The following is a 55,937-nucleotide window of genomic DNA, read 5'->3' as shown; positions in this document are numbered from 1 at the left end:
AAAAAAAAAAAAAAAAAACTATTAAGTCCAACTAGGTTCTCATGGCTATGAGAATTAAAAAAATTAAAACATCAATGAAAAAACTAATCTTATTATTACTCACCCTTACTGTAATTACAGCTTGTGACGTTGAACCTTTAGATCCTGCATACACTCAAGGCAGCGGCAGCAACGGAGGTGGTGGAAACAATGGTAGTGAAAGCGGAGACTTAACGCTATCATTATATGAGTTAGACACAGAACTTAGCTTTGACTTTTTTGGTACTCCTGTTCAAACCAACACTAAATCAGACTTTAGTATTAGCAACAACAAAATTGCTTCAGCTGTTAATCAGGTATCTTTAAGCGGAAGTCCATTTGTAACCGAAAACCAACAAATTACCCGTAATGGTTCTGGACAAATTATTAGTGATATCTCTGTAAACTCTGCAGGTGTAACTACAAATGAATATATAATTACCTATACGAATGGAGTTGTATCTAATATTACTTATGACTATTACGAAGATGATTTTGACGATTACAATTATAATTTCACCTACGATGGTAACACCATCACAAGAACTAAAGTAGGCTCTACAATTTCTACTGTATTCACAGTAGATAGTTCAGACCGTGTAATTAAAAAAGAATCGTTTGATGGTGATGTGTCTATTCAAACCGAAACAATATCTTACAATACAGCTGGTAATATTACAAGCAGTACAACAACAGGAGAAACACAAAGCAATACAACATATCAGTTTGACAATAATATAAATCCTCTAAAAGTGGTTTATGAAGATAACTACCTTCTATCATTTTTACGCGATGAGTATTCTGATGAAATTGGTCCACAAATAGCTCAATTTCTTTCTACCAACAACTGGAATGCAGCAACTTTTAATGGAGAGAGCGCCACTTTTGATTTAGAATATAATAGCGCAGGTAGAATTACAAAACGTGATATGGATTTTAATTCTAGCCCAGAATTATCAGCAACCATCAACGAAAGATTTACTTACGTAAATTAACCTTATAAATAATTAAAAAAGAGAATCTCAACATTGTGATCATTTAATATGGAATCTATTCAAGCCATAAAACAACGTTTCGGCATTATAGGAAACGACCCTAAACTCAATCGTTCTATCGAAAAAGCAATACAAGTTGCTCCTACTGATATTTCGGTATTAGTCACAGGAGAAAGTGGTGTTGGAAAAGAAAGTATTCCCAAAATTATTCATCAATTATCACACAGAAAACACGGCAAATACATTGCCGTAAACTGTGGAGCAATACCAGAAGGCACTATTGACAGTGAACTGTTTGGGCACGAAAAAGGTGCTTTTACAGGAGCAACAGCAACACGTTCTGGATATTTTGAAGTTGCTAATGGAGGTACTATTTTTTTAGATGAAGTTGGAGAGTTACCATTAACAACTCAGGTACGTTTACTACGTGTTTTAGAAAATGGCGAGTTTATAAAAGTAGGGTCTAGTAAGGTTCAAAAAACAGATGTAAGAATTGTAGCTGCGACAAACGTTAACATGTTTGAAGCCATTAAAAAAGAAAAATTCAGAGAAGATTTATATTACAGATTAAGTACTATTGAAATCAATTTACCTCCACTTAGAGAGCGTAAAGAAGATATTCATCTGTTATTTAGAAAGTTTGCTAGTGACTTTGCTCTAAAATATAAAATGCCAACGGTAAAGCTAACAGACGACGCCGTTAACTTACTCATTAAATACCGCTGGAATGGTAACATTCGTCAATTACGAAATGTTGCAGAACAAGTGTCTGTTTTAGAACAGCACAGAACTATAAATGGTGTCACAATTCAGAATTATTTACCAGATACAGGTAGTAATTTACCAGCTGTAGTAAACAGTTCTAAATCTGAAAGTGATTTTAGTAGTGAAAGAGAGATTTTATATAAAGTCTTATTTGACATGAAGGGTGATCTAAACGATCTTAAAAAACTCACCATGGAACTCATGAAAAAAGGAAGTGTATCTGAGGTTCAAAAAGACAACGAGCATCTAATTCAAAAAATTTACGGAGACGATAAAGACGAAGCTTTTGATGCTGCTGTTGAAGATTTAGAAGTTTTATCTATACCACAGCGCACAGAAACGAACGAATCTATAGTTTCTGATGTAGAAGACAAATATCATTTTGCAGAAGAAATAGAAGAAGAAGAAACTTTATCTTTACATGACAAAGAATTAGAATTAATTAAGAAATCTTTAGAACGTCACAGTGGTAAACGTAAACTAGCTGCTGCTGAACTAGGCATCAGTGAGCGTACGTTATATAGAAAAATTAAACAATTTGATCTTTAAGATAAGTTTGTAAAACATTCATAACTAAACTTGCGTTATTAGAGAACTAGTTGTGATAAATGTGCCATCAAATCAATAAAAATAATTTAGACATAAGTAAATGAAGGCTATATTTACGCTTTTATAACTATGAATAACCAAATATTTATTAATTGAAAATTTTAAAATACATTTTTATATTAACGATTTGTCTTACAACTTTTGGATGTAAAGTCAACTATTCATTTACTGGTATTACAGAAACACCTGAAACATTTCAGGTAAATTTCTTTCAAAATAATGCCGATTTAGTAGAACCAGGTCTAGATCAATTATTTAAAAACACGCTCGAAGACCTCATCGTTAACCAAACAAGTGCCAATTTAGTAACTACAGGAGGCGAAGTTATTTATGAAGGGGAAATTACAGAATACCGTATTTCGCCAATGACAGCAACTGCAGAAAATACAGCTGCGCAAAACAGATTAACTATAAGTGTAAATGTGCGTTACATCAACACAAAGAATGAAGAAAAGGATTTTGAAAAACGCTTTTCTTTCTTTTATGATTACCCAGCCAACGATCAACTTACAGGAAGCATAAAAGATACAGCACATGAAGAGATTTTAGAACGTCTCACACAAGATATTCTTAACGATTCATTAGCAGATTGGTAAAACATGCAGCTTCAAGAACTCACATATTTATTACAACACCCAGAAGCTATAACAGCATCTCAAACCGAAGTATTAGCTTCTGCCATTAAGCAATATCCTTATTTCCAACCCTTAAAAGCACTTTACCTTAAAGGTTTAAAACAAAAGGAAAGCTACAAATACAATAATGCGTTAAAAGTTACGGCCGCACACACTACAGATCGTAGTGTATTATTTGACTACATTACTTCTGAGGTTTTTAATCAGAATGAAATATCTGAACATATTAAACAAAACATAGAGCATCTAAAATCTATAGAAGTTAATGAAATAGATGACATCTCTGTTAACAAAAGTGTAACTATAGACGACGCTTTAAAAGAACATATTAAAGCAACTGAAGGAGTTTTAGACCCTGGTTTATTCGAGGCAAAACCTATGCCCGAACCTAAAACAGAACCGCAATCTTTAAAATTAGAAGACTCTATTATCTCGGTAGATGTAAAAAACATTACAGCCGAAGAGCAACTTAATATTGGTAAACCTTTAGATTTTGATAAATCTGAAAACCATTCATTTACAGAATGGTTAAAAATCACAAGTTTCAAACCAATTGTACGAGATGAAACTGAAACAAAAATTGAACCTAAAACAGAATCTAAAAAGGAAGATTTAGAGCAAGAACCAGCTACACCATTGCAAGACAAACTTGCAATTATAGATAAATTTATTAGTGAAAACCCAAAGATTAAACCTGTTTCTAGCAATGCTCCAAAACCAAAGCTAGTCAACAATGACAATCCTATTTCAGACAGTTTAATGACTGAAACTTTGGCACGAATTTATTTAGAACAAAAAAACTACGATAAGGCAATTCAATCTTACAAGATTTTAAGTTTGAAATATCCAGAAAAAAGTAGTTTCTTTGCACACCAAATAAAATTGGTAAAAGAACTAAAAGATAATAATACAATATAAAATGAGTGCATTTACAATATTTTTAATACTAATAGTAATCGTTGCGTTTCTACTTGTCGTAGTCATTATGGTACAAAACCCTAAAGGAGGTGGATTATCATCATCTTTTGGTGGTGGTGGCACACAGCAAATGGGAGGAGTTCAAAAAACTGGTGATTTTTTAGATAAGAGTACTTGGTTTTTAGCAACAGCATTAATTGTTTTAATCTTAGCATCTAATCTTACAATTGGTTCTGGCGGAAGTACAGAATCTAAAGCTTTAGATACTAATGAATCAACAGAAATGCCAATTTCAACACCAGCTCCAACTAACAATTCAGCTACAACAAACGATTCAATAGGAGGTTAACTAAACTCTCATTATAAAACAACACTAAGCCAGCTCATTCAGCTGGCTTTTTTTATATCTGAAACTTTGTCAGACTTTCTGTCTTGGCATAATTTTCGAACTACGCTAAAGCGTAATTTATTAATTAAACAACTAAAAAATATACAACAAAATGAGTTTAAACATTAAACCTTTAGCAGACCGTGTTCTAATTGAACCTAAGGAAGCTGAAACTAAAACAGCTTCAGGAATTATTATTCCAGATAACGCAAAAGAAAAACCACAAAAAGGAACAGTTGTAGCCGTTGGAAATGGAAAAAAAGACGAACCACTAACAGTTAAGGTTGGTGATACTGTACTTTATGGAAAATACGGTGGAACTGAACTTAAACTAGAAGGTAAAGATTACTTAATGATGCGTGAAAGCGACATCTTAGCAATAATCTAAAAAGTATTTGGCTTTGGGCGTATTTAGCCTTTAGCGTATTAACAAATAAAACAGTTGTAAATTAACAATTTAGCTGGTAGCCAACAACTAACAGTTAAAAGCAAAAACAAAAAAAATGGCAAAAAATATTAAATTTGATATTGAAGCACGCGACGGATTAAAACGCGGTGTAGATGCTCTAGCAAATGCAGTTAAAGTAACGTTAGGACCAAAAGGCCGTAACGTCATTATTGGAAAATCATTTGGTGCACCACAGGTGACTAAGGATGGTGTTTCTGTAGCAAAAGAAATTGAGCTTGAAGACGAGCTTGAAAACATGGGAGCTCAAATGGTAAAAGAAGTAGCTTCTAAAACCAACGATTTAGCTGGTGATGGAACAACTACGGCAACTGTATTGGCTCAAGCTATTGTAAAAGAAGGACTTAAAAACGTTGCCGCAGGTGCAAACCCAATGGATTTAAAACGAGGTATAGACAAAGCTGTTGAAGCACTCGTTAAAGATTTAGATAAGCAATCTAAAAAAGTAGGTAGCGATTCTGACAAGATTAAGCAAGTCGCTGCAATTTCTGCTAACAACGATGATACTATTGGTGATTTAATCGCTAAAGCTTTCGGAAAAGTTGGTAAAGAAGGTGTTATTACTGTTGAAGAAGCCAAAGGAATGGAAACTTACGTTGACGTTGTTGAAGGTATGCAGTTTGACAGAGGTTATTTATCACCTTACTTCGTTACAGATGCTGATAAAATGATTGCCGATTTAGAAAATCCATACATTTTATTATTTGATAAGAAAATTTCTAACTTACAAGAAATTCTTCCAATATTAGAACCCGTTGCACAATCTGGTCGTCCATTATTAATCATCGCAGAAGATGTTGAAGGACAAGCATTAGCAACTTTAGTTGTAAACAAACTACGTGGTGGATTGAAGATTGCTGCTGTAAAAGCACCTGGCTTTGGTGACAGACGTAAAGCCATGTTAGAAGACATCGCAATCTTAACAGGTGGTGTTGTTATTTCTGAAGAAAGAGGTTTCTCTTTAGAGAACGCAGATCTTTCTATGCTTGGTACTGCTGAAACAGTAACGATTGATAAAGATAACACAACAATTGTTAATGGTGAAGGTAAAGCGGCTGATATTAAAGCACGTGTCAACCAAATAAAAGCTCAAATAGAAACAACAACATCTGATTACGATAAAGAAAAACTTCAAGAACGTTTAGCTAAGTTAGCTGGTGGTGTTGCTGTACTTTATGTTGGTGCTGCTTCTGAAGTAGAAATGAAAGAAAAGAAAGACCGCGTTGATGATGCTTTACACGCAACAAGAGCTGCTGTTGAAGAAGGTATCGTTGCTGGTGGTGGAGTTGCTTTAGTAAGAGCTAAGAAAACTTTAGAGAAAATCACAACAGATAACCTAGACGAAACAACAGGTGTACAAATCGTAAATAAAGCTATTGAAGCACCTTTACGTACTATTGTAGAAAATGCAGGTGGAGAAGGTTCTGTTGTTATCAATAAAGTATTAGAAGGTAAGAAGGATTTTGGTTACGATGCTAAAACTGAAACTTACGTAGACATGCTTAAAGCTGGTATCATCGATCCTAAGAAAGTTACACGTATCGCTTTAGAAAATGCAGCTTCTGTAGCTGGTATGATCTTAACTACTGAGTGTGCTTTAGTAGATATTAAAGAAGACGCACCTGCTATGCCACCAATGGGTGGAGGCGGAATGCCAGGAATGATGTAATAAAAAACATCGATACCTAATGTATAAAACTGTTAGTGAACAAAGTTAAACTACAGTTATAAATTTAAAAGCCTTTGATTTATATCAAAGGCTTTTGTTTTGGAATAAATTCATTAGATTTTTAAATCTAATCCATTATTCTTATTACAGAAATTGCTACCAACCTAAACTAAAGAAACAAACACATACCACGAGGTCTTTAAACTCTGGTTCCTATTACAAAACCAGCAAAATTACTCGTCTATTTCTGTAATACTAAAATCGGCAAATAACACCTCTTCATCTCTAAGATCCTGCGCATTTAATAAACTCCTGTAAATGCCCCATTTTGGTCGTACAAAAGTTGCTCCAGCTCTCCAATTTATAATTGAAATATTTGAATAGGCAAACAAAATTGTATTATCACTCACTTTTTTTATTTCAATTTCATAGGTTCCTGATGTACCATATTTTATGATTTCGGTAACCTCTAACCAAGTATCTACAAAAGGTGCTAAATCTGTTTCTGCAAGGGTATTTTGGTCATCTGTTTCGGCATAGCGTAATTCTAGTTTATCCGGATTTCCTTTTCGCGCTGTTAAAGTATACATTGGCATGCTAGCCAAAGATCCTCCTACAGATTTTAACTGGTGTAAATGCGTAAAATTTGGAGACGTTTGGAATCCTGATTTTAATTTGAATTTCCATTTGTAAACAACTTTTTCGTTGTCTACTCCTAATAAATTATCTGGAGATTGGTCATACGTTTTTATCTCATTTCGTTGTCTATCAAAATTGATACAACGGTCGTTGTCTGGAGAAGCATGCATATAAAACCGAAAAACATTTGTGTTTAACTCACTATCAAAAAGCTCATCAATATGGTCCCCAAATTCTGGATGATTACAATCTGGCACTTCTATTGGATTATAACCAGGTGCTAATATTGAAGTAATTAAATCGTAGGTATTTCCGGGTCCGTCAGCTTTTAGTTCTACTCCTTGCGGACTTGGGTTTTCAACATTCTTTATCAGTTGAATTGTTACTAAATTATTATTTGGATTTAAGTCGTTGTAAGTATTTTGAAATCCTATTTTAAAATCTATTGTTGCAATTACCTGAGTTGTATCTGCATTAAAAATTTGTTGTTTTTCAGTTTCACTCTCAAGCGCATTTCCGTAATTATAATATAATGCATTGTCTAGTTTTTGCATCAAATCATCATTGTTTGCCCAAGCAATTAAACTTTCAGATGATGTTATAGAAATATCTGTTAATATTGGTTCTGTAGTTTCATCATTTTTATTACAACTATTTAAAGCGAATAATAAAACAACTATTAAGATTGGAAAGACACATTTTTTCATATTTAAAAGACTAAAAATACTGGTATTTTCTTACTGCTTATTTTAAAACCCAATCCCAACTTGCTGATATTAAATTTGTTTAAAACGAATACTAGATCTTAACGAAGTTCGCTTAAAACTTTTAAAACGTCAAATTAATAGTAAACTATAATTAAGTTCTGTATCATAAAACCATAAAAAAAGCCTGAATATAAATTCAGGCTAAAACATATTATGTCTTTTTTTATTCTGGAATCCAAATTAATTGTTCTTCTCCTCTTCCTTTGGTTCATGATCTTTTCTAACCTCTTCATCTCTATATTTACAACATGGATGTATTGAGTTATATTCTTCTTCAGTAGCTTTAATTTCTTTAGTATCATGACCTACTGAAGCAACCTTTTTAGAAATCGTTTTTAAATCTGTTTTGCGCTCATCAAAAATCAGTTTTAACTCATGTGTATCTACACTCCAAACGGCAGATTTCACACCTTTGGTTCTAATTGCTGCTTTTTCTATGCGTTCTTTACACATACCACAAACACCATCAACTTCAATGCTTGCTTTTTTGTTTTTGTCTTGTGCAAAAGCTATGGTTGTTACTAATAATGTAAACATTAAAATTACTTTTTTCATCTTAATTTGTTTTTAGTTATTCCTGCAAAAAGCAGAAACTTATTTGTTTTAATTTAATTTCTATTTATGGATTCTTGCTTTTACAAGAACTAATTATTTTATACGAAATCGCAATCCGGCGTAGTACATGCTACCGTAAATTGGGCCATATACAAAATTACTATCAAAATTTGAACCAAACGGATTATCGGCACTAACTACGGGATTATCTTGACGTACATTAGTCACGTTTTCTCCACCTAAATATACTTCAAATTTTGGAGAAAACACTTTTGTAACTTGCAGATTTAAAGTTCCAACTGTTGGTGTTTCATCTGCTAACTGAAACTGTAATGCACTTAAATCCGTACTCGGAAAACGCTGACCGCTTAACCAATTGTATGTCGCATCAAATTTCCATTGTCCATTATTCTTTATTTCTGTTTCGTACGATGCATTAGCAAACAAACGGTGTTTTGGCACTAATGGCTTTTCTAATTTACCAGAGATATAATCTGTTTGTATATCATAATACTTATAAGCCATTCTAACATCAAAATGTTCAAAAGCATTATAGTTAAATTCAAATTGAAAACTATTTGCATAGCTATCTCCTTCTAAATTATAAAAATTGACTTCATAAGGATTCTCCCAATCTACAACGACTTGATTTTGAAAATCGGTTCTATAAAAATCGAAAGTTACATCGGCTTTTCTATCAAATAAGTTGAAACCTTGCAAATAACTAATACCATAATTCCAAGCAATTTCCGGATCTAATCCGTAAATTTTCCCTTCTGAATTTAAAATATTAATCTGTCTTGAACTTGAAAATATATTTTGGTTTTCTGCAAAAATATTAGCACTTCGTTTTCCTCTTCCTATAGATGCACGCAATGCTGATTTCTCCCAAGGTGTATATCGCACATGCAAACGCGGTGTCACAAAAAAACCAAGTCTATTATGTTGGTCTACACGCATTCCTGCTGTTAATGATAATTTATCTAAGTTATCAAAAGCATATTCAAAAAAACCACCCACAGAATTCTCTGTTCGTTTATAGGTTGTATTATTTAGAAGCGCGTTATTATGATTGTTTACAAGCTCATTATAATGATCGTAAGTAAAACTTACTCCTGTTTTAATTTTGTGTCTGGAGTCTGAAATAATAGAATTATAAACCAAGTTAGAATAAAAACTATTATGTTTAATATCATACTGGTTTAACCCAAAATAGGAATCTTGTTGATGGTGACTAAATGCTGTTTGAAATCCGAGACTTTGATACGGAATTTCTGGGTTTACATAGCCTAATTTTGTAGTAATCTCAAAGCGTTCAGTATCAATCTCACTTCCCCAATAATTAGTTGTACCCTTATCACGTTGCGGGTCAAAGTCTACTTGTCCTGCTTGCTTTTCGTCATTAAGATATCTCAGATTAATAAAGCTAACCACGCCTTTTTCTGGATTGGTGTATTGCCAACGGTTCATAACGTTAATCTGATTGTACATTGGCATATCTAAAAAGCCATCGTCATTAACATCATGCTTTTCCTGATGTGTATTTCCATGCACATACAAACCTGTACTCCACTTATCTGAAACTTTAGTATTTATATGCGTATTTAGTTCTAAACGCTCACTTGAAGCTCCATAAAGGTTTACAAATAATTTATCATCAGTTGTAGGTTTTACCATTTCGGCATTAATTTGACCAGCAATACTTTCAAACCCATTAACCACACTACCTGTACCTTTAGTTATCTGAATACTTTCTACCCAAGTACCTGGAATAAAACTTAAACCATAAGCTTGAGATGCGCCTCTTATAGCAGGAATATTTTCTGTTGCAATTAAAATATAAGGTGAGTTTAAACCCAACATTTTAATTTGTTTTGAACCTGAAATAGCATCGGCAAAATTCACATCTATTGAGGGATTGGTTTCAAAGCTTTCTGCTAAGTTACAACAGGCTGCTTTTAACAATTCTGCACTTGTAACTGTAAAGGTATTTGCTGCTTGTAAATAGGATTTTCGAGTGGCTTGTTTACGAGATGTAATTTCTACAGCATCTAACTCGTCACTCGCTTGAAGTATATGTCTTATATACTTATTTTCACTTATGGTTATAGTGTCAGATTTAAAGCCAACATAACTAACAACCAATTTATTATAAGAGAATTTATAAGGTAACGTGAACGTACCATCTTCATTTGTAATTGCTCCAACTGATGAGCTTAACCAATACACATTGGCGCCTGGTAATGGCATTTCTTTTCCGCTGCTTGTTTCTAAAACAACTCCTTTTAATTGCTCTTGCGCAGAAAGCATAAGTGACAAGAACATAAATTTTATAAATAAATATTTTTTCATTTGTTTGAATTTCGGGTATAACAATAGCACACAATTATGTGCTTCCTTTTTAACGAAGGGCTATAACGGAATCAAATGAGGTAGACTTCATCTAAGAGATGAATGTCTTTAACTAATGTTGGCGGTAAGTAATTACTATGAGGAATGACCAAGTTGGGCAAACCTTCGAAAAGATTGATGTAAGAATAGCTGTAAGCAAATAATACTTGCTGTTTAATTACATCAAAATCTTCAAATGAATTGAACGTTAAATCAGAAAGGCCTTCAATGACGTCAATTTCATTTTTACAACAGCTTTTTTTAACCATATCTGTTGCTTCCATTTTAGAAATGTCCATTCCACATTTTTCACTTTCAGAAAAAATGGCAACGTCGACTAAAACATCACCACAAAAGTGTTTATCAATAGTTAATGATAATGTAGAAAACAAAACCAATACTGATAACGCTATAGAAAAGGCTTTATGTGTGTATGAAAATTTCACAATGCAAAGCTACAAAATTATTGAATTGATAAAGTAAAATTATAAAACTATTAACGATTTAGCTTATAGTAATAAAAGGCTGGAAAGAGTAAAATTAAAAGTATTGGCTGTATTAAAAACCTCCTAATATTAAAAAAGAGATAATAATCTTCTTGTTTAGGATTTACTACAAAATACAAAAACGGAATAAGCAATAATACATAAGCTACAAAATAGATTAACGCAGAAAACTTAATAATACTCCTGTCTTTAAATATAAGATATAAAATCCCTAAAGAAATGAGTGTATTTAACACAAACCGAAACGTTGTATTTAAAACCAATTTTGCAATTTCTCGTCTTGGACTATCTATATACAAATAGTCATTTTTAAAAAAGGTTAGATACGGATCGTAAAATAGTACGTTTTCATAAGCCCTTATTAAGACTAACAACATTAGTAGTATTCCAATTAAAAAATAAGTAACAATTTTATGCATTGGTCTTTATATGTTTAGAAAATCTGTTTACCCAAACCATCCAAAGCAAAAAAACAGTGCCGTAAATTAACATAGGAAAAATAACAGTGTGTAAAATTTCTCTTCGCCAAGGATAATGATAAAGACCTATTGAAAGGATTACAATTCTAATTAAATTAAAAGCATAAATAATAATACTTCCTGCAAAGCAATAAATAAGTGTGGTTTTAAATTTACCTGCAAAAGCTACTATAAAAGACAAAAACAAAATGATAATACTAACAGCATTGCAACCTTCTATTACACGCGCTACATATGTTCCGTTAATGATGATTTTTACTGACGACTCATTTGGGTGAGGCATAATATTAGACTCATAACCTAAGCCATTTAACAGCGCATTTGTTTGCTCAGCTACTAAATGAGTTAAATAATCTGGGTAAAACTTTGAACCATCAGATACATTTAAATATAAATTATAGCCAACAGTCAAAACCCCATAAACAGCTAAAAACGTGATTATAAAGCGTATAACAAGTTTATATTTCACTAAAAGTGTCCTCAAATGTTAAGTATATTAGTTTGATGTTAAATTTATGAAAACAGTAATTCAAAATAGCGCATTTTAAATACTTTTGGCAAAAGTTTTTCACAGCTATGAATTTACAAGACTTAAAACCTAAAATAAAATCAATTGTTACACAAGACGATTGCACTATTGACCAACGTTTACTTAAAATTTGCGAAACTCTTGAAGCAAATATAAGTTATTATAACTGGGTTGGTTTCTACTTTAAAAATGGAGATAAAGACGAATTAAAACTAGGACCTTATGTTGGTGCTCCTACTGACCATACTATTATTCCATTTGGAAAAGGTATCTGCGGACAAGTCGCTATTAGCAATCAGAATTTTGTGGTACCAGATGTAACAGCTCAAGATAATTACATTGCCTGTAGCATAACCGTAAAGGCTGAAATAGTTATTCCTATTTTTATAAATGGAGAAAATATTGGACAAATAGATATTGACTCTAATACTCCAGACCCTTTTACAGAAGCCGATGAACGGTTTTTAGAATTTGTTTGTAAAGAGGTGGCTTCTTTATTAAAATAAAAACTAAATTCTACATTCCTGTACGTATAGCTTCCACTGGATCTAACCTTGATGCTGTTAGTGCAGGAACCACTCCTGAAATTAAACCAATTATTGAAGATATAAAAAATCCAAGAGCCATATTCTGAGGAGAAAGTACAAATTCAAAATCTTCAGCGTAATAACTTCCAATTAGAGTTCCTATCCATACTAAAAAAAGACCTACTAACCCACCTACTACAGCCAAAATCACAGCTTCAAATAAAAACTGAAACAATATAAATTTGTTCTTAGCTCCTAACGATTTCTGTATTCCAATAAGATTGGTACGTTCTTTAACACTCACAAACATAATATTTGCAATACCAAAACCGCCAACTAAAAGCGAAAACCCACTAATTACCCAACCTATTAAATTTAAACTGCCTATAATAGTATCAATAACATCTTGCAGTCCAGAAATAACACTAATAAAAAAGGTATCTATTTCATCTGGCTTTAAACCTCTTTTATTTCGCATCAACTGAACAACTTCTGCTTTTAAACCTTCGATATCTGCATCTTTTTTAGGCTTAATTACAACAATATACTTCATAAACGGATTATTATCTCCGTATCGATTTCTCACATAATTCGTTGGAAGAAATATTGAAACATCATTACTGTCTCCAAACAGACCCGAGCCTTCTTTTTTAACGACTCCAATAACCGTAAATTTCTGACCATAAAGACGTACTTTTTTACCAATTGGTTCGAGTTCACCAAAAAGTGATTTTGCAATTTCAGATCCGATAACCACAACTGGTCGTCCAGAATTAGATTCAGACTCACTAAAAAAACGTCCTTTTTCAAATTCCATAACCTGAATATCAATAAATTCATGAGATACAACAACAGTATTCACACTACTTACCAATTCCGATTCGTATCTAATATTTTCGCGTTTTACAAAGAGTTGCAAAGCCACATGTTCTGCATCAGCTACAGAAGATTTTATGCTTTTGTATTCATTATAAGATACCTCATCAAAAGTTTCTCTTTGCCAACGCGGTACATCTGTTGGACCAAAAGGCATATTAGCCAAATACATGGTATTACTATCTAAAGAACTTAATTGACCTTGAATAGTTTTATCTAAAGAATCAACCGCTGCCAAAACAGCGATGATAGAAAAAATACCAACCGTAACACCTAAAAGTGACAAAAATGTTCTGAGTTTATTTGTGCGAAGCGCATTTAGCGCAAATGAAAAACTCTCTTTTAGTAAACGTAAATAGACCAGCATGCAAGGGTTGTTTTATAAAAAATTTAAGTGATTTTTAGCATTTTAACCAAAGCTAAAAAAGGACAATAAATTCAATATTTTAAAGATAGGACGTTTTCAACAATTTATTGTTACAAAAAACTTAAAGAAACTACATTTTGCATCAAGCTTTTATTTGTGAATATACGTATTTTTGCCGCATCTAAAACACAACACAACATTATGAACAACAAAACCATTTCATCGGCACTAATTTCTGTATTTAGTAAAGATGGATTAGAACCAATCGTTAAAAAACTAAACGACTTAAACGTAACCATTTACTCTACAGGAGGCACAGAAAAATTCATTAAAGATTTAGGAATTGACGTTGTACCAGTAGAAGATGTAACATCTTACCCTTCAATTCTTGGCGGACGTGTAAAAACTTTACATCCTAAAGTTTTTGGAGGTATTTTAAATCGCCAAAACCACGACGGAGATGTTGCCGAATTAAAAGAATTTGATATTCCACAAATCGACGTTGTCATCGTAGATTTATATCCTTTCGAAAAAACAGTTGCTTCTGGAGCAAGCAATCAAGATATTATTGAAAAAATTGATATTGGAGGTATTTCTTTAATTAGAGCTGCTGCTAAAAATTACGCTGATGTTACTTGCGTGTCTTCAGTAGACGATTATGCAGAGTTTTTAGACTTATTAGAAACTAAAAATGGAGAAACATCTGAGGAAGACAGAAAACAATTTGCTGCAAAAGCATTTAATGTGTCTTCTCATTATGACTCAGCTATTTTTAATTACTTCAACCAAAATCATGAAATTCCATCTTTAAAAATTTCAGAAAATAAAGGTAAAGTTTTACGATATGGCGAGAATCCACACCAAAAAGGGTTTTTCTTTGGCGATTTTGATGAAATTTTCACAAAACTACATGGTAAAGAATTAAGCTATAACAATCTTTTAGATGTTGATGCAGCTGTAAATTTAATGTTAGAATTTAAAAACGATGCACCAACCTTTGCCGTTTTAAAACACAATAATGCTTGCGGTTTAGCACAACGCGACACCTTACACCAAGCTTATTTAGATGCCTTAGCTGGTGATCCTGTTTCTGCTTTTGGCGGTGTATTAATTAGTAATACTGAAATTGATATTGCTACTGCTGAAGAAATTCACAAATTATTTTGCGAAGTTGTCATTGCACCATCGTTTTCTGATGAAGCTTTAGAAATTCTAAAAGGTAAGAAAAACAGAATCCTTTTAATCTTGAAAGATATAGAGATGCCACAAACCAATGTAAGAAGTTGTTTAAATGGTATCTTAGTTCAAGATAGAAATAATATAACAGATACACTTGAAGGTTTAAAACCAGTTACAAAAACAACAGCGACTTCAAATGAATTAGACGATTTAATATTTGCTTCAAAAATTTGTAAGCACACTAAATCTAACACAATTGTTTTGGCCAAAAACAAACAACTATGCGCTAGTGGCACAGGACAAACAAGTCGTGTTGACGCCTTAAACCAAGCCATTCACAAAGCACAATCTTTTAATTTTGATTTAAAAGGAGCCGTAATGGCAAGTGATGCCTTTTTCCCATTCCCAGATTGCGTAGAAATTGCAAACAATGCTGGTATTACCGCTGTAATTCAACCAGGTGGTTCTATAAAAGACCAATTAAGTATTGACTATTGTAATGAAAACAATGTTGCTATGGTAATGACAGGTACACGTCATTTTAAACATTAAAAAACGTCATATAGAGAACCCAAAATAGAGATACAAACCATCTTAATTTTGGGTTCTTTTTTTTTATCAAAGCCCTCTTCTAATTTGTTTTATTGGTAAAGTAAAAGAAAAAATAAAAAAAGTTTAGCAATAAACATCTTTAAACATATAAATAACGTATATTTTACTACTTTTACAGATAGTCTTAAGAATAAGATACAAATAACCCAAATAATTAAGAATAGCACATGGGATTTTTTGATTTCCTAACGGAAGAAATAGCCATAGATTTAGGAACCGCAAATACATTGATAATCCACAATGACAAAGTTGTTGTTGACAATCCATCTATAGTAGCAAGAGACCGCATAAGCGGAAAAATAATAGCAGTTGGTAAGGAAGCCAACATGATGCAAGGAAAAACGCATGAAAATATCAAAACAATTCGTCCATTGAAAGATGGTGTAATTGCCGATTTTGATGCTTCAGAACAAATGATAAGTTTGTTTATTAAAAATATTCCTGCATTAAAGAAAAAGTTTTTTAACCCAGCATTACGTATGGTAGTTTGTATTCCTTCTGGTATTACCGAAGTAGAAATGCGAGCTGTAAAAGAGTCATGTGAGCGTGTTAATGGAAAAGAAGTTTATTTAATACATGAACCAATGGCTGCTGCCATTGGTATTGGTGTAGATATTATGCAACCTAAAGGAAATATGATTGTTGATATAGGTGGAGGTACCACTGAAATCGCAGTTATTGCTCTTGGCGGTATTGTTTGTGATAAATCTGTAAAAGTTGCAGGTGATGTATTTACAAACGACATTATTTATTACATGAGAACGCAACATAACTTATATGTTGGAGATAGAACGGCCGAAAAAATTAAAATTCAAATTGGCGCAGCTACTGAAGATTTAGAGTTGCCACCAGAAGATATGAGTGTACAAGGTCGTGATTTGTTAACAGGGAAACCGAAACAAGTTCAGATTTCATTTCGTGAAATTGCAAAAGCTTTAGATAAATCTATTTTACGTATTGAAGACTCTGTCATGGAAACCTTATCTCAAACACCTCCAGAATTAGCTGCAGATATTTACAATACTGGAATTTATTTAGCAGGTGGAGGATCTATGTTAAGAGGTCTCGATAAACGTTTGTCCCAAAAAACAGATTTACCCGTTTATATTGCAGAAGACCCTTTAAGAGCAGTAGTAAGAGGTACAGGTATTGTGCTTAAAAACTTACCTAAATACAAAAGCGTATTGATTAAATAAAAAGTAAATAATGCAGCAAATTTTAAATTTTGTTATAAGAAACAAAACCTTTCTGTTGTTTTTATTACTTTTTAGTATTGCCTTAGCTTTAACCATTCAATCGCATTCTTATCATAGGAGTAAATTCATAAACTCAGCCAATGGATTAACAGGAGGAGTTTATAGCACCATCAATTCTGTTGACAAATATTTCAACTTAAAAACTGAAAATGATATTCTTTCGGAAGAAAACAAACGCTTAAGAGAACAACTATTTAATAGAAATACAACAACCGACTCTTCATTTATTGACACAACATATTCTAAATCAATATACAGAGTCACTATTGCAGATGTGTATAAGAACAGTTATTCCTCTACCAATAATTACCTCACATTAAACAAAGGAAGAAATGATAGTATTAAAGAAGATTTTGGCGTAATTACCTCTAAAGGAATCATTGGTATTATTGATAATACATCAAATAATTACTCAAGAGCTTTATCTATTCTAAACACAAGAAGTAGAATTAATGCGAAGTTAAAATCTACAAACCATATTGGTTCTTTAACATGGAATGGAGAATCTCCTATCTATGCTCAACTAGAAGATGTTTCTCAATTTGCACCTGTAAAAATTGGAGATACAATTCAAACAGGTGGACAATCTTCAATCTTCCCAAAAGGTATTGGTATTGGTACCATTTCTAGTTTTGAAAGTGATATTAGTGGCGACACCTACACAATACAAGTAAAATTGTTTAACGACATGACCAATATTGGCACCGTTTATATTTTAGAAAACTTAGACCGTAACGAAATCTTAAATTTAGAAAATAGTAGTGATGAATAATGTTACAGGCATAAATATCGCTAGGTTTATTTTACTATTATTAGCTCAGGTTGTGATATGTAATCAAATTAACTTTTTGGGATATATTAACCCATATATCTATATTATTTTCATTTTCCTATTTCCAATAAGGGAAGAACGTCTTGTTCTTTTACTAGTGAGTTTTTTACTAGGTATGTTTGTAGACATGTTTTCAGATTCTGGTGGAGTACATGCAGCTGCTGCTGTAAGTTTAGCCTATGTAAGACCTATACTTTTAAAAAGTGCGTTTGGTATGTTATACGAACACCAAAGTATAAAGTTTAGCAACACAGACATGGGCAGCTTAATATCCTATATTTCATTAGGTACTCTAATTCATCATTTAATATTGTTCTCATTAGAAATTTTTAACATTTCCAATATACTTTTAATCTTACAAAAAACGTTATTTTCTAGTATTTTCACTATAATACTAAGCGTATTGATTATAATTTTATTTAGCCGAAACAAAAAATGAGAAAATTATTATTACTAACCACTGTAATTCTTGTTGGTCTTGTTTTTATTGCGCGCTTGTTTTACCTTCAAGTTTACAATAGTTCTGCTTACAATATTTTTGAAGACACTGCCATTAGAAAAGAATACAATTACCCTAAACGTGGTTATGTCTATGACAGAAACGGAAAACTTTTAGTTGCCAATCAACCTTCTTACGATGTAATGGTGATTCCTAGAGAAGTTAAGCCTTTAGACTCATTAGAACTAAATGAATTCTGCGAATTATTAAAAATAACACGAGAAGAATACGATAAAAAGCTAAAAAGGGCCACTAATTACTCGCCAAGATTATCTTCACCTTTTGTACAACAACTGTCAAAGAAAGATTACGCTGTACTTCAAGAAAAAATGCGAAAATTTGAAGGCTTTTATATTCAAAAACGATCACTCCGTTCATATCAAACCAATATTGGTGCTAATGTATTAGGCGATCTAGGTGAAGTAAATCGTCAAACCATAAAAAATCAACCTTATTACGTTTTGGGTGACCTTATTGGTAAGCAAGGTGTTGAAAAAACGTACGAAGAAGTACTACGAGGAGTAAAAGGTATAAAGTTTATTCAAAAAGATCGTTTTAATAAAAATATTGGTCCTTTTAAAGAAGGAGCATTAGATACTTTACCTCAACCCGGAAAGGATATTACAATAACCATAGACTCAGAACTACAAGCTTATGGCGAGTTATTAATGAAAAACAAACGTGGTGGTATAGTCGCTATAGATCCTCAAAGCGGTGAAATATTAGCTATGGTTACAGGTCCAAGTTACAATCCTAATTTGCTTGTAGGAAGAGAACGTAATAAAAATTTTAGTCGATTATTTAGAGATACGATTAACATGCCCACTTTTGATAGGGGGTTACAGGCTCAATATGCTCCTGGTTCGCCGTTTAAAGTAATCAATGCTCTTATAGGGCTACAAGAAGGTGTGGTTTCCGTTAATGAAACATTTCCTTGTCGAATGGGTTACTATTATGGTAATCGACGTTTAACAGGTTGCCACCATCACAAAAGCCCAGTTTCTATGAACTCTGGTATTGCACAATCTTGTAATGCTTATTTTGTGAATGTATATCGTCGTATCGTAGATAAATATGATGACGCTGGAGATGGGATGAATATTTGGGCAAAACACGCAAAGAGTTTTGGGCTAGGTAACTTTTTAAATAACGATTTATCCGTAGGCCAACCTGGTCGAATTCCTGATGGAGATTATTATGACAAGGCATATGGTGATAATCGTTGGGGTTCAACCTATATCGTTTCTAACGCCATTGGTCAGGGAGAAGTTGAAGCCACGCCAATTCAGTTGGCTAATATGGCTGCAGCTATTGGTAATCGTGGATATTACTACACTCCACATATTATAAAAGACATTGAAGGCGACACCATAGATATTAAATATAGAACTCCAAAATACACCACTATTGATAAAGAACATTTTGAGCCTATAGTACAAGGGATGTTTGATGTTTATAACGAGGGTACAGCAAAACACATAAGAGTTCCTGGTATTGATATTTGTGGAAAAACAGGTACTGCTGAAAACTTCATAAAAATAGATGGAGTCAAAACACAACTTACCGACCACTCTATTTTTGTCGCGTTTGCACCTAAAGACAATCCAAAGATTGCGATTGCTGTTTTTGTTGAAAACGGATATTGGGGAGGTCGTTTTGCCGGACGAATGGCAAGTTTAATGATAGAAAAATATATTAAAGGTCATATTACACGAACCGACTTGGAAAAATGGATTTTAACCCATAGTTTAGAAAATGAATATAAAAAACCATATTCTGGAGAACCATTTAAAATAAATGGAGAGACCACCCTCCAAGTCATCGACAACTATGCTATTGAAAATCCAAATCAAAGCAACGTAAAATTATAATAACGCATGCTGAGAGAAAACCAAAGACGTTTTAAATTTGATTGGATTACGATTATCCTATTTTTATTATTACTAGGTTTTGGGTATCTTAATATTTTATCTGCATCTCATGAAGGAGAAATTACAAGTTATTTTGACACGAGTCAACTTTACGGTAAACACCTCGTTTTTATTGGCTTAACATTCCTTCTTATTGTTTTAATTCTTTCATTTGAAGCCAAATTCTATGAACAGTTTGCCAGCCTCATATATCTGGTCGCCATATTAGCTCTAATAGGTTTGTTTATTTTTGGTAAAGACGTTAATGGTGCACGTTCTTGGTATGGTATTGGCAGCATGACCATACAACCTAGTGAATTTGCTAAATTCGCCACTGCGCTCGCTGTTGCTAAGTATATTAGTGACCTGCAAACAAATATGCAGACCTTAAAAGATCAATTAAGGGTTACGGCCATTATTTTTATTCCAGCATTACTAATTTTACTTCAAAATGATGCTGGTAGTACTATCGTTTATTTAGCTTTTTTCTTTGTTTTTTATCGTGAAGGCCTACAACAAGTCTATTTAATTATCGCTTTATCTCTAATACTACTTGCTGTTTTATCCCTAAAGTTTGGCATTTTAATAACTGCAATTGTAACCATATTGGTTATTGCTAGCATTTACTTTTTTAGCAAGAAAAAACGCGGTTCTATATTGCAATATATTGTTGCACTTCTGGTCTGTATTAGTTTTTCTTATGGAGTAAAACTGTTCTATCAGCATGGATTAAAAGTTCACCAACAAAATAGAATTAGTCTTTGGTTACGATTAGAAAAAGATCCAGCGAAATTAGAACGCATGAAAAAAGCCGAAGCCTATAATCTTATTCAATCTGAACAAGCGATAAGTTCAGGTGGCATTTCAGGTAAAGGCTTCTTACAAGGCACCAGAACTACAGGCAAATTTGTACCAGAACAACATACCGATTATATTTTTAGTACTGTAGGTGAAGAATGGGGCTTTTTAGGAACAAGTTTTGTTGTCCTCATATTTGTACTCCTTATTATTAGAATTTTGTATTTAGCTGAAGGCCAAAAATCACAATTCAGCCGTGTGTATGGCTATGGTGTTGCTTCTATTCTATTTGTACATTTCACCATTAATATAGGTATGGTAATGGGCTTAATACCAACCGTTGGTATTCCCCTACCCTTTTTTAGTTATGGAGGTTCAGGACTTTGGGGCTTTACTATTTTACTGTTTATTTTTATAAAGTTAGATAGTAATAAAATTAATGAGTGGTAAATAAAAAAAGACCGCTTTATCAGCAGTCTTTTTTTTACAATATCTTAAGTGATAAGCTCTATTTTAAACTCGCTAAACTCGCTTTTATCGTTTCTATCTTAGCTAAAGCATCTGCTTCTTTCTTTTTCTCAGAAGCTACCACCTGTTCTGGCGCTCCAGCAACAAATCGCTCATTAGATAATTTCTTTTGAACAGATTTAAGGAAGCCTTCTGTATAGTTTAATTCTTCGGTTAACTTTTTAATTTCAGCTTCAACATCAATACTTCCTTCCATAGGAATAAAGTACTCATTAGATTTTACTCTGTATGTTAATGCTCCTTCAACAGCTTCTGTTACATATTCAAAGCTTTCAAGGTTTCCTAATTTTGAGATTACTTCATCAAACGTAGGTTTTACATTTTCATTATTAACGACAGAAAAACCAATAGCATCTTTAAACGCAATATTCTTTTGCTTTCTGATGTTTCTTAATCCAGAAATCACTTCAGATGCAAATTCAAATTCAGAAATCAAAGCTTCATTAATTGGCTTTGCTTCTGGCCACTTTGAAATGATTAAAGCTTCTTCTGGTGAACGTTCTTTAATATAATGCCAGATATCCTCAGTTAAAAACGGCATAAATGGATGAACTATTTTTAAGTTATCTTCAAAAATAGACATCACTTTTTCATAGGTCGTTCTATCTATTGGTTGCTGATATGCTGGTTTTACCATCTCTAACATCCATCCACAAAAATCATCATAAATCAATTTATAAATAGACATTAAAGCATCACTTAATCTGTATTTACTAAAGTGATCTTCTATCTCTACTAATACAGATTGAAATTTAGCTTCATACCATTCTAAAGCTATTTTACTAGAGTTAGGTTGTGCTATATCTGCAACTTCCCATAGATTGGTTAATTGAAATGCATTCCATATTTTATTTCCAAAACCTTTTCCTTGCTGACATAAGGTTTCATCAAACATTAAATCGTTTCCTGCTGCAGAACTTAACAGTAATCCTACTCTAACTCCATCGGCAGTGTATTCTTCAATAAGTTTTAAAGCATCAGGTGAATTTCCTAAAGACTTCGACATTTTACGTCGTTGTTTATCTCTAACTAATCCAGTTAAATAAACATTCTCAAAAGGTTTTTCATCTTTATATTCATAACCAGCAATAATCATCCGGGCTACCCAGAAAAATAGAATATCTGGCCCAGTTACCAAATCATTTGTTGGGTAATAATATTTTATTTCTTCGTTTTCAGGATTTCTAATCCCATCAAACACACTCATTGGCCAAAGCCAAGAACTAAACCAAGTATCTAAAGCATCTGTATCTTGTGTTAAATCTGAAGCTTGAAGTGCAGCGTTTGAAGTTTTTACTCTCGCTAGCTCTACGGCTTCTTCTATAGATTCTGCAACCACAAAATCCTCTTTTCCATCTCCATAGAAATAGGCAGGAATTTGTTGTCCCCAAAGTAATTGACGCGAAATGTTCCAATCGCGAATATTCTCCATCCAATGGCGATAGGTGTTTTCAAATTTCTTTGGAAACAATTTCACTTCTCCTGTTTTTAAAACGGCATCAATAGCAGGTTGTGCTAAATCTTCCATCTTTAAAAACCATTGATCACTCAACCTTGGCTCTATAACCGCTTTTGTACGTTCTGATGTTCCTACTTTATTGATGTGGTTTTCAGTTTTCACTAAAACACCAGCCTCTTCCAATTCTTTTGTAATGGCTTTTCTAACAACAAAACGATCTTGACCTTCGTAATGCATCCCAAAGCTATTTAAACTAGCGTCGGCATTAAAAATATCGATAACTTCTAATTGATGCTTATCTCCTAATACTTTATCATTTTCATCATGAGCAGGAGTTACTTTTAAACATCCTGTACCAAATTCAACATCCACATACTCATCTTCTATAATAGGAATAACACGTCCACAAATAGGAACAATCGCTTTCTTACCTTTTAAATGTGTAAAACGCTCATCATTTGGGTTAATACAAATAGCCGTATCACCAAAAATCGTTTCTGGTCGTGTGGTTGCGATGGTTAATTTTTCATCACTACCTTCAACTTTATATTCTAAATAATAAAGTAATCCCTGTTTTTCAACATGAATGACTTCTTCATCAGACAAGGTTGTTTTTGCTTCCGGATCCCAATTTACCATGCGATACCCTCTATAAATAAGACCTTTATTATATAAGTCAACAAAGACCTTAATTACAGCTTCCGACATATCGTCATCCATAGTAAATTTTGTACGATCCCAATCACAAGAACATCCAAGTTTCTTCAGTTGGTCTAAAATAACACCTCCATATTCTTCGGTCCATTCCCAAGCATGTACTAAAAACTCTTCTCTAGTTAAATCATTTTTATCTATACCTTGCTCTTTAAGTTTAGCTACAACTTTAGCTTCAGTGGCTATTGAGGCATGATCTGTACCAGGTACCCAACAGGCATTTTTACCCAATAAACGTGCACGACGAATTAAGACATCTTGAATGGTATTATTCAACATATGTCCCATGTGTAACACTCCTGTTACATTAGGCGGAGGAATAACTATGGTATAAGGCTCTCTTTCATCTGGTTTAGAATGAAAGTAATTGTGTTGCATCCAGTAATCGTACCATTTATTTTCTACTGACGACGCATTATATTTAGAAGGAATTTCCATGTTTGGTATTGTTTTTGTAATATAACAGACAAAAGTACTTATAATTCCTTTTTCGAAAAATTATTAGTGTAATAATATGGCATTAGAAACCATAATTTCTGTTAAATGAAATGTATTACGTCTAATAAATTTTGCTAGGAATTAAAAAGTAACTAGCTTTGACTAATCAATTTTAAAATTAAAATGATGAAAAATTTAATAGCAATTTTATTTGTAGGACTAATGAGCTTTGGTTCTTTCGCTCAAGAAAAGGTAGCAAAAATCGAATTTAAATCGACTGTAATCGATTATGGTACCATTGAAAAAGGAGCTGATGGAGTAAGAGTTTTTGAATTCACAAATACAGGTAACGCACCTTTGGTAATTTCTAATGTGAAATCTACTTGCGGTTGTACAGTACCTAAAAAACCTAAAGGACCTATTATGCCAGGTGAAACGGGCGAAATAGAAGTAAAATACGACACTAAAAGAGTTAATCCAATTAGAAAAACTATAACTGTTTTTTCTAATGCTGAAACTCCAACAGTAGCCTTAAAAATTAAAGGTTTAGTTGTTGATTCTAACAAAACTAGCGTATTAGAAAAGAAAAGCAAGAGTATGATTGAGCAATAAGCGCCAATCATAATAAAATTTACAATGAGCTCTCAAATTGAGAGCTCATTTTTTTTATGTTTTTTTTACATATTAACACTAATATTTTTCAGAACTTAGCAATTTAAAACCAATATCAAAATGCCAACAATTTCGAATAAAGGCATCAACATGCCAGAATCGCCAATTAGAAAATTGGTACCATATGCAGAAGCTGCTCATAAACAAGGAAAAACTGTCTATTATCTTAACATAGGTCAGCCAGATATAAAAACACCTACAATAGCATTAGATGCTGTAAAAACGCATTCATTAGATATTTTAGCTTATTCGCGTTCTGAAGGTTCTGAAAACTATAGAATGAAAATTGCTGAATACTACAAAAGAAATGATATACACGTTAGTCATAACGACATTATCGTTACCACAGGAGGAAGTGAAGCACTTTTATTTGCTTTTGGTAGTATTATGGACGTTGATGATGAGATTATAATCCCTGAACCTTTTTATGCTAATTACAATGGTTTCTCTACAGCTTCAGGTGTTAATGTTGTCCCTGTAATTTCTAAAATTGAAAACAATTTTGCCTTACCTCCTATAGAAGAATTTGAGAAGTTAATTACACCTAAAACTAAAGCCATTTTAATTTGTAACCCAGGAAATCCAACTGGTTACTTATATTCTAAAGAAGAAATAAAACAACTTGCAACTATTGTAAAGAAGCACGATTTATTTTTAATTGCCGATGAAGTTTATAGAGAATTTGTTTACGATGGCATTGAACATTATTCTATTTTACAAGAACCTGGTTTAGAAGAGCATGCTATTATTATTGATTCTGTTTCTAAACGTTATAGTATGTGTGGTGCACGTATTGGCTACTTAGTTTCTAAAAACAAAGAATTTATAAGAACCGCTTTAAAATTTGCTCAAGCAAGGTTAAGTCCACCAACTTTAGCACAAATAGCTAGTGAAGCTGCATTAGACACACCACAAAGTTATTTTGATGATGTAAAAGAAGAATACGTAAAACGTAGAGATATACTAATTGGTGAATTAGAAAAAATAGAAGGTGTTAAAGTTGCTAAACCAAACGGAGCATTTTACTGCATTGCTGAGTTGCCTGTAAAAAACTCAGATGATTTTGCTAAATGGTTATTAGAATCTTTTGATTACAATAACAATACAGTTATGGTTGCGCCTGCTGCAGGCTTTTACTCTACACCTGGCGTTGGATTAAACCAAATTCGTATTGCTTATGTTTTAAATGAAGATAGTTTAAGAATCTCTGTCAAAATTTTAGAAGAAGCCTTAAAAGTATATAAAGACTAATGACTATCATTAACAATACTTCATTAAAACCGTTTAACACTTTTGGCATTGAAGCTAAAGCACAATCTTTTTGCAATATAAATTCTATTAAAGACCTTAGTATTGTTTTAAAAGATCACCACTATAACCCCTTATTTATTTTAGGTGGAGGCAGTAATATGTTGCTAACAAAAGACATTGAAGCCTTGGTGCTTCACATTAATTTAAAAGGTATTGAAGTTGTAAGTGAAACAGAAAACACCGTTATTGTTAAAGCAATGGCTGGCGAAAATTGGCATAATTTTGTACTCTGGTGCTTACAACACAATTACGGAGGAATTGAAAATTTGTCATTAATTCCTGGAAATATTGGTACTGCTCCAATTCAGAATATTGGTGCCTACGGAGTTGAATTAAAAGATGTTTTTGTGAGTTGTGAAGCTATGAATATAAAGGATCAGTCATTAAAAACATTCAACAAATCCGATTGTAATTTTGGATATAGAGAGTCTATATTTAAGCAAGACTTAAAAGGACAATATATTATTACCAGCGTTAATTTAGAGCTTACTAAAACAAATCATCAATTACACACAGATTATGGCGTAATTAGAAACGAATTAGAAGCTAACGGTATTAAATCCCCAACAATTCAGGACATTTCAAATGCCGTAATAGCCATTAGGCAAAGCAAATTGCCGGATCCAAAAGAAATTGGTAATAGTGGTAGTTTCTTTAAAAACCCAATAATCTCAACAGAAGATTTTATTAAATTAGAACAGAATTTCCCAGACATACCATCATACAAAATATCAGATACAGCTGTAAAAGTACCCGCTGGATGGCTTATTGAAAAAGCAGGCTTTAAAGGCAAACGTTTTAAAGATTATGGTGTACACAATAAACAAGCTTTGGTATTAGTTAATTATGGCAACGCCGCAGGGAAAGATATATTAGAGTTAGCTCAATTAATACAGAGTACAATACAACGATTATTTAATATTAGTATAGAAACAGAAGTAAATATCATATAAGACAAAAGTCCCAATTAAGAATTAAGACTTTTGAATTTAGAATAATTTAAAAAAATGCTATTAATCAACCCTTTAAGGAGGTGAAATTATTCTAATACTATATTGTGAGCACCTCTATAAGGTGTATTTAATTATATTTACGTTTATAATTTAAATTTAGATCTTTTAAAATTCAGAAAATCAATATTTTAACATTTTGAGCATAACACCTACAGAGCAAAAAATAATAGATTATCTTCAAAAAGGGGATAAACGCGCTTTAAACTTACTTTACGAAAACTATTCGAACAGTCTGTATGGTGTGATTTTAAAAATTACAATTAACGAAGAGGTCGCACAAGATGCCTTACAAGAAACCTTCGTAAAGGTTTGGAAAAACGCTTCAAAATATGATGCCTCTAAAGCAAAACTCTTTACTTGGTTATTCCGAATTGCAAGAAATACAGCCATAGATAAACTAAGAAGTTTTAATAATCGTTTTCATAAAGAAGTCCAAATTGAAACTTCAAACGTATATATTCTACCAACAACAAATTTTAATCAAGATGTCATGGACATTAAAGAACATGTTGGTAGACTAGAAGAAAAATATCAAATTGTGTTAGATGCTTTGTTTTTTCAAGGAATGACACAACAAGAAGCTAGTGACGAATTAGATATTCCACTTGGCACTATTAAATCTAGATTAAAAATAGGATTGCGTGAACTGAAGAAAGTTTATAATCCATAAATTATTTGATCATGGAAACAAAATTACACAACTTTTTAAATTCTAACCTGCTTAATAAGTATTTGGTTGGAGACACGTCTATAGAAGAATCTAAAGACGTTGAACACTTTATTTCAAATTATCCTGAAGCAGCCCAAGCTTACGAAGAACTTCAAGATAATTTAGAGATTGTAGCAAAAGCTGGCGCTGTAGAAGCACCTAATCACATACTATCAAACCTATTAGATACTATAGAAGACACTAATGATACTAAAGTGATTCACTTGGCGCAAAATAGAAGAACACCTTGGTACAGCATTGCTGCTAGTGCCGCCGCCATTTTATTCGCTGTAACATCATTTATACTGTATCAAAAAAACATACAATTAAATCAGGAAAACAATATTGTAGTTGAAGAAATTTTTGATTTACGAAGTGATATAGAAAGTAACAATTCTAAATTAGACCAATTATCTAGAGAGTTACTAAAACTAAACAATCCTGACGCTAGGAAGTATGTTATTAATGGTAACGAACGTGCTAAAAACTTAAAAACTGTAGCCTATATTAATCCGGTTGAAAAAACCTCTATGATTGATGTTATTACTCTTCCTCAATTACCAGAAGAACAACAATATCAAATTTGGGCGGAATTACAAGACCGAATGGTTAACCTAGGTATTTTAGATGAATCTGATCGCAGATTAAAACAGATTCCATATATGGAAGATGCCTTAGCACTCAGCATTAAAATTGGTACTAAAGGCAATAATGCCAACGAAAACGACACTGAAGTTGCTGAGATTTCTTTAAAAGATAAATAAGCAGAACAACTTTATATAAATTAAAAGAGGCGCAATAAAAATTGCGCCTCTTTTTGTTTTATTAAAAATAACCTACTCCTTTTCGAAAACTGTTTTGTGAATAATCCCACCAATAATAGCGCCTACTATTGGAGCTACCCAAAACAACCAAACTTGAGATAAATAAGCCCCATCAGCAAATATAGCTTGACTTAAAGATCTTGCTGGATTTACCGATGTATTTGTAATAGGAATACTAATTAAGTGAATTAAAGTTAAAGCTAAACCAATAGCAATAGGAGCAAACCCTTTTGGTGCTCTAAAATTTGTACTCCCTAAAATGACAATTAAGAAAAAAGCCGTTAGCACAACTTCTGCAATTAAAGCAGACATCATACTATAACCATCAGGTGATAACGCATCATATCCATTAGCGGCAAAACCTCCTACTCCATCAAAACCTGCTTTGCCAGAAACAATAAGATACAATACACTGGCTGCTGCTACAGCACCAACTACTTGAGCAACAATATAACCTAATAAATCTTTAGCTTCAAATTTTCCACCAGCCCAAAGTCCAATAGAAACAGCAGGATTAAAATGACCTCCCGAAATGTGTCCAACAGCGTAAGCCATAGTTAATACAGTAAGACCAAATGCTAAGGCAACACCTACAAATCCAATTCCTAGTTCAGGAAATCCAGCAGCAAAAATTGCACTACCACAACCACCAAATACAAGCCAAAATGTTCCGAAGAACTCTGCGAATAATTTTTTCATAATTCTTAAATTAATTTAGTTAGTAATAATTGTTTTATTAGTAATAAGACACAGCATCAATAAGTTAAGTCACAAAAGAATTGAGCAAAAATAAATGTAAAAGCATTATCTTTGCATTAAATTTAAGCAATTAGGTGCAGCATCCGTAGTTAAAAACTCCATTATTCACTGAAATTAAATTATGGATTGATAATCTGACCATCTAAATACAATAAAAGACAAATGAAACTATTACTAATTACATTAGGATTATTAGCTTTAGCAGTAGCAGGAATCGCTATAAAAATATGGGCAAAAAAAGACGGTAAATTTGCGGGTACTTGCGCGAGCCAAAACCCCATGCTTAACAAAAACGGGGAAGCTTGTGGTTTTTGTGGGAAAACACCAGACGAATACAAAGACTGTAACGAACCTCAACATTCTTAAGACTTAATGACACTTCCCTCAATACTATTTTATGCATTTATTGCAGTTGTTAGTATTCAAATTATATATTATCTTAGTTTTCTTTTCACTTTTGGTGTTAAGCATGCTGAAACACGACTAAAAAAGCACATTCCAATATCTGTAATAATATGTGCTAAAAACGAAGCCGAAAATTTAAAGAAAAATATTCCCTTAATATTAAACCAAGCCTATTCAGATTTCGAAATTGTCTTAGTTAACGATAGTTCGTTTGACAATTCATTAGAAATCATGAAAGATTTTGAAGCCAAAAACAACAATATTAAACTTGTTGATGTAAAAATAAATGAAGCATTCTGGGGAAATAAAAAATACGCACTCACTTTAGGTATAAAAGCCTCTAAACATGATTTTTTAGTTTTTACTGACGCGGATTGCATACCAAATTCTAAACATTGGCTAGCACATATGAGCAGTGGTTTTTCTAACCAAAAATCTATTGTATTAGGTTATGGTGCTTATGCTAAAAAGAAATTTTCTTTTTTAAATAAACTTATCCGTTTTGAAACCGTAATGACTGCTTTACAATACTTTTCTTATGCCGAAATGAGCTTACCTTATATGGGAGTGGGCCGCAACATGGCGTATAGAAAAGATTTATTCTTTAATAATTGTGGGTTTAACAATCACATGTCTATTAAATCCGGTGATGACGACTTATTTATAAATGAAGTCGCAAACACCACGAATACAGCCATCTGTTTCAGTAAAGAAAGTTTTACAATTTCTGAACCTAAGACAACATTAAAGGCGTGGATTCTTCAAAAAAGAAGACATATTAGCACCGCAAATTTTTACAAATTGAAGCATCAATTATTATTAGGTGTATTTTATATTACTCAATTATTATTCTGGACTCTAGGAATTTCACTTATAATTTTAGGATTTTCTTGGCAATGGATTATTGCTTTAATTAGCTTACGACTTGTAGTACAGTGGTTAAGTTTTGGATTTACAGCTAAAAAATTTGAAGAAACAGACCTTATTATCCTTGCTCCTTTTTTAGAATTATTTCTTATTACTACACAATTAAGTATCTTTATAACTAATCTGATATCTAAGCCTAAACATTGGAAGTAAAAGAAGCTATAAACAAAGCAAAAAATAATAATCAAATTGCATTTAATTTTCTCCTAGACTCGTATTGGAATGATGTCTATGCTTTTCAACTTAAACGCACCATGAACGAAAATGATGCAGAAGACATAACCATACAGACATTCTCTAAGGCTTTTGACAAGATTGGCACCTATAATGAAGACTATAAATTTAAGACTTGGCTTCTCACTATCTCGAAAAATATTCATATCGATTTAATTAGAAAACAAAAGCAATCAATCAGAAATACATCTAAAGACGACGATAACCAATATTTTGATATTGTCGATGATTCACCAACACCTGAAGATAAAATTATTACAGAGCAGAATCTTGCAAACCTTCTAAAGGACATTAAGAAACTAAAACCACATTACCAAGAAGTCATTAACTTAAGGTACTTTCAGGAACTGAGTTACAAAGAAATTTCTGAAGAACTAAATGATCCTATAAATAATGTAAAAGTTAAACTGCTGCGTGCAAAAAAACTATTGGCTGCAATTATTACAAAATCTTAATATTGCCTTCCTTTAAAAAATTGAATGCCTTCAGGATTTAAACAACAAATAATTTTTACACCGTATTAAGTCCGCTTCATTACTCTAAACTTTTTTATTATTTACTTCGTATCTTTGCGTCTTGAAATTGAGAATTGCATGGAAACCAAAATTGCTTCAAACATTTTACCTGAACGTAAACCAAAATGGCTTAGAGTTAAATTACCAACTGGCAAAAAATACACAGAATTAAGAACCTTAGTAGATAAGTACAAATTAAATACCATTTGTACGTCTGGAAGTTGCCCAAACATGGGCGAATGTTGGGGAGAGGGCACAGCTACATTTATGATTTTAGGAAATGTATGTACACGTTCTTGTGGTTTTTGTGGTGTAAAAACAGGCCGACCAGAAACGGTTGATTGGGACGAACCAGAAAAAGTAGCACGTTCTATAAAGTTAATGCAAATTAAACATGCCGTTTTAACAAGTGTAGACAGGGATGACCTTAAAGATATGGGAAGTATTATGTGGGCAGAAACTGTAAAAGCAGTTAGACGCATGAATCCTGAAACAACATTAGAAACATTAATTCCAGATTTTCAAGGTATTGAAAAACATATCGATCGTATCATAGATGTAGCACCAGAAGTTGTGTCTCATAATATTGAAACTGTAAGACGCCTAACTCGTGATGTAAGAATACAAGCGCAATACGACAGAAGTTTAGGAGTTTTAAAATATTTAAAAGCCCAAGGGCAACGTAGAACCAAATCCGGAATTATGTTAGGCCTAGGTGAAGAACGTGAAGAAGTGATACAAACCCTTCACGATTTAAGAGCTAACGATGTAGATGTTGTTACTATTGGTCAATACCTCCAACCAAGTAAAAAGCATTTACCTGTAAAACAGTTTATCAATCCAGATCAGTTTGATGAATATAAAGCTATTGGTTTAGATTTAGGCTTTAGACATGTAGAAAGTAGTGCTTTAGTAAGATCATCATACAAAGCTCAAAAACATATTAATTAATGATTACGATAGCCATTAACGGCTTTGGCAGAATTGGCCGCCGCGTATTTAGATTAGCCTTAGAGCATCCAGAAATACAAATTGTTGCTATTAATGATTTAGCCGATTCTAAAACCTTAAGTCACTTATTAAAGTACGATAGTATTCATGGCGTATTAAAAGACACGATTTCTTTTGATGAACACCATATTATTGTAAATAATATTTCAATCCCTTTATATAGAGAATCGCATCCTAAAACATTAGATTGGTCTAAAGTTCAACCAGATTTTGTTATTGAATCTACAGGGAAATTCAAAACAAAAACAGAACTAGAGCACCATATACAAAATGGCGCAAAAAGAGTTATTCTATCAGTTCCGGCATTAGAAGATGATATTAAAACAATTGTTTTAGGTGTTAATGATAACACATTAACAGGTTCTGAAACAATTATATCAAACGCATCTTGTACTACAAATAATGCCGCTCCAATGATTGCTCTAATAAAAGAGCATCTTGGTATAAAGCAAGCTTATATTACTACAATTCACTCATATACTACAGACCAAAGTTTACACGATCAACCGCACAAAGATCTAAGACGAGCTAGAGCAGCAGGACAATCTATAGTACCAACCACAACTGGAGCCGCTAAAGCACTAACAAAAATTTTCCCAGACTTGTCTGATGTCATTGGTGGATGTGGTATTAGAGTACCAGTTGCAAATGGCTCGTTAACAGATATTACCATAAATGTTGAAAAACCAACATCTATCTCAAAAGTTAACGAAATATTTAAAAATGCAGCTGATTATCAGCTAAAAGGCATCCTTGAATATACTGAAGACCCAATTGTATCTATTGATATTGTTGGAAATCCACACTCTTGCATCTTCGATTCGCAAATGACTTCAGTAATCGGTAACATGGTAAAAATAGTAGGCTGGTACGATAATGAAACAGGATATAGTTCAAGAATTTTAGATTTAATTTGCAATTTAACCGATAAATAACCACTTTTATCGAATAAATAATTATATTTGCTTGAATTAAAGTGAGCTGAATGTCCCTAATCAAATATTACATATTTGTATTTCTAGCATGTTTTTGTAGTCTTATTTTCGCGCAACAAGATAGCGATGAAGATAAAGACATGCTAGCATTAAAGCTTCAGAACCACTTAGAGCAAGCTAAACTTGAGAGTAATCGTGGCGACTATTACAATGCTAAAGATAATCTAAACAAGGCACTTGTAATTGCAGAAAAAATTGACGATAAGTCTAACCAAGGTACAATTCATACCAAAATAGCAAAAGTTCAATTTTTAGTTAATGAGGAATCACAAGCTAAAATTTCGCTTAACAAAGCCATTCAAATTCAACGTGAAAATAATGATTATGGTAACCTTGCTGTTACTTATAATATAAAAGGTGTAATTCACAGCACACAAGAAGAATACAAAAAAGCTTTAGAATATTACAATTCTGCAAAAAACCTATTTGAACAAGAAGGCTTAGAAGCTTATATTTCAGAGGTCACACTCAATGAAGCAAAAATCTATATTGCTCAAAAACGGTACGAAGAAGCAAAATCAGAATTAGAGAAAACCATACTTATAGCCAAGAAACACGATCAAAAACGTCGCCTTAGCAGTGCTTTAATTCAGAGTGGAAAAATTTATAGTGAGCTAAATAATCTCAAGATGGCATTATCTCAAACCGAAGAAGGTTTAGCCATTGCCCAATCACAAAAAATCATAGAAAATGTAAATGAGGCTTTCCTTACTCTGAGTGCTATTCATGAAAAAAATGGAGATTATAAAAATTCCCATAGTTATATCAAAAAACATATTCAACTATCCGATTCTATATTAAATGTAAAACGAGCAAACTTAGCACCAGGAATATCTAGCCAATATATTAATAATTATAAAGATGCTGAAAACGCACAATTAAAAGCACAAATAGACGAAGTTAGTGCCGAAACTGCCTTTTCTAAAATCACAACAATTTTAAGTATTGCCTTAATAACCATTTTGTCGCTATTAACGTTATCTCTGTATAAAAACAACAATATAAGACTCAATACCAACACTATGCTTCATAAAAAGAATGATGAGCTTATTGTTGCCAAAGAGAAAGCAGAACTAGCTTCTAAAACAAAAGCTAACTTCTTATCTACTGTAACTCATGAGTTACGTACTCCGTTATATGCCGTTACAGGACTTACGAATATGCTATTGGACGAAGATCCTAAAGAACACCAAATACCACATTTAAAATCTTTAAAATTCTCTGGAGATTACCTACTAACCTTTATCAACGATATTCTTCAAATTAATAAAATTGAAGCCAATAAAGTAGAGTTAGATCCTGAAAATTTTAATCTTAAAAATAAATTAGAAAACGTTATATCTGCTCTTAGCAATTCGGCTAACGATCAAGATACGACAATACATTTTGACTATGAAGAAGGGCTACCAGAATCATTTATTGGTGACCAACTAAAGATTTCCCAAATCTTAATTAACCTACTTGGTAATGCTATTAAATTCACAAAAGATGGAGACATCTGGGTGAGAACGTACAAAACTGATGTCAAAGACAACGTGTACAATCTTCGCTTTGAAATTGAAGATAATGGTATTGGTATTACAAAAGAAAAACAAGACCAAATGTTTGACAGCTTCTCTCAAGGCTCTGTACAAATTAACAGAAAGTACGGAGGTACTGGTCTAGGTTTATCTATTGTAAAAGGATTAATTCAAATTCTAAAAGGAAAAATTTACTTAAAGAGTGAACTTGGTAAAGGTTCTACATTCGTCTTTGAGATTCCTTTAGAGTATGACAAAAACGCCGAAAAACCTCAAGTAGAAGAAGTTAAAAAAGTTAATAAGATGGAAAGTTTGGATTTAAGTAACGTTAAAATTCTAATTGTAGAAGACAACAAGATTAATCAAATGATTACTAAAAAGATTCTCAACAAGATGAATCTGTACTGTGATGTGGTTGATAATGGTGAAGCTGCAGTAGAGCAAGTAAAAGAAGTAGCATACGATGTCGTTTTAATGGATATTCATATGCCAGGAATTAGTGGATTAGAAGCCACAAAAATCATTAGAACTTTTGATAAAGAACTCACCATTTTTGCCCTAACAGCAGTAACGTTAGAAGACAAAATGCACGAATTTGGCGAAGCTGGTTTTGATGATATTATTTCTAAACCTTTTAAACAAGAGGATTTTGAAGACAAATTACATGCTGCTCTTTCCGGTGAAAAAATTATATCTAGTTTTTTTAACTAACAAACGCACTAACTGCAGCATTAAACTGTTCTGAATTATCTATTTTTATTTGAATAGGCAAATAATACAATTTACTTTTTAACTCTTCATAACCGGACAAACGCACATAGTCCTTTTCCGTTGTAATAATTAACGATTTTGAAGCTAAGGTTTCAATATCTGAAACTTTAAAACTATAGTGATCGCTAAATTCCATGTGATCAAACTCTAACCCTTTTTCAACTAAGAAATCTACCAATGGTTTTGCATTAGCAATGCCTGTAACTAAGGTGAATTTTGGAAGCTTTACTAACTCTAACACTTCATATTCTGAAATCACATCGGTCGCATAATCCACATAACTAAAAAATAGTTTTTGATGGTTTTTTAATTTCAACTTAGAAGTAATCTTCTGTTTTTCAGCTTCAGAAAGATCCTTCTTACATTTTGTAACAACAATTAAATCGGCCCTTTTTGCTCCAGATCTTGGCTCACGCAAGTTTCCTGTAGGCAAAACAATATCTTTATAATAAAGATTATTATAAGCCGTTAGTAGAATATTACATCCCGCTTTTACTTTTCTATGCTGAAAAGCATCATCTAACAAAATAACTTCCGGTAGCGAGTTTAAAGTTCTAAGTTCTGCAATTCCATTTTGTCGGTCAGCGTCAACAGCAACGGTTACATTACTAAACTTTCTATAAAACTGAAAAGGCTCATCTCCTATAGTATCTGCACTCGCATATTTATCTGCTAAAACAAAACCGTCTGTTTTACGTTTATAACCTCTACTTAATGTAGCAAGCTCTTTATTGTCCTTAAGAAGTCTAATTAAATATTCTATCATTGGTGTTTTCCCTGTTCCACCTGTACTAAGATTACCAACACAAATCACAGGGAAATCATACGACTTAGAGGTTTTAAAACCAGAATCGTACAGCCAATTACGCAACCAAGTAATGACATAATAAATGGGTACAATAGGAAACAATATGATGCGGATAATCTTCATGTGTTTTTAATTATAGCATATTTCTGTCACATGGAACATCACAATAACCATAGTGTTTTAAAGGCAAAATGGAGGAATGATGTTTCACGAGTACTAAATTATATTATTTTTGAAACAAATATACACTTATGATTATACAAGACGTAATTAATCACTTGCACGATTTAGCACCTTTAGCTTATGCTGAAGATTTTGATAATGTTGGACTTTTAGTAGGTGATAAAAATGAAACTGTTTCTGGCATCTTAGTCACACTAGACACACTAGAGACTGTTGTAGATGAAGCTATTGAAAACAATTGTAATCTTATTGTAAGCTTCCATCCTATCATATTTTCAGGTTTAAAAAAATTAACAGGCAAAACATACGTAGAGCGTGTTGTTATTAAAGCTATTCAGCATAAAATTGCAATTTTTTCAATTCATACGGCTTTAGATAATGCAATTGAAGGTGTTAATTCTATTATTTGTGATCAATTAGGTTTAAAAAACAAAAAAATATTAATTCCACAATCTGGTACAATAAAAAAATTACAAACTTATGTTCCAAAGGCAAATGCAGAATCTCTAAGAACTGCTTTATTTAAAGCTGGCGCAGGAAACATTGGTAATTACGAATCTTGTAGTTTTAATATGAAAGGTGAAGGAACTTATTTAGGAAATGAAGATTCTAATCCGGTAATTGGTGAAAAAGGAAAATTACATACCGAAAAAGAAACTGCAATTTCCGTGACGTTCAAAAAGCATTTAGAATCTAAAATTTTAAAGACTTTATTTGAAACGCATCCATATGAAGAAGTGGCTTACGAGATTTCAACCTTAGAAAACAACAATCAGCATATTGGAATAGGCATGATTGGAGAGCTCGAAAACGCCATGAAAACCGAAGAATGCCTCAATTTTATTAAAACTAGAATGCAAACAGAGTGTATTAGACATTCAAAATCGCTAAATAAACCTATTAAACGAATCGCCGTTTTAGGAGGTTCCGGAAGTTTTGCCATAAGCGCCGCAAAAGCTGCAAACGCTGACCTTTTGATTACAGCAGACCTAAAATATCACGACTTTTTTAGTGCAGAAAACGCTATAGTTTTAGCAGATATTGGACATTATGAAAGCGAACAGTTCACAAAATCGTTTTTAGTAGACTATCTCTCGAAAAAAATCACTAATTTTGCAATCATTTTATCAAAGAAAAATACAAATCCGATAAAGTATTTATAATTATGGCAAAAAAAGCTGAAGTTTCTGTTGAAGAGCGATTAAGAGCACTATATGATTTACAATTAATTGACTCTAGAGTAGACGAAATAAGAAATGTCAGAGGTGAGCTTCCTTTAGAAGTTAGAGATTTAGAAGACGAAGTTGAAGGGCTTAACTTAAGATTGGAAAAGTTAAATGATAGTCTTGCTATTATTGACGATGAGATTAAAGGAAAGAAAAACTTAATTGAAGAAGCAAAATCTTTAATCACAAAATACAGTGAGCAACAAAAAAATGTTAGAAATAACAGAGAATACAACTCATTGACAAAAGAGGTTGAATTTCAAGAATTAGAAATTCAATTAGCTGAAAAGCACATCAAAGAATTTAAAGCTCAGATAGAGCAGAAAAAAGTAGTCATTTCTGAAACTAAAGACCGTTTAAAAGATCGTAATGCGCACCTTAAACACAAAAAAGGTGAACTAAACGAAATTTTAAAAGAAACAGAAAAAGAAGAAGAAGCACTTATCAACAAATCATTAGATTTTCAAAAGAAAATTGATGAGCGTCTTGTTAAAGCATACCTTAGAATTAGAAACAACGTTAAAAATGGTTTAGCTGTTGTTGCTATTGAGCGTGGAGCATCTGGAGGTTCTTTCTTTACTATTCCTCCACAAGTACAAGTAGAAATTGCTTCTCGTAAGAAAGTAATTACTGACGAGCATAGTGGACGTATCTTAGTTGATGCTGCACTAGCTGAAGAAGAAAAAGTAAAAATGAATAAATTATTTGCTAAACTTAGTAAATAAACATTAAACACATCATGTATCTAAGCCTTTGCCAACGCAAAGGCTTTTTTTTATTTAATATAATTTTATAATAAGGATTTGCAATTTTCTACGACTACTTAATTAAAGAAAATTAAAGCATGAAAAAGTTACTAAGTATTTTAACTATAGCCTTAGTGTTCAGTTGTCACAACCAAGCACAAACAAACCCAAAGCAACAAGCTGTAATCGACGCAGAACCCGTAGTGGTGCCGTTAAAAGACGGTAAAGCAAAAGCTTATTTTGCAAGTGGTTGCTTTTGGTGTGTAGAAGCGATTTTTGAGAGTGTAAAAGGCGTTGAAGAATCTATTTCAGGATATGCTGGTGGATATACTAAAAACCCAACTTATGAAGCAAGCAATACGGGTAGAACCGGCCACGCAGAAGCTGTAGAAATTATTTATGATCCTGAAGTCGTAAGTTTTGCAACTTTAGTAGATGTGTATTTTGGTTCTCAGAATCCTACTCAAGTTAATGGCCAAGGACCAGATCATGGCTCGCAATACCGCTCTATTATCTTTTATCAAAACGATGAACAAAAGCAAATCATAGAAGATAAAAAAGCAGCATTAGCCAAAGAATTAGATGCCACTATAGCTGCTGAAGTTTATCCATTCCAAAAATTTTGGATTGCCGAAGATTACCACCAAAACTATGAACGCTTACATCCTAATCAAGGCTATATAAGAAATGTTTCTATTCCGAGATTAAATAAATTCAAAGCTAAATTCCCTGAGTTATTGAAGGAGAATAAAAACCATTAAATAAAAAGATCTGTCAGGTTTTAAAAATCTGACAGGTCTTAAACAATTATAAAAAAAAATTACTCTAAAAGATACTCCACTTCAACCCCTATCATGGGATTTAAAAATCCCACTTTAGTGCGTTTCGGATTTTTATAATCAATAGCTCCACGCCTCCAGCCTGAGTTATGGTAATTAGACCAAGTCTGCAACGTCTTATCCTCTGTAAATGTATACCTATACATGGGACCAAAATAAGCGTACTTTTTTACTTTACCATGTGTATTAACCATTTCTACACCTACACACATTCCATTTTCAGGAAAGGGAATGCCTAAATCTTCAACATTAACCCATAATTTATATTTTTTATTTTTAGGTTGAACGTATATATTTTTATTATACAATAATTCTCCTGGTGCATTAGCAATAGAATCAAACTGATAAAATTTCACATTAAAAGTGGCTATATATTCGGCATCATTTCTCTTTTTTAGGCTGATGTAAACCCCATTTACTTTTCCTGTTTTGTTTTCAGGGTTCTCGATTAAAACAGCCGTTTCATAACCAATTAAAGACGTCACACTCTGATTACCCTCACGCTGTTCACCTAAAATTTCCCTTTTACCATATTTTAATTTTTTACTAGAAATAAGAACCTCATCTAAACCTTCTGTTTTTGGCGCTAATAAAACGTTATAAATCAAATCATCTTTAAACAAATTGACAGGTATAAATTGAGACTCATACCCTATTGTTGAAACTTTTAAAGTATCTGTATGAACATTTTTCACCTTCAACTTAAAGCTTCCTAATTCATCTGAGTAGGTTCCTTTCCCGTTCTTTAAAAGAATATTTGCATACGCTATAGCTTCACCTGTTAAAGAATCTTTTACAACTCCATTAATGCTTTGAGCTGCACAAAAATTGATACTAAGTAGAAAGATTAGACGTTTTATTGTATTCAAATTAAAATTTATTAATCGGTAAGTGAGTGTTTACATTTAGCTTAAAAACGAGTTAACACTCAATTTCTGCTGCGTTGCGTCATAAAAAAACCACTAGATTTTTGTGGCCTTCAACTCAAAAATCATAGGAAATAATTGATGCTTCATCTTATACATTTCGGATTCTGTTTTTATTAAATCTGGAAACACGTCATAAGGACTTTCGTCATATTCATTAAGATAGTCAATTTGTAAACCGGCTTCAATAAGCGCGTTAACAACTTCGCTTAAGCCATGATTCCAACCATACTCTTTACTGACCATTTTTGAATCCTGATTAGCATAAGTCCCTTCATATTCGTCATAAATCACTTCATCTTGACTGTAATGATATATCATTTTTGGTTGCCCATCTACATAATCAAACATCCATGCAATAGGATGAAATTCTACAATGTAAAATGTTCCTCCAACGTTTAAGCGTTCAGCAATCATTTTAGCCCAAGGCTTTAAATCTGGCAACCAACCAATAGTTCCGTAACTGGTAAATACAATATCAAAAGTTTCAGAAATATGTTTAGAAGTCTCTAAAACATTGCAGCATACAAATTCTGCATCGAGTTGTAATTCGGTATTTAATTCCTTCGCTAATTTCACACCTTCATTACTCAAATCTACACCAGTACACTTTGCTCCCATCCGACTCCAACTCAATGTATCTTGACCAAAATGACACTGCAAATGCAATAACGACTTCCCGTTTACGTCACCCAACGCCTTTAACTCATAAGGCATTAATGATGTTTTTCCCGCTTTAAAAGCGTCCATATTATACATTTCACTTTGAGCATGTATGGCTACTTTTTTATTCCAGGTAGCCTTATTCACTTCAAAATAATTAGTATCGTCTTTCATGGTTGATTAATTTAGCGTGTAATTTACTATATCTTTTTTAATATGAAGTCATTAAATCTAGGTCTCATCTGTTTACTACTTGTTTTGAACTGTAAATCTGATCCACAACAAACAAGCTTAAAAACCGACACTCAAGAATTATCCATAGCTAAAAAAATTGCAAACGCCCATGGTTTTGAACATTGGAAGAATGTCTCTGAAATAAAATTCACCTTTCAAGTAGATACCGACAGCAGAGAAGGAAAAGGACGGTCTTGGTCTTGGTATCCTAAAACGGACGAAGTACTTTTTGAATCTTTACATGGAGAACAACGATATTCTAGAAAGCATATGGACAGTATACAAATAGCCAATGATAGAGGCTTTATTAATGATAAATTCTGGCTTTTGGTTCCTTTTCAATTGGTATGGGACACTTCTGCTACAATTTCTGAACCCACAAAAGCACAAGCTCCAATTAGCAAAACCGAATTAAATAAGATAACCCTTACCTATTCTAACGAAGGCGGTTACACACCAGGCGATGCTTATGATATTTTTTATGATGAACAATTTATAATAAGAGAGTGGGTTTACAGAAAAGGTAATTCAGCAGAACCTTCACTAACTACAACTTTTGAAAATTACAAAAATTACAATGGCATTAAAATAGCGACAGATCACAAACAAGAAGGTGGCAATTGGAATTTGTATTTCACAGATGTCAGTATCACTTTGGATGATCAGAAATAAGGCTGTATTTTTGTAATCTATAATGTAAGATTCGTGTTCTAAGTTTTAACTTAAAATACATAGCTTACATTTTCCGCCTTAGGGCGTCTATATATATTAAAAGCACTTCATTTTTTTATATTGAAGTGCTTTTTTCTTGAGACATATAAGAAGAAACAGACTTAAACGCTTTGCAAATCAATAGCGACATTAAATCTAAAAGAGGTTCCTATTCCTGTTTCACTTTCTAAAATTAAGTTTCCTCCTAACATTTCTATATAGGCTTTAGATATAGATAAGCCAATACCAGAGCCATGAAGAGCATTTTTATTACCGACATCAACCTGATAAAAAGGATTAAAAATAGTCTCTTTTTTATCATCAGGAATACCAACACCTGTATCTTTTATAAAAAATTCTAATTGAGACGCAGAACTATCCAAACTACAACTAATATAAATTCTATCTCCTTTAGAAGTGTATTTTACAGCATTCTCTATTAAATGCTTTAATACTGCTGTAAGCTTATCGTTATCTGAATTTATTAGACTCTTACTTTCAGGAATAAAATTATTTAATGTAAACTCAACATTTTTCATTTCTGCTTCTGGCAAGAACAACTCATAAATAGACCGAATACACTCGTTCACATTAAACAACGATTTTCTAACAGCCATTAGACCTGTTTCAATCTTAGATATATTTAAAATATCTGTAATTACATCTAATAACTCATTACCACTCCCTTCTATCACCTTAACATATTCTTGGTATTCTTCATCTTGCTTGTGGTAAGCTTTTAAAAGTTCAGCACTACCCAAAATACCATACATTGGTGTTCTAATTTCGTGACTCATATTGGTTAAAAATGCAGATTTTAACTGATCGGACTCTTCTGCACGCTCTTTTGCAATAATTACATTTTTATGCTTTTCAAGAAGTTCATCTTGTAATTGATTTTCTTTTAATAATGCATTGTGTAAACGATCGACTAAAAACGAAACTGAAAGAACTGTAAGCAGTCCAAAAAGTACATTATTAATAAAGACAACAAATAATATTTCTATTGGTGACTCTGAAAAAAACCGAATATCTACCCACTTAACATAATCAACAATCAATACAATAGCATAAAACACCGCAGATACTACAACAGAATTAACACCTGCTTTTTTTCCACTATAAAGTGTTATTAGAATGCTAAGCATAAAAAGCAAAATAGTTCCATTACCATTAAGCCCTAGATCTATAATTAAAGCAAAAGACAACAAAAACAAATTGATGGAAAAAATGGTTTTCTTTGTTGTTAGATGCATTCGTTTATTAAAAAGTAAAAACAGCATAACCAAAACAGCTACAGTATCTATTACAAAAACAAAGTCTTTATCTAATGCAATAGCCATTCCTGCACTAGGAATATAAGATATTAAACTTAAGGCAAGGGTTAATATTAAAATAGAGACAAACAGTTTATCTCTAAAATAGGTTAAGTCTTCTTTTTCTTTTTGATTAGAAAAACCACTATACTCAATATACCATTGGCGATAGGACAACCAAAGTTTTTTTAGCATATACAAAATTATTATTCGCTATTTATTTAGCCGAAAAAATGTGCGTAAAACTATTTAATTCTTTTTAATTCTTATGACACTTTCTGAATTAATCGATTAACGGAAATTTAATATAATTATGCTATTTTTGTTACAAACCGAAAAACCTTTCAAATTGTCCAACTACAACCCCAGTCTTGATTATGCTAAGGCGCAAGACAAATTAGACGAATTATCTCATTATAGAACTCAATTTCATATTCCAAAAGACAAACACGGAAATGAACTTATTTACCTCTGTGGCAACTCTTTGGGACTTCAACCCAAATCTACAAAGTCTTATATCAATCAAGAACTAGAAGATTGGGCAAATCTAGGTGTAGAAGGTCATACAGATGCCAAAAACCCTTGGTTACCATATCATGAATTCCTAACAGAAGCCACAGCAAAATTAGTTGGCGCAAAACCAATTGAAGTGGTCACTATGAACTCTTTAACGGCAAATCTGCATTTTATGATGGCGTCTTTTTACAAACCAACCAAAGAACGTTATAAAATACTTATTGAAAGTGACGCCTTTCCTTCAGATAAATATGCTGTAGAATCGCAATTACGCCATCATGGTTACGATGATAAAGAAGGTTTAATTCTCTGGCAACCAAGAGAGGGTGAAGAATTACTAAATTATGACGACTTAGAAGCTATTTTAAAAACACACGGTAACGAGATTGCATTAATAATGATTGGTGGTGTCAATTATTACACTGGTCAGTTTTTCGACTTTAAGCGTATTACAGACTTAGGACACAGTTATGATTGTAAAGTCGGTTTTGATTGTGCACATGGTGCCGGAAACGTTAATTTAGACTTACATAATTCTGGAGCCGATTTTGCCGTTTGGTGTACTTACAAGTACATGAATTCTGGACCAGGAAGTTTGTCGGGTTGTTTTGTCCATGAGCGTCATGCTTACGACAAAGACCTCAACCGATTTACAGGTTGGTGGAGCCACAACAAAGACACACGTTTTAATATGCGCCATGAGTTTGATGTATTACCTGGAGCCGAAGGCTGGCAATTAAGTAACCCACCTATTTTATCAATGGCCGCCATTAAAGCGTCTTTAGATATGTTTAATGAAGTTGGTATTGAAAAACTGATTGAAAAATCGAAAAAACTAACGGGTTATTTCGAGTATTTACTGAAAGGCTTAGGAGAAGATACCATAAGAATTATCACACCAGAAAATCCTAATGAACGTGGTTGTCAGTTATCTATTCAAGTTTTAAACGCTGATAAATCATTACACGATAAATTAACCGAAGCCGGAGTCATTAGCGATTGGAGAGAACCAGATGTCATTAGATGCGCACCAGTGCCATTGTATAATTCATTTGAAGATGTTTATTTGATGGTTGAGAAGATGAAGGAAATATTGAGCATTTAGCACAACTAGAAAAACAATTGGAATGAATAAAACAAATAATTAAATATTCAAATCCTAAATCAATTTGAAAAATTGAACATCAATCTGCAGAAATAAAGAGCGAAAAAGTGGAACTGCGAAGCGAAGCTTCAAGCATGAAACTTTGAAAGCGAATGTTCCGAAGGGATTTCCTCAGATTGATTGTGATTTTTTGGTTCGTTTTGTATCAAGACAAAATGAACAGAACTAAAAAAATTCTGATACAAGTTCAGATTGAAAAAAACTTATGAGTAACAAACAACAAAACATACTAATCATAGGCGCAGGACTCTGCGGAAGCCTATTAGCATTAAGACTAGGGCAAAGAGGCTACAACGTCACTGTTTACGAAATGCGTCCAGACCTAAGAACTACAGATATTTCTGCAGGTCGTTCCATCAATTTAGCATTTTCGGACCGTGGAAACAAAGCCATGAAACTCGTTGGTATTGAAGATAAAGTGAAAGCATTGTGCATTCCTATGAACGGAAGAATGATTCACGACAAAGAAGGCAATACGTTTTTATCTAATTACAGTGGAAGAGATTATGAATATATCAATTCCATTTCTAGAGGGGAACTCAATGGTTTACTTTTAACCGAAGCCGAAAAGCATGATAATGTCACCATTCATTTCAACAAGAAATGTAATTCTGTAGATTTCGAAAAAACCACAGCCTTATTCCAAGATTACAATTCTAAAGAAGAGTTTATTGAAGATGCAGATTGTATTATCGCCACAGATGGAGCTGGATCCGCATTACGAAAAAGCTATTATTTAAGTCATAAATTCCTATTCAGTTTTTCGCAAGAGTATTTAAGTCACGGTTATAAGGAATTAACCTTTTTACCAAAAGAAGATGGTGGTTACAAAACCTATAAAAATGCGTTACACATTTGGCCAAGAAGTAGCTTTATGCTTATCGCTTTACCAAATTTAGACGGTAGTTTTACAGTCACTTTATTTTTAAGTTACAGCGAAGGAGAATACAATTTTAATAATTTAACCACACCAGAAGTCGTCACAGAATTCTTCCAAAAAGAATTCCCAGATGCTTTAGAAATCATGCCGAATTTGGTGGATGATTTTTTCGAAAATCCAACAGCAGCTTTAGGAACCGTAAAATGTTCCCCTTGGCATTATAAAGGCAACACCTTATTAATGGGAGATTCAGCACATGCTATAGTTCCTTTTTATGGTCAAGGTATGAATGCCTCATTTGAAGATGTGGTTGAATTTGATAAAGTACTAGATCAAAATCTAGATAATTGGGAAGCTACGTTTGAAGCTTACGAGAAAAACAGAAAGAAAGACACAGATGCCATTGCCGATTTAGCCATTGACAATTTCCATGAAATGAAAGGTCATGTTGCCAATCCTATTTTTCAAGAAAAACGAAAAATTGAAATGGCTTTAGAAAAAGAATTTCCTAGTGCCTATTCATCAAAATATAGTTTGGTTACCTTTAACGAAGACATTGGATACAATGAAGCAATGTTAAGAGGACGAGCACAAGACAAGGCTATATTGAATATGTTAACTGATAAAATTATATCAACTGAAGATGATTTAAAAGACATTTTAGATAAAGTAAAAGCAGAAACTGAAGCTATTTTAGAAGATGATCGGATTGCGGGATTGCATTGATTAATGATTAGTGATTAATGATTAATTGAAAATAAAATAACAGAAGTAATTAAAACAAAATTATGAGCGAGAAAATAGTAACACCAAGAGGAGCCTATCCACATGTAAAGCAAGTTGGCGATTTTATTTTCGTTTCAGGCACAAGCTCTCGTCTACCAGATAACACCATTGCTGGAGTTGATATTATAGACGAGATGGGAACAAAACGCTTAAATGCCTATACACAAACTCAAGAAGTCTTAAAAAACATAGATAAGAATCTTCAAAAAGTTGGGGCGAGCTTAAAAGATGTGGTAGATGTTACCTCATTTTTAGTCAACATGAATGACTTTGCCGATTATAACAAAGCTTACGCAGAATTCTTCGAAAAAGAAACAGGACCAACTAGAACTACAGTTGCGGTGCATCAATTACCTCATCCAGATTTGGTGGTTGAGATAAAGGTTATGGCTTATAAGAAAAAAGATTAAAGAACCTAGAACCAAGAATCGTAGACTTATAAATCTTGACTCTATTATCTTGGTTTTTTTATCTGAAACCACATGAACATCAAAAACTACATAAACGGTAACTTTCACAATCCAATCAACAATAACTGGATAGACAACTACAATCCTTCTAATGGGCAAGTTTACGGACAAATACCAAACTCATCAAAAGAGGATGTAGAAAGCGCATACAATGCAGCAAAATCTGCATTTCCAAGTTGGTCGCAAACCACTCTAGAAGAACGTAGCAGAATCTTAATTAAAATTTCAGAATTACTAGAAGCCAACTTAGACCGTTTTGCAGAAGCAGAAAGTAAAGATAACGGGAAACCAATAAGTTTAGCAAAAGCGGTTGATATCCCAAGAGCAGCAAGTAACTTTAGATTCTTTGGAAATGCGATTACACAATTTGCAAGTGAAAGTCATGAATCCGTAGGACAACAAGCCATAAATTACACCTTACGTCAACCCATTGGTGTTGTGGGCTGTATTTCACCTTGGAACCTTCCACTCTACTTGTTTACTTGGAAAATTGCACCAGCGCTTGCTGCCGGAAATTGTGTGGTTGCCAAACCAAGTGAAGTCACGCCAATGACCGCTTATTTATTAGGCGAAATTTGTAATGAAGCAGGTTTGCCAAAAGGTGTATTAAATATTGTGCATGGACTTGGAGGTTCAACAGGACAAGCCATAATTGAACATCAAGATATTAAAGCCATTAGTTTTACAGGAGGTACAGCAACAGGAGCACATATTGCGAGCATTGCCGCACCACTATTTAAAAAATTATCTTTAGAATTAGGAGGAAAAAATCCAAATATCATTTTTGCAGATTGTGATTATGAAGACATGCTGAATACAACGGTTCGCTCATCGTTTGCTAATCAAGGGCAAATCTGTTTATGTGGCAGTCGCATTTTTGTAGAAGCCTCTATTTATGAAAAATTTAAAACTGATTTTGTAGCTAAAGTAAAAGCGTTAAAAGTTGGGCATCCATCAAACGAAGACACTAATATTGGTGCTTTAGTATCTAAGCCTCATTTAGAGAAAGTAAAAGACTATATTAAAATCGCTAAAAATGAAAATGGAAACGTATTGTGTGGCGGGAATGAAATTACCGTTAAAGGTTATGAAAACGGTTATTATTTAGAACCAACGGTTATCGAAGTTCCTAATGACGACTGCAGAGTGAACCAAGAAGAAATTTTTGGACCTGTCGTCACCATTATGCCATTCAATACTGAAGACGAAGTTTTAGAAATGGCCAACAAAGTGAAATACGGACTTTCAGCGACACTATGGACTAACGATTTAAAACGCACCATGAAATTAAGTCACCAACTGCAAGCAGGAATTGTTTGGGTAAATACCTGGATGATGCGCGATTTAAGAACTCCTTTTGGAGGAGTAAAAGCTTCTGGCGTTGGACGTGAGGGTGGATTTGAAGCCTTACGATTTTTTACGGAAGCCAAGAATGTTTGTATAAAATACTAGTTCCCACGAAAGTGAGAATCTCATAAATTGAAACGAAATTATTAATTATAGATAGTACTGATTATATTTTAGTATTACAATAAAAAGATTCCTGCCTTCGCAGGAAATGTTATGGATTTACAATTAAACAACAAATACGCATTAGTTTGCGGAAGCACAGCAGGAATAGGAAAAGCAACAGCACTAGCTTTAGCGGCAGAAGGTGTTCAAGTAACCCTAATTGCTAGAAACGAAAACAAATTAAAAGCTACATTAGCCGAATTACCGCAACAAAGACCTCACGATTATATTGTCGCTGATTTTTCGAATCCTACGGAATTGAAAGCCAAAGTTTCAGACTATGTTTCTAAACATCATGGGTTTCATGTTTTAGTCAATAATACTGGAGGTCCAAAAGGAGGTCCTGTTTTTTCAGCAGAGGTAGACGAATTTGAATCCGCTTTTACGCAACATTTAAAATGTAATCATGTATTAGTTCAAACGGTTGTTCCGTTTATGAAAAGTGAAGGTTATGGTCGTATCATCAATGTGATTTCAACCTCTGTAAAACAACCTTTAGATGGTTTAGGTGTTAGTAACACCATTCGTGGTGCAGTGGCTAACTGGAGTAAAACCTTAGCCAATGAATTAGGGCAATTTGGTATTACAGTGAATAACGTTTTACCTGGCGCTACAGGAACAGAACGTTTAGCTGAAATCATAAAAAACAAATCTGCTAAAACAGGAAATACAGAAGAAGAAGCGGCCAATGCTATGAAAAGTGCTGTACCAGCCAAACGTTTTGCAAAACCCGAAGAATTGGCTGATGCTATTACCTTTTTAGCAAGTGAACGCGCTGCTTATATTAACGGAATTAATCTTCCAGTTGATGGCGGAAGAACAAAATCTTTGTAACTTTATGACTTGTCATTCCTGCGAACGCAGGAATCCAAAAATAAAAGCAATAATAACATAGATTCCTGCCTACGCAGGAATGACAAAAAACAACATAGCCATGAGTAAAATATATCCTCCCATTAATTTCAAAGCATGGATAGATGAAAACCGTCATTTATTAAAACCACCTGTTGGTAACAAAGTGGTATGGAAAGATGGTGATTTTATTGTGATGGTTGTTGGTGGACCTAACAGTAGAAAAGACTACCACTATAATGAGACGCCAGAATTTTTTCATCAAATTGAAGGAGATATGGTTTTAAAAATCATTGAAGATGGTGAACCTAAAGACATTCATATTAGAGAAGGTGAAATATTTCTTTTACCACCAAAAGTTCCACATTCTCCGCAACGTGGAGCTCATACGGTTGGGTTGGTTATTGAATATCCAAGAGACAAAGGTGTTCAAGACGCATTACTTTGGTTCTGTGAAAATTGTACCACAAAACTATATGAAGAAGATTTCACTGTTGAAAATATTGAAACCGATATGCCTAAGATTTTTGATAACTATTATGGAGACAAGGACAAACGTAAATGTCCGAATTGCGGTGAGATTATGGAACCACCAGAAAAGGTGAAAATCGATAATTAAAGGTCGGTTGATTTTCCGAAAAGGAAAAACTCTAAATTCATAAAACAGAACTAACTAAAGGGTTCAATAATAAGTTGAATTCCAATTAATAAGATTCCTGCTTTCGCAGGAATAACAAAACGAGATGCTTCAACTGCGCTCAGCATGACATATGACAAACAAACGTAAACTTAGAATAAACGGCCACTCACATTTACTTCCTTATCCAGAGGAAATACCTCAGTTTATGCAAGACAAAGGTATTTTTTGGGTAGATAAAGACCGAAAATTCATGCTTCAAAAAGATTGGAACCGTCCAATTACGGATTCTAGTTTTTTCCTAAATGAAAAATTAGCATGGATGGAACGTTTTAATATTGACCATGCTGTTGTTTTAAACCTATCGCAACTTTATGGAAATGGGCTTCGTGTTGAGGAGATGAAACAAGCCTTACGTTTTCAGAATGATTTTAATGCCAAAATTCAACACAATCATCCAAGTAAATTTACCTGTGGATTTGTTGTTCACCCAGGATTTGTTAGAGGAGCTTGCTGGGAAATTGAGCGTTGTGTAGAGGTTTTAGGACTTCAACTTCTATGTTTACCAACTCATTACATGGATACGATTGGAACCTGGCGCTGTATTTTTGATGAGGAGAACGAGCCTATTTTTGAGTTAGCAAACAAATATAATCTTGCCGTAGAAATTCATCCTTACGATGGTGAAAAATTCATAAAACTTGAAAATACGTCTTGGAGATTTCACTTAATTTGGATGTTAGCACAATGTGCTGATGCGTATCATTTCTTAACTTTAAATGGGTACCAAGACAAATATCCTAATATGCGAACTTGCTTTGCACATGGAGGACAATTGGCACAAATTAACTTAGGAAGACGAATTCAAGGTTTTGATGGTCGTCCAGATTTATTTGAAGGCAAAAGCCATCCTAGAAAAGCCGTTGGTCATAAAAACATATTCTTTGATACACTGGTACACGACACAGGTGGCCTAGAACTATTAATTAGAAATCAAGGCTCTAAACAAGTCTTAATGGGATTAGATGATCCTTATCCACTTGGAGAAATGGAAAGCGAAAAGCAGTCTTCTTACCCTGGAAAAATCATAGATTTAGCTATAGAGCGCGAGATAATTACAGAGACCGAAGGTGATGCCATTTGGGAAGACAATGTGATTCAGTGGTTATGTGGAGATGATGAAGCCGCAAAACAGAAATTAGTTAATAGAATTTTATCCTAGCAGTTTCCTAGACCTTATTCCTATAATTAAAATTATCATGTATGCATTTCTTGCCTGAAAACTTAGACAAATATGTAGTTGATCATTCTGAACAAGAACCTAAACTACTACAACAACTGACTAGAGAAACGTATCAAAAAGTATTACAACCCATTATGCTTAGCGGACCTTACCAAGGCAGAGTACTAAGTATGATCTCTAAGCTCATTGGGCCTAAATCTATTTTAGAATTAGGTACATTTACGGGGTATTCTACATTGTGCTTAGCTGAAGGTTTGGATAAAAATGGGGAGCTTCACACTATAGATGTTAACGAAGAATTAGTTGATTTTCAGCGAAAATATTTTGACCAATCTGATTTTGGAAAACAAATTATTCAACACACTGGAAATGCTTTGGACATTATTCCAAGTTTAGATCAAACGTTTGACCTTATTTTTATTGATGCTGATAAGCCAAACTATTCAAATTATTTCCATTTAATTATAGACAAATTGAATCCAGGAGGTATTATTCTTTCAGACAATGTATTATGGCATGGAAAAGTTGTAGAACCGTTAAATGAAAAAGATAAGTCCACTAAAGCTGTTTTAGATTATAATACCCTTCTTAAAAATGATAATCGCATAGAAACAGTTTTACTTCCCATTAGAGATGGTTTAACTATTAGTAGAAGAAAAAAATTAGATGACACTAATGGTCTTTGATTGTAGAACCTTCGTACAGAAGTTTTAGCAGCTCAAAAACTATTCAATTAAATACGACATCTTCAATATTACGAGAAGATAAAGTAAGTATAGATTACTCTTCTTTAGAAATTCCTTATGGAATAAGGTATTATAGCTTTATTAACGATAACTCAGCTTTATTTTTTAACCTATCTGCATTAGTTGACATCCCATTTTCAGGCACTATTACCTATGAGGATCACCCAAATTTTGATATAAATTCAAGGGCTTCTTTAGCTCTAGGTATAGGTTTTATCTCTAATGATAAATATAGTATTGAAGGACGATTTGCTTTTCCTAGAGAAATTATTTCTAAGAAATTACACACAACTGCAGATCATAGTGCCTTAAGTGTTATTTTAGGTTATAAACTTTTTTAATGGCATTTAAATAATTACAAAGTAAACGATGGTCTCAAAAATTAACGATCGCGTTTTAATGATCCAGTGAAGTCTTTCAGATCATCTTTTACTTTGTTTATTTCTTCTTGAATCTCTTTTGTAGTATCAGAATCAATGATATTATTCTCTTTAGCGCTTTTAGCTACCTCTTGCTTAATATCATTAGTAGCATCTTTAAGTTGGCGCATACCTTTACCTAGGCCTCTAGCAATTTCTGGTAATTTATCTGCACCAAATACTAATACCACAATAAATAGTACAAAGACTATTTCGGTACCTCCTATGAATAATAATGTTAATTGTTGTATCACACTGCAAATATAAACTGAGTTTATCAAATATTATACTTCAAATTGAAAATAAAAAAGCCGACTTAATAAAAAGTCGGCTTTCCGTTTTTAAAATATTGGATTTAATCCTTTGATTTATTCTTAAATTTATCAAAATCACTTGCCTTAACTTCTTTTGGCCAAGAATTATTAGAGGTATCTACATCTGCTGTTTCTAAGTCGGGATCTACAACTATAGAAACTATTTCCTTTTCACTAGCAATGGCTTTACTCACTTCTTTATCATTGAGTCTCCATACTTGTGCAGGATAGGTTATTCTTTCTTTAGTACCATCACCATAAGTGTACTCTACAATAAGTGGCATTACCAATCCGCCTGGCTTATCAAAAGTAACTTGGTAGAAATATTTAGGTGCCTTTTTTAATGCCTTTTGCTCTTCAGGTGTAAAATTATCCATGATATACTCTTTTACCGTAGGTAAATCTTCGATAGATGTTTTAGCTTTCATTGCATCATCATAACCTTCAGCACCTTCTTCTATAAAATATACTAAACTGTTTGGATTCATATTATAACGTTCTGCTAGCTTTTTACCATTCTCATTTGGATTATTAGTAACGGCGAACTTCTTAACCTCTTTAATTCCTATGTCTGTGTAATCTGTTGTATAAAACCAACCTCTCCAAAACCAATCTAAGTCTACTGCCGAAGCATCTTCCATGGTACGGAAAAAATCTTCTGGAGTTGGGTGCTTAAATTTCCAACGGTTTGCATATTCTTTAAAAGAATAATCAAATAATTCACGTCCCATAACAGTTTCACGTAATATATTTAATGCTGTCGCTGGTTTTCCATAAGCGTTATTTCCAAATTGATAGGTATTTAAACCTTTAGTCATAATTGGTGCAATATAATCTTGGTTACCTCCCATATATCTTACGATATTTTTAGCAGGTCCACGTCTAGAAGGGTAGGTTTTATCGTTTGGAGATAATGCATCAGGATACCATTCTGCAAAATCTTGTTCTGCTACATACTGACTAAATGTATTTAAACCTTCATCCATCCATGTCCATTGACGCTCATCACTGTTTACAATCATTGGGAAAAAGTTATGTCCTACTTCATGTATAATAACGCTAATCATTCCGTATTTGGTTCTATCAGAATAATTACCATCTTTATCTGGACGACCAAAGTTGTAACATATCATTGGATATTCCATTCCCATTGGTGCATGTACAGAAATAGCTTTATGGTATGGATAATCAAAAGTCATACGAGAGTATGTTTTTAACGTACTTGCTACAGATTTTGTAGACCATTGTTCCCACAAAGGATTACCTTCTTTAGAATATAGAGATACAGCCATAACATCTTTAGTCTCTAATTTAACAGCCATCATATCCCATAAAAATTTTCTTGATGTTGCAAAACCAAAATCACGAACCATCTGAGCAGATAGTTTCCACGTTTTTTTATCTTTACTTTTAGATTTTTCTGTGACTTCAGCTTCAGCTTGTGTTACAATCATTACAGGTTTGTCGTAAGATTTTTTTGCTTTATTATAACGCTTCATCATAGCTTTAGTAAATACCTCTTCTCTATTTACTAAATACCCTGTACCGTCTAAAATATGATCTGCTGGCACCGTAATGTTTACATCAAAATTTCCAAATGGTAATGCAAACTCATCACGTCCCCAAAATTGCGAATTTTGCCATCCTTCTACATCATTATAAACTGCCATACGTGGATAAAACTGAGCCATAACATAAATACGGTTGTCGTTTTCTTCGAAATACTCGTAACCAGAACGTCCACCATCTTTAACATGATCGTTAATATTGTACCACCATTTTATATTAAATGAAAATTGCTCTCCCGTTTTCAGTGCTTTTGGAAGTTCTACACGCATCATTGTACGATTAATCATGTATGGTAAGTCTTTGCCTTTAGTATCTTTTACATGTTCTATATTGAAACCTCCATCAAAACTATCTTTTAAATACGATTTAACAGCCCTAGACGATGTAGTTGCTGGGCCAATTCCAGAACTATTAATTAGTGGAGTTTTAGAATCTTTTGCACGCATATTTTGGTCCAATTGCACCCAAAGGTATGATAACTCATCTGGCGAATTATTAGTGTATGTAATAATCTCGTCACCATACAATTTAGCATTTACATCATCTATTTCAATGTCCATTTTATAATCTGCTTGTTGCTGGTAATATGCTGGACCTGGAGCACCAGAACCTGTCCTAAACATATTGGGCGTAGCAAATTCATCATACAATTGTTTGAATTTATTTTGATTGGTGTGACCTTGTTGACGCTCTGATTTAATTTCATCTTGAGCATGGATACTAAAAGATGTAAAAAACATTGCGCATAAGAAATACTTGAAAATTTTCATATGTTTTTTTTGTTGTTGTTTTTATGTCACATACCGTTCGTTTATAATCATTCTAATAAATGACAAAACTTACTAGCATGCTCGTTTCATATTAAATTGTTAATGTTGTTAATTAGTAATGCCCAAAATACCTATTTTAAGATGATTTTAACAGATTTTTAATTAAAGTTTAACACGCATTTATCATTATCTGGAAGCAAGAGAAAGCTTTTATTTTCATTAAAAAGTTTAAGCCTAACAATATTTTGTTGATCTGGTAATACATCAAACAAAAGAGAATTAGTAACTTCTATTGATTTTATATCTGAAATATTTTCTATTTCGAGATAACAATATGTAATATCTTCTTTATATTCTTTTCCTATAAAATTGAAGTTTACAGCATTACCATTAATCTTAATTTTTAATTTATCCTC

General features: G+C 33.0%; 54 protein-coding genes (1 of these 54 running past the window's edge). 38 read left to right on the top strand and 16 right to left on the bottom strand.

Annotated features, from left to right (window positions below; all coding sequences use genetic code 11):
* The first annotated feature begins 74 nt into the window (after positions 1-74).
* From KO504_RS16710 to groL, 7 genes are all read left to right on the top strand, one after another.
* Entirely contained in the window at positions 75-1,013 is a 939-nt protein-coding gene (locus KO504_RS16710; protein WP_215928784.1) for a hypothetical protein, read from the top strand.
* 48 nt (positions 1,014-1,061) lie between these two features.
* Complete coding sequence (locus KO504_RS16705) at positions 1,062-2,327, top strand: sigma-54 interaction domain-containing protein (RefSeq protein ID WP_215928783.1); 1,266 nt, start codon at positions 1,062-1,064, stop codon at positions 2,325-2,327.
* Between the two features lie 152 nt (positions 2,328-2,479).
* Positions 2,480-2,983 carry an LptE family protein gene (locus tag KO504_RS16700; protein ID WP_215928776.1) on the top strand — a complete coding sequence of 168 codons (504 nt, stop codon included), beginning with the start codon at positions 2,480-2,482 and terminating at the stop codon, positions 2,981-2,983.
* A 3-nt stretch (positions 2,984-2,986) separates the two neighbouring features.
* A complete protein-coding gene (locus KO504_RS16695) occupies positions 2,987-3,940 on the top strand; it encodes a hypothetical protein (protein ID WP_215928775.1) in 954 nt (317 codons plus the stop codon).
* A gap of 1 nt (position 3,941) precedes the next feature.
* Complete coding sequence (gene secG / locus KO504_RS16690) at positions 3,942-4,289, top strand: preprotein translocase subunit SecG (protein ID WP_215928774.1); 348 nt, start codon at positions 3,942-3,944, stop codon at positions 4,287-4,289.
* Positions 4,290-4,440: 151 nt separating this feature from the next.
* Positions 4,441-4,716: a co-chaperone GroES gene (locus tag KO504_RS16685; protein ID WP_215928773.1), complete on the top strand. Its 276-nt coding sequence runs from the start codon at positions 4,441-4,443 to the stop codon at positions 4,714-4,716.
* A 115-nt stretch (positions 4,717-4,831) separates the two neighbouring features.
* Positions 4,832-6,463: a chaperonin GroEL gene (groL, locus tag KO504_RS16680; RefSeq protein WP_215928772.1), complete on the top strand. Its 1,632-nt coding sequence runs from the start codon at positions 4,832-4,834 to the stop codon at positions 6,461-6,463.
* A gap of 233 nt (positions 6,464-6,696) precedes the next feature.
* On the opposite strand, the gene KO504_RS16675 is transcribed toward groL, so the two are convergent.
* The 6 genes from KO504_RS16675 to xrtF all read right to left on the bottom strand — a co-directional run bounded on the left by KO504_RS16675 (position 6,697) and on the right by xrtF (position 12,284).
* Complete coding sequence (locus tag KO504_RS16675; protein ID WP_252723726.1) at positions 6,697-7,809, bottom strand: polysaccharide lyase; 1,113 nt, start codon at positions 7,807-7,809, stop codon at positions 6,697-6,699.
* Between the two features lie 240 nt (positions 7,810-8,049).
* Positions 8,050-8,424, bottom strand: a complete 375-nt coding sequence (locus KO504_RS16670; protein WP_215928771.1) for a heavy-metal-associated domain-containing protein — start codon at positions 8,422-8,424, stop codon at positions 8,050-8,052.
* A gap of 93 nt (positions 8,425-8,517) precedes the next feature.
* A complete protein-coding gene (locus KO504_RS16665; protein ID WP_215928770.1) occupies positions 8,518-10,776 on the bottom strand; it encodes a TonB-dependent receptor in 2,259 nt (752 codons plus the stop codon).
* Positions 10,777-10,847: 71 nt separating this feature from the next.
* Positions 10,848-11,261: an HYC_CC_PP family protein gene (locus KO504_RS16660; protein ID WP_215928769.1), complete on the bottom strand. Its 414-nt coding sequence runs from the start codon at positions 11,259-11,261 to the stop codon at positions 10,848-10,850.
* Between the two features lie 50 nt (positions 11,262-11,311).
* Complete coding sequence (locus KO504_RS16655) at positions 11,312-11,740, bottom strand: exosortase F system-associated membrane protein (protein ID WP_215928768.1); 429 nt, start codon at positions 11,738-11,740, stop codon at positions 11,312-11,314.
* On the bottom strand, positions 11,733-12,284 hold the full coding sequence (xrtF, locus tag KO504_RS16650; RefSeq protein WP_215928766.1) for an exosortase family protein XrtF: 552 nt from the start codon (positions 12,282-12,284) through the stop codon (positions 11,733-11,735). The genes KO504_RS16655 and xrtF overlap by 8 nt, the downstream gene beginning before the upstream one ends.
* 92 nt (positions 12,285-12,376) lie before the next feature.
* Between xrtF and KO504_RS16645 the strand changes: the two genes are divergently transcribed.
* The gene (locus KO504_RS16645) at positions 12,377-12,835 is read left to right on the top strand and encodes a GAF domain-containing protein (RefSeq protein WP_215928764.1); all 459 of its coding nucleotides are present in this window, start codon (positions 12,377-12,379) and stop codon (positions 12,833-12,835) included.
* Positions 12,836-12,845: 10 nt separating this feature from the next.
* Here the strand turns inward: KO504_RS16645 and KO504_RS16640 are convergent, their stop codons facing one another.
* Positions 12,846-14,099 (bottom strand): ABC transporter permease, encoded by a 1,254-nt coding sequence (locus tag KO504_RS16640; RefSeq protein ID WP_215928762.1) that lies wholly within the window; start codon positions 14,097-14,099, stop codon positions 12,846-12,848.
* A 201-nt stretch (positions 14,100-14,300) separates the two neighbouring features.
* Here KO504_RS16640 and purH point away from each other — a divergent pair, with 201 nt between their 5' ends.
* From purH to rodA, 6 genes are all read left to right on the top strand, one after another.
* A complete protein-coding gene (purH, locus tag KO504_RS16635; RefSeq protein ID WP_215928760.1) occupies positions 14,301-15,830 on the top strand; it encodes a bifunctional phosphoribosylaminoimidazolecarboxamide formyltransferase/IMP cyclohydrolase in 1,530 nt (509 codons plus the stop codon).
* 227 nt (positions 15,831-16,057) lie between these two features.
* Positions 16,058-17,086 (top strand): rod shape-determining protein, encoded by a 1,029-nt coding sequence (locus tag KO504_RS16630; protein ID WP_215928758.1) that lies wholly within the window; start codon positions 16,058-16,060, stop codon positions 17,084-17,086.
* A gap of 10 nt (positions 17,087-17,096) precedes the next feature.
* Positions 17,097-17,918: a rod shape-determining protein MreC gene (gene mreC, locus KO504_RS16625; protein ID WP_215928756.1), complete on the top strand. Its 822-nt coding sequence runs from the start codon at positions 17,097-17,099 to the stop codon at positions 17,916-17,918.
* Between the two features lie 157 nt (positions 17,919-18,075).
* On the top strand, positions 18,076-18,417 hold the full coding sequence (locus KO504_RS16620) for a hypothetical protein (protein ID WP_344712261.1): 342 nt from the start codon (positions 18,076-18,078) through the stop codon (positions 18,415-18,417).
* Positions 18,414-20,348, top strand: coding sequence for a penicillin-binding protein 2 (gene mrdA, locus KO504_RS16615; protein WP_215928753.1), 1,935 nt, complete (start codon positions 18,414-18,416; stop codon positions 20,346-20,348). Before KO504_RS16620 ends, mrdA begins: the two co-directional genes overlap by 4 nt.
* Before the next feature lie 6 nt (positions 20,349-20,354).
* Complete coding sequence (gene rodA, locus KO504_RS16610; protein ID WP_215928752.1) at positions 20,355-21,635, top strand: rod shape-determining protein RodA; 1,281 nt, start codon at positions 20,355-20,357, stop codon at positions 21,633-21,635.
* A gap of 58 nt (positions 21,636-21,693) precedes the next feature.
* On the opposite strand, the gene KO504_RS16605 is transcribed toward rodA, so the two are convergent.
* A complete protein-coding gene (locus KO504_RS16605; protein WP_215928751.1) occupies positions 21,694-24,324 on the bottom strand; it encodes a valine--tRNA ligase in 2,631 nt (876 codons plus the stop codon).
* Positions 24,325-24,510: 186 nt separating this feature from the next.
* Here KO504_RS16605 and KO504_RS16600 point away from each other — a divergent pair, with 186 nt between their 5' ends.
* The 5 genes from KO504_RS16600 (at position 24,511) to KO504_RS16580 (ending at position 28,793) form a co-directional block, all read left to right on the top strand.
* On the top strand, positions 24,511-24,936 hold the full coding sequence (locus KO504_RS16600) for a DUF1573 domain-containing protein (protein ID WP_215928978.1): 426 nt from the start codon (positions 24,511-24,513) through the stop codon (positions 24,934-24,936).
* Positions 24,937-25,056: 120 nt separating this feature from the next.
* On the top strand, positions 25,057-26,247 hold the full coding sequence (locus tag KO504_RS16595) for a pyridoxal phosphate-dependent aminotransferase (protein WP_215928747.1): 1,191 nt from the start codon (positions 25,057-25,059) through the stop codon (positions 26,245-26,247).
* On the top strand, positions 26,247-27,260 hold the full coding sequence (gene murB, locus KO504_RS16590; protein ID WP_215928745.1) for a UDP-N-acetylmuramate dehydrogenase: 1,014 nt from the start codon (positions 26,247-26,249) through the stop codon (positions 27,258-27,260). The genes KO504_RS16595 and murB overlap by 1 nt, the downstream gene beginning before the upstream one ends.
* Positions 27,261-27,456: 196 nt before the next feature.
* Positions 27,457-27,990 carry an RNA polymerase sigma factor gene (locus KO504_RS16585; protein ID WP_215928743.1) on the top strand — a complete coding sequence of 178 codons (534 nt, stop codon included), beginning with the start codon at positions 27,457-27,459 and terminating at the stop codon, positions 27,988-27,990.
* Between the two features lie 11 nt (positions 27,991-28,001).
* Complete coding sequence (locus tag KO504_RS16580; protein WP_215928741.1) at positions 28,002-28,793, top strand: anti-sigma factor; 792 nt, start codon at positions 28,002-28,004, stop codon at positions 28,791-28,793.
* Between the two features lie 72 nt (positions 28,794-28,865).
* Here the strand turns inward: KO504_RS16580 and aqpZ are convergent, their stop codons facing one another.
* Complete coding sequence (aqpZ, locus tag KO504_RS16575) at positions 28,866-29,552, bottom strand: aquaporin Z (RefSeq protein WP_215928739.1); 687 nt, start codon at positions 29,550-29,552, stop codon at positions 28,866-28,868.
* A 222-nt stretch (positions 29,553-29,774) separates the two neighbouring features.
* Here aqpZ and KO504_RS16570 point away from each other — a divergent pair, with 222 nt between their 5' ends.
* The 6 genes from KO504_RS16570 to KO504_RS16545 all read left to right on the top strand — a co-directional run bounded on the left by KO504_RS16570 (position 29,775) and on the right by KO504_RS16545 (position 35,930).
* Positions 29,775-29,978 carry a membrane or secreted protein gene (locus KO504_RS16570; protein ID WP_215928737.1) on the top strand — a complete coding sequence of 68 codons (204 nt, stop codon included), beginning with the start codon at positions 29,775-29,777 and terminating at the stop codon, positions 29,976-29,978.
* 6 nt (positions 29,979-29,984) lie between these two features.
* On the top strand, positions 29,985-31,097 hold the full coding sequence (locus KO504_RS16565; RefSeq protein WP_215928735.1) for a glycosyltransferase: 1,113 nt from the start codon (positions 29,985-29,987) through the stop codon (positions 31,095-31,097).
* Positions 31,088-31,633: an RNA polymerase sigma factor gene (locus tag KO504_RS16560; RefSeq protein WP_215928733.1), complete on the top strand. Its 546-nt coding sequence runs from the start codon at positions 31,088-31,090 to the stop codon at positions 31,631-31,633. The genes KO504_RS16565 and KO504_RS16560 overlap by 10 nt, the downstream gene beginning before the upstream one ends.
* A gap of 138 nt (positions 31,634-31,771) precedes the next feature.
* Positions 31,772-32,644, top strand: coding sequence for a lipoyl synthase (gene lipA / locus KO504_RS16555; RefSeq protein ID WP_215928723.1), 873 nt, complete (start codon positions 31,772-31,774; stop codon positions 32,642-32,644).
* Positions 32,644-33,639 (top strand): type I glyceraldehyde-3-phosphate dehydrogenase, encoded by a 996-nt coding sequence (gap, locus tag KO504_RS16550; RefSeq protein WP_215928722.1) that lies wholly within the window; start codon positions 32,644-32,646, stop codon positions 33,637-33,639. The genes lipA and gap overlap by 1 nt, the downstream gene beginning before the upstream one ends.
* A gap of 50 nt (positions 33,640-33,689) precedes the next feature.
* Entirely contained in the window at positions 33,690-35,930 is a 2,241-nt protein-coding gene (locus KO504_RS16545; protein WP_215928720.1) for a tetratricopeptide repeat-containing hybrid sensor histidine kinase/response regulator, read from the top strand.
* On the opposite strand, the gene lpxK is transcribed toward KO504_RS16545, so the two are convergent.
* Positions 35,923-36,921 (bottom strand): tetraacyldisaccharide 4'-kinase, encoded by a 999-nt coding sequence (lpxK, locus tag KO504_RS16540; RefSeq protein WP_215928718.1) that lies wholly within the window; start codon positions 36,919-36,921, stop codon positions 35,923-35,925. The two genes, KO504_RS16545 and lpxK, sit on opposite strands and share 8 nt — an antisense overlap.
* Positions 36,922-37,049: 128 nt before the next feature.
* On the opposite strand from lpxK, the gene KO504_RS16535 reads away from it, so the two are divergent.
* The 3 genes from KO504_RS16535 (at position 37,050) to msrA (ending at position 39,714) form a co-directional block, all read left to right on the top strand.
* Positions 37,050-38,144 carry a Nif3-like dinuclear metal center hexameric protein gene (locus KO504_RS16535; protein WP_215928716.1) on the top strand — a complete coding sequence of 365 codons (1,095 nt, stop codon included), beginning with the start codon at positions 37,050-37,052 and terminating at the stop codon, positions 38,142-38,144.
* Between the two features lie 2 nt (positions 38,145-38,146).
* Positions 38,147-38,932 (top strand): zinc ribbon domain-containing protein, encoded by a 786-nt coding sequence (locus tag KO504_RS16530; RefSeq protein ID WP_215928714.1) that lies wholly within the window; start codon positions 38,147-38,149, stop codon positions 38,930-38,932.
* A 119-nt stretch (positions 38,933-39,051) separates the two neighbouring features.
* A complete protein-coding gene (msrA, locus tag KO504_RS16525) occupies positions 39,052-39,714 on the top strand; it encodes a peptide-methionine (S)-S-oxide reductase MsrA (RefSeq protein ID WP_215928712.1) in 663 nt (220 codons plus the stop codon).
* Positions 39,715-39,773: 59 nt separating this feature from the next.
* On the opposite strand, the gene KO504_RS16520 is transcribed toward msrA, so the two are convergent.
* Together KO504_RS16520 and KO504_RS16515 are read right to left on the bottom strand one after the other, a co-directional pair.
* Entirely contained in the window at positions 39,774-40,661 is an 888-nt protein-coding gene (locus KO504_RS16520; protein WP_215928710.1) for a carboxypeptidase-like regulatory domain-containing protein, read from the bottom strand.
* Between the two features lie 93 nt (positions 40,662-40,754).
* Positions 40,755-41,555, bottom strand: coding sequence for a class I SAM-dependent methyltransferase (locus KO504_RS16515; protein ID WP_215928708.1), 801 nt, complete (start codon positions 41,553-41,555; stop codon positions 40,755-40,757).
* Between the two features lie 42 nt (positions 41,556-41,597).
* Between KO504_RS16515 and KO504_RS16510 the strand changes: the two genes are divergently transcribed.
* Complete coding sequence (locus KO504_RS16510; protein ID WP_215928706.1) at positions 41,598-42,287, top strand: hypothetical protein; 690 nt, start codon at positions 41,598-41,600, stop codon at positions 42,285-42,287.
* A 161-nt stretch (positions 42,288-42,448) separates the two neighbouring features.
* Here the strand turns inward: KO504_RS16510 and KO504_RS16505 are convergent, their stop codons facing one another.
* Entirely contained in the window at positions 42,449-43,837 is a 1,389-nt protein-coding gene (locus tag KO504_RS16505; protein ID WP_215928704.1) for a sensor histidine kinase, read from the bottom strand.
* A gap of 154 nt (positions 43,838-43,991) precedes the next feature.
* Between KO504_RS16505 and kynU the strand changes: the two genes are divergently transcribed.
* The 9 genes from kynU to KO504_RS16460 all read left to right on the top strand — a co-directional run bounded on the left by kynU (position 43,992) and on the right by KO504_RS16460 (position 52,790).
* Positions 43,992-45,263 (top strand): kynureninase, encoded by a 1,272-nt coding sequence (gene kynU, locus KO504_RS16500; protein ID WP_215928702.1) that lies wholly within the window; start codon positions 43,992-43,994, stop codon positions 45,261-45,263.
* A 265-nt stretch (positions 45,264-45,528) separates the two neighbouring features.
* Positions 45,529-46,929: an FAD-dependent oxidoreductase gene (locus KO504_RS16495; RefSeq protein WP_215928700.1), complete on the top strand. Its 1,401-nt coding sequence runs from the start codon at positions 45,529-45,531 to the stop codon at positions 46,927-46,929.
* A 62-nt stretch (positions 46,930-46,991) separates the two neighbouring features.
* Complete coding sequence (locus KO504_RS16490; protein WP_215928698.1) at positions 46,992-47,399, top strand: RidA family protein; 408 nt, start codon at positions 46,992-46,994, stop codon at positions 47,397-47,399.
* Positions 47,400-47,471: 72 nt separating this feature from the next.
* Entirely contained in the window at positions 47,472-48,911 is a 1,440-nt protein-coding gene (locus KO504_RS16485) for an aldehyde dehydrogenase (RefSeq protein WP_215928696.1), read from the top strand.
* A 111-nt stretch (positions 48,912-49,022) separates the two neighbouring features.
* Complete coding sequence (locus KO504_RS16480; RefSeq protein WP_215928694.1) at positions 49,023-49,805, top strand: SDR family oxidoreductase; 783 nt, start codon at positions 49,023-49,025, stop codon at positions 49,803-49,805.
* A gap of 100 nt (positions 49,806-49,905) precedes the next feature.
* A complete protein-coding gene (locus KO504_RS16475) occupies positions 49,906-50,442 on the top strand; it encodes a 3-hydroxyanthranilate 3,4-dioxygenase (RefSeq protein WP_215928692.1) in 537 nt (178 codons plus the stop codon).
* A gap of 151 nt (positions 50,443-50,593) precedes the next feature.
* Positions 50,594-51,682 (top strand): amidohydrolase family protein, encoded by a 1,089-nt coding sequence (locus KO504_RS16470; RefSeq protein ID WP_215928691.1) that lies wholly within the window; start codon positions 50,594-50,596, stop codon positions 51,680-51,682.
* Positions 51,683-51,723: 41 nt separating this feature from the next.
* Positions 51,724-52,389, top strand: coding sequence for an O-methyltransferase (locus KO504_RS16465; protein ID WP_215928690.1), 666 nt, complete (start codon positions 51,724-51,726; stop codon positions 52,387-52,389).
* Positions 52,386-52,790 carry a hypothetical protein gene (locus KO504_RS16460; protein WP_215928689.1) on the top strand — a complete coding sequence of 135 codons (405 nt, stop codon included), beginning with the start codon at positions 52,386-52,388 and terminating at the stop codon, positions 52,788-52,790. Before KO504_RS16465 ends, KO504_RS16460 begins: the two co-directional genes overlap by 4 nt.
* Before the next feature lie 41 nt (positions 52,791-52,831).
* Here KO504_RS16460 and KO504_RS16455 read toward each other — a convergent pair whose 3' ends face one another.
* The 3 genes from KO504_RS16455 to KO504_RS16445 form a co-directional block, all read right to left on the bottom strand.
* Positions 52,832-53,122 carry a Sec-independent protein translocase subunit TatA/TatB gene (locus tag KO504_RS16455; RefSeq protein ID WP_215928688.1) on the bottom strand — a complete coding sequence of 97 codons (291 nt, stop codon included), beginning with the start codon at positions 53,120-53,122 and terminating at the stop codon, positions 52,832-52,834.
* A 101-nt stretch (positions 53,123-53,223) separates the two neighbouring features.
* Positions 53,224-55,521, bottom strand: coding sequence for a M1 family metallopeptidase (locus KO504_RS16450; protein ID WP_215928687.1), 2,298 nt, complete (start codon positions 55,519-55,521; stop codon positions 53,224-53,226).
* 158 nt (positions 55,522-55,679) lie between these two features.
* Positions 55,680-55,937, bottom strand: the 3' portion of a protein-coding gene (locus tag KO504_RS16445; RefSeq protein ID WP_215928686.1) for a DUF6702 family protein. The gene runs 249 nt beyond the window's last position; only the last 258 of its 507 coding nucleotides appear in the window; its start codon lies off the right edge, out of view; the stop codon is at positions 55,680-55,682.

Origin of the sequence: Winogradskyella psychrotolerans (assembly GCF_018860565.1) — a bacterium.
GTDB lineage: Bacteria > Bacteroidota > Bacteroidia > Flavobacteriales > Flavobacteriaceae > Winogradskyella > Winogradskyella damuponensis.
The sequence above is the reverse complement of the archived record's forward strand: the minus strand, read 5'-3'. Positions and strand labels throughout refer to the sequence as shown.

What these genes read in the sequence shown, in the direction of transcription:
- KO504_RS16710 (WP_215928784.1), top strand. Translation starts at nt 75, where the DNA reads ATGAAAAAACTAATCTTATTATTACTCACCCTTACTGTAATTACAGCT.
- KO504_RS16705 (WP_215928783.1), top strand. Translation starts at nt 1,062, where the DNA reads ATGGAATCTATTCAAGCCATAAAACAACGTTTCGGCATTATAGGAAAC.
- KO504_RS16695 (WP_215928775.1), top strand. Translation starts at nt 2,987, where the DNA reads ATGCAGCTTCAAGAACTCACATATTTATTACAACACCCAGAAGCTATA.
- secG (WP_215928774.1), top strand. Translation starts at nt 3,942, where the DNA reads ATGAGTGCATTTACAATATTTTTAATACTAATAGTAATCGTTGCGTTT.
- KO504_RS16685 (WP_215928773.1), top strand. Translation starts at nt 4,441, where the DNA reads ATGAGTTTAAACATTAAACCTTTAGCAGACCGTGTTCTAATTGAACCT.
- groL (WP_215928772.1), top strand. Translation starts at nt 4,832, where the DNA reads ATGGCAAAAAATATTAAATTTGATATTGAAGCACGCGACGGATTAAAA.
- KO504_RS16675 (WP_252723726.1), bottom strand. Translation starts at nt 7,809, where the DNA reads ATGAAAAAATGTGTCTTTCCAATCTTAATAGTTGTTTTATTATTCGCT.
- KO504_RS16670 (WP_215928771.1), bottom strand. Translation starts at nt 8,424, where the DNA reads ATGAAAAAAGTAATTTTAATGTTTACATTATTAGTAACAACCATAGCT.
- KO504_RS16665 (WP_215928770.1), bottom strand. Translation starts at nt 10,776, where the DNA reads ATGAAAAAATATTTATTTATAAAATTTATGTTCTTGTCACTTATGCTT.
- KO504_RS16655 (WP_215928768.1), bottom strand. Translation starts at nt 11,740, where the DNA reads ATGCATAAAATTGTTACTTATTTTTTAATTGGAATACTACTAATGTTG.
- KO504_RS16645 (WP_215928764.1), top strand. Translation starts at nt 12,377, where the DNA reads ATGAATTTACAAGACTTAAAACCTAAAATAAAATCAATTGTTACACAA.
- KO504_RS16640 (WP_215928762.1), bottom strand. Translation starts at nt 14,099, where the DNA reads ATGCTGGTCTATTTACGTTTACTAAAAGAGAGTTTTTCATTTGCGCTA.
- purH (WP_215928760.1), top strand. Translation starts at nt 14,301, where the DNA reads ATGAACAACAAAACCATTTCATCGGCACTAATTTCTGTATTTAGTAAA.
- KO504_RS16630 (WP_215928758.1), top strand. Translation starts at nt 16,058, where the DNA reads ATGGGATTTTTTGATTTCCTAACGGAAGAAATAGCCATAGATTTAGGA.
- mreC (WP_215928756.1), top strand. Translation starts at nt 17,097, where the DNA reads ATGCAGCAAATTTTAAATTTTGTTATAAGAAACAAAACCTTTCTGTTG.
- mrdA (WP_215928753.1), top strand. Translation starts at nt 18,414, where the DNA reads ATGAGAAAATTATTATTACTAACCACTGTAATTCTTGTTGGTCTTGTT.
- rodA (WP_215928752.1), top strand. Translation starts at nt 20,355, where the DNA reads ATGCTGAGAGAAAACCAAAGACGTTTTAAATTTGATTGGATTACGATT.
- KO504_RS16605 (WP_215928751.1), bottom strand. Translation starts at nt 24,324, where the DNA reads ATGGAAATTCCTTCTAAATATAATGCGTCGTCAGTAGAAAATAAATGG.
- KO504_RS16600 (WP_215928978.1), top strand. Translation starts at nt 24,511, where the DNA reads ATGAAAAATTTAATAGCAATTTTATTTGTAGGACTAATGAGCTTTGGT.
- KO504_RS16595 (WP_215928747.1), top strand. Translation starts at nt 25,057, where the DNA reads ATGCCAACAATTTCGAATAAAGGCATCAACATGCCAGAATCGCCAATT.
- murB (WP_215928745.1), top strand. Translation starts at nt 26,247, where the DNA reads ATGACTATCATTAACAATACTTCATTAAAACCGTTTAACACTTTTGGC.
- KO504_RS16580 (WP_215928741.1), top strand. Translation starts at nt 28,002, where the DNA reads ATGGAAACAAAATTACACAACTTTTTAAATTCTAACCTGCTTAATAAG.
- aqpZ (WP_215928739.1), bottom strand. Translation starts at nt 29,552, where the DNA reads ATGAAAAAATTATTCGCAGAGTTCTTCGGAACATTTTGGCTTGTATTT.
- KO504_RS16570 (WP_215928737.1), top strand. Translation starts at nt 29,775, where the DNA reads ATGAAACTATTACTAATTACATTAGGATTATTAGCTTTAGCAGTAGCA.
- KO504_RS16565 (WP_215928735.1), top strand. Translation starts at nt 29,985, where the DNA reads ATGACACTTCCCTCAATACTATTTTATGCATTTATTGCAGTTGTTAGT.
- lipA (WP_215928723.1), top strand. Translation starts at nt 31,772, where the DNA reads ATGGAAACCAAAATTGCTTCAAACATTTTACCTGAACGTAAACCAAAA.
- gap (WP_215928722.1), top strand. Translation starts at nt 32,644, where the DNA reads ATGATTACGATAGCCATTAACGGCTTTGGCAGAATTGGCCGCCGCGTA.
- KO504_RS16545 (WP_215928720.1), top strand. Translation starts at nt 33,690, where the DNA reads ATGTCCCTAATCAAATATTACATATTTGTATTTCTAGCATGTTTTTGT.
- lpxK (WP_215928718.1), bottom strand. Translation starts at nt 36,921, where the DNA reads ATGAAGATTATCCGCATCATATTGTTTCCTATTGTACCCATTTATTAT.
- KO504_RS16535 (WP_215928716.1), top strand. Translation starts at nt 37,050, where the DNA reads ATGATTATACAAGACGTAATTAATCACTTGCACGATTTAGCACCTTTA.
- KO504_RS16530 (WP_215928714.1), top strand. Translation starts at nt 38,147, where the DNA reads ATGGCAAAAAAAGCTGAAGTTTCTGTTGAAGAGCGATTAAGAGCACTA.
- msrA (WP_215928712.1), top strand. Translation starts at nt 39,052, where the DNA reads ATGAAAAAGTTACTAAGTATTTTAACTATAGCCTTAGTGTTCAGTTGT.
- KO504_RS16515 (WP_215928708.1), bottom strand. Translation starts at nt 41,555, where the DNA reads ATGAAAGACGATACTAATTATTTTGAAGTGAATAAGGCTACCTGGAAT.
- KO504_RS16510 (WP_215928706.1), top strand. Translation starts at nt 41,598, where the DNA reads ATGAAGTCATTAAATCTAGGTCTCATCTGTTTACTACTTGTTTTGAAC.
- KO504_RS16505 (WP_215928704.1), bottom strand. Translation starts at nt 43,837, where the DNA reads ATGCTAAAAAAACTTTGGTTGTCCTATCGCCAATGGTATATTGAGTAT.
- KO504_RS16495 (WP_215928700.1), top strand. Translation starts at nt 45,529, where the DNA reads ATGAGTAACAAACAACAAAACATACTAATCATAGGCGCAGGACTCTGC.
- KO504_RS16490 (WP_215928698.1), top strand. Translation starts at nt 46,992, where the DNA reads ATGAGCGAGAAAATAGTAACACCAAGAGGAGCCTATCCACATGTAAAG.
- KO504_RS16485 (WP_215928696.1), top strand. Translation starts at nt 47,472, where the DNA reads ATGAACATCAAAAACTACATAAACGGTAACTTTCACAATCCAATCAAC.
- KO504_RS16480 (WP_215928694.1), top strand. Translation starts at nt 49,023, where the DNA reads ATGGATTTACAATTAAACAACAAATACGCATTAGTTTGCGGAAGCACA.
- KO504_RS16475 (WP_215928692.1), top strand. Translation starts at nt 49,906, where the DNA reads ATGAGTAAAATATATCCTCCCATTAATTTCAAAGCATGGATAGATGAA.
- KO504_RS16470 (WP_215928691.1), top strand. Translation starts at nt 50,594, where the DNA reads ATGACAAACAAACGTAAACTTAGAATAAACGGCCACTCACATTTACTT.
- KO504_RS16465 (WP_215928690.1), top strand. Translation starts at nt 51,724, where the DNA reads ATGCATTTCTTGCCTGAAAACTTAGACAAATATGTAGTTGATCATTCT.
- KO504_RS16450 (WP_215928687.1), bottom strand. Translation starts at nt 55,521, where the DNA reads ATGAAAATTTTCAAGTATTTCTTATGCGCAATGTTTTTTACATCTTTT.